This window comes from Paenibacillus planticolens (assembly GCF_013141725.1).
In the GTDB taxonomy this organism is placed as follows: Bacteria; Bacillota; Bacilli; order Paenibacillales; family NBRC-103111; genus Paenibacillus_E; species Paenibacillus_E planticolens.
Genome location: NZ_WHNZ01000074.1, coordinates 1 through 57,671, shown reverse-complemented (window position 1 = coordinate 57,671; position 57,671 = coordinate 1). Strand labels below are relative to the sequence as shown.

Genomic DNA, 57,671 nt, shown 5'->3' with positions numbered 1-57,671 from the left:
CGAGCCCCGGGAAGATCGGCAGTCCGGCTGCGTCGGCGGAAGTCCAGTACTTGGGCCGGAGCGCGTTTGATTTCAAATCCCACTTCGCTCCGTTCGAAGCTTTCCAACCGGTTGGCGTGTAGTGTGCGTTGTACAATTCATACAGCAATTGATTGTCTTTATCGACAACAATGACATGCCGGTCGCCGTCGCTGTCAGGACCGCCCTCAATCGGCGCGTTGGCCGGTATCGGATAAGGACCCGGTTCGCTCTCGTCACCATAGTCCGTAAAGGTAACGTTCACTTTCGGCTGATCGCCGTTCACAATCGTATACGGAATCCCGATATCGGCTCCTTGCCATGTGGTGCCGAAATCAGCATGCATACTGGTGTTCAATCCAATGGAGGCCATATACTGCTTAGAATTCTTATGTACCGGATATTTGGAAATGTCCGTATTCCACGGATTATCCTTAGGAAAAACTTGCAATGCCGCTGATCCTGGCGAAGAACTCTGGCTCGGCTTATCCCCTACATAAATCGAGCTTGTCGCATCATCCCATGAGACCGGTTTCCCCAACGATTCAGACAAAAATCGCAGAGGTACGTACGTCGTATCCTTGTAAATGAAACCTTGCAAATCTTGCGGCGGCTGTTTGTTCACACCGTCGAAAAAATACTGTAATTTTCGAAAATAAACGTCTATGCCGACCGGGGTCGCCGCGTAGGTAAGCCCTGAGAAGAATAAGGCTCCACAGACGAATCCGACCGTTCCCGCTTTCCATTTACCCAACAATATCAACCTCCATTTCAGTTGTCGGCCATTTTACAGCCTATCGTTAAATAATTCGAAAGCTATCCGCCCATTCAGGCCGTTTCCACGCGAAAGAGTGTCCCATCATCCCTGTAGTAATAGGCAATTTCATCCGTTATTGTACTTAATCTGACGGATTTGTCCGTGAATTTCTCGATAATTCCGCGGTCTACTTCGCAGTAAACACCGTCAGCGTCCGTTTGCAGCACGGAAACCGTCGTTTGGGATAACGCTGCGGCAAATAGATCCGCGTCAGACTCCAACATCCTATGCATGGGCGTCGACCTCACCTTCGGCTAGGTCAGTTGCGACCGGCTGCTTACAATAAAACTAGTAATGTATGAATGGCAAAAGCAGCTTAGAACGTTATTACTAGTCCTAAGCCGCTTCTGCTTTTAGAATCTTATTTAAAGTGCCCCTTCGGCTTTTTGCCGCTCCATCGTTCGTCGACCTTCTCGCTGGCTGACTGGTATCTGGCATCTACACTTAGCCGGTAGAGATTGGTCGTATTCTCCAGCGAACAGTGCATCAAAAACATGCCGAATATCAGCACATCCCCAGCCTGAAATTCCGTTGTCGCCCACTGACCGCCAAACTTCTCTGTAATGACAAGCGGGTCATCGGTATAGTGGCCGATTCCATCGCGATCCGAGTCTTTGGAGCCATACGATTGTTTCAACGATTCGAAACGGTGGGAACCTAGGCAAATAGCCAGTCCACCCATCTCATACGATACGTCTCCCAGAGGCGACCATACGGTGTAAACGTTCTGAGTTCCTCTCCCCATATACACAATATCGTAATGAGCTCCCGTAAAATCGCCTTTGCCTACGGCGCGGAGCCATTTGTAATGATACGTAAGCGACTGCTCGGCAAGGAATTCATCGAAAAAGCCCATGATATGTTCGCCATTCAATACATTCAACAGCGCGGGCAGATCTTCATTCGTTCCTCCCATGAAAATGGTTTTGCTGCCGTCGGCCATGACGCCTTCTTCCAGCTGTGTATCCCGGTCCAGCTTGCCCATCCGTTCCATTTTTTCTAAAATGCTCGTTCGGGCCTGAAGCACTTTATCCCGGTCATGAAATCCGCGGATCAGCAAATATCCGTCTTCCTCCATCCGCTCCCGCAGCGCCTGCTTATCATGCATAATATCGTTGGAGCTTCTAAGCTCCGTCAACTGCTTGCCATCCATCTCTAATTCGCGATTTCCTACTTTCACCATCATGATTACATACACTCCTTTATGTGTGGCATCTGATTTAAGTGTAAGCGGAAAACACGCTTTCATCCATGGATTCAAGTTGCTATTACATGTATAATTGTACGTGTAGGAATCACATTTTATAGTCAATACTTCAAATTCAATGTACCACAGAACATTTTTCAAGGAGATAAGCAGCATGTCCTATATGAATATCCCGTACGGTTTAGATAGAGAACCTATTCCGCTTCCGCAATTTATTTCCATTTGGAAAGTTCAGGCAAACGACACCTACAACATCAGCAAGGGGAAAGGGTTTGATGTTCCAGGTCTGTTTATTACCTACGAAGGGAAAGGTATTCTTTCTCAAGGGGAGCAGCATCACGAATTGCACGCAGGCACCTGTTTTTTCGTCCAAGAGGCGATTCCTTCTACGTACAGATGCCAAAATAACGATTGGAAGTTTTATTTTCTTGACTTCAGCTCCTTGGATGTCATGCCCTTCCTGCAGCTGCCTGTCGGCCGTGTAATAGCAACGGGGAAAGTGGCGGATGCCATTCAATTGTGTGAACGTATGATCGATACGTTGATTGCCGAACCTTTTGGCTACGCCTATTCAGCGAATATGATCCTGCAAGAATTGCTGCTCCTTTTCGCTAAAGAGCATTCGGCAGCCCCTTCCTCCCGCCATACCGAGCTCAACAACATATTAATCTATATTCATCGAAATATGAACAAAGCCATTCGGATCGAAGAGCTCATCGCACAAAGCGGCTTGTCGCGAACAACGTTCTTCTCCCGCTTCCGCTCGATAACGGGCCAATCTCCCAGCGATTACATCTTGAATCTAAAGCTCGAATCGGCCAAAGTATCTCTGGAAACGACGAACGTTTCCCTTAAGGAAATTGCCGCCCACTTGCAATTTTATGATGAATTTCACTTTTCCAAATTGTTTAAACGGAAGTATGGTTTGTCCCCCAGCGCATTCCGCCGTCTAAAAGACTAATCACGGGATTGCATTTTGCAGATAACGGCTTCAATTACCATTTTCATCCAATCACCCTCCCCCTATAAGTGCTAGGTGAAACGCCAAAGTATTTGGTAAACGAGCGGGTAAAGGAATATAGCTCCGGATATCCGAGCGATAAAGCGATTTCCGTTACGGATAAAGCTGTCTCTCTCAGCAAGCTTGCCCCTTTTTCCAGCTTTATTTTCTGCAAATACTGCTGCGGCGACACCCCGAATTGCTTGCGGAACGAAGTGAACAGATGAGAGCGATGAACGCCGACTAAACGGGCGGCATCTTCAATTCGAATTTGTTCTGTCGCATGCAAATCCAAATAATCCTTCACATCGTCAAGCCAGCCTGCCTTTCTTGCCGGTGCTGAACGTATGGTTGCGTTCATCATTTTCCAAAACAAATCATACAGTAAACTTTGCTCACGAAAAGCATCTTTTTCCGGCCGGCTAACCGCTTCGAGTATACTCCGCAAGGCGCTTACGATTTCATTATTTACGATCTCTTTCAACCAAAACGTCTCCGTAGTGAGTCCAAGTTGCGCTGTTAGGTAAGGAAGCTGATTGCCTTCCATGGCCAGCCAGACCATTTTTAGCGGTTTCGCCTCCGAATGCTGGACCATTTCATAGGTGTAAGACCGATGGGGAAATAGGCAGAACAGATCGCCTTTCGAGAGCACAATCGTCTGATTATTTGTGGAAACCTTGACCTTCCCCTGCATGATCCAATGGAAGCTTGTCTGGTTAATGACTTTCGGGCCTGCCACATAATTGGGCTTTGCTTCATTCTGCCCCGCCCTTACAATCCAGCAGCCTCCCGCTGTTTGCACAGGCTGCGGCAGCGAAAACCAGTAATCCGCATATTCCAGCGTATATTCTTGCACGGCTCCTCACCCTTTCCCTATATCCAACATAATGACAAACTTAAAACATTATGTCATTTTGATATAACCTTATCCCGCTTATACTTAAATCAAATATCCCTATCTACATATTAGAAAGGAGAAAACACTTTGAAAAGACCTAATATCCTTTTGATCACGAGCGATCAGCAGCACTGGGACACCTTGGGTGCTTTTAATTCTGAGCTTTCCACGCCCAATCTGGATCGGTTGGTGCAGGAAGGCACAACCTTTACACGCGCATACTGCCCGAATCCGACTTGTACGCCTACCCGCGCTTCCATCATTACCGGTATGCACCCAAGTCAACATGGGGCTTGGACACTCGGCACCAAGCTGCTCGAAGACCGCCATACGGTCGGTGAAGATTTCAAGGCAGCCGCTTATCGCACCGCTTTAGTCGGCAAAGCGCATTTCCAGCCGCTGCGTGAAACCGAAACCTACACTTCGCTTGAATCTGTGCCGCTTATGCAGGACCTTGATTTCTGGAAGTCATTCGATCAAGATTTCTATGGATTCGAGCATGTGGAGCTGGCCCGCAATCATACGAACGAAGCGCTTGTTGGACAACATTACGCAATTTGGATGGAGGAAAAAGGATGCACGAACTGGAGGGATTATTTCCTTGCGCCTACAGGTACGATGGACCCTTCCAAGCTCCACCATTGGGAAATTCCGGAGGAGTACCATTACAACACTTGGATCGCCGAAAGAACGAACGCGCTGCTGCAGCAGTACAAGGAATCCGATGATAATTTCTTCTTGTGGTCCAGCTTTTTTGACCCTCACCCGGATTATCTGGTCCCGGCTCCGTGGGATACGATGTATGACCCGGATCAACTGACGATACCGACCGTCACACCTGGTGAGCATGACCGGAATCCGCCACACTTCGGATTAACCCAAGAGGCGGAGCCTGATTTTTCCCATTTGCGGGAGAGCGGATTTGGCATACATGGGTATCATTCCCACACGAAGCTGCCTGAAAGTGAGCGCAAGCAATTAGTTGCAACCTACTACGGAATGATTAGTTGTATGGATAAATATATTGGCCGGATCTTAGACCGGCTGGAAGAGCTTGGTCTCGCCGACAACACCATCGTGGTGTTTACAACCGATCATGGACACTTTTTTGGTCAGCACGGTTTGCAATATAAAGGTGGCTTTCATTACGAGGATCTCATCAAGCTTCCCTTTATCGTTCGATATCCCGGACAGGTGCCTGCGGGACAAACGTCAACGGCCATCCAGTCGCTCGTCGATTTGGCCCCCACTTTCCTCTCCATGGCAGGCATCTCTATTCCTCACCATATGACGGGGGTTGATCAAAGCCAGGTATGGACGGGGAAAGCTGGTAAGGCCCGCAATCATGCCGTCTGCGAATTCCGCCATGAGCCCACGACCATTCATCAGAAGACGTATGTCGGCGAGCGATACAAAATCACCGTATATTATAATCAAACTTACGGTGAAATCTTTGATCTGCACGAAGATCCGGGCGAAATTCGGAATCTGTGGAACGATCCTGAACACGCTGCGCTCAAATCGGAGCTGCTGTTGTGCTATATTTGGGCCGAGCTGGGCAAAGAATCGATGCCGATGCCGCGTATCTGGGGTGCATAGGGAAGTCACCTTACATTGAAAAGGCTGCCTAACCGCTTATATCAAGCGAAGGCAGCCTTTGATTTCAACAAAACTAATTGTCATGCCATAACGTTCTTAAGTTATTCATGCCGATCCGTGAACCCAATTCGCAATCTTCCATGCCTTCGAACTCCACGGTTACATAGCCGTCATAGCCCGAGTTTTTGATCAGCTTGACGATCTCTCTGATCTCGATGTCGCCATGGCCGACGATTGCGCCTCTTAAATAGTTGCCGTTCGCAGTCCGGAACCAATTGCCTTCACCCGGATCTTGATAATACGGTCTGAAATAAAAATCTTTAAAGTGGATCAAAGAAGCGTAAGGCAAGTTTTTGCGAACGCCGACAAGCGGAGCTTCGTCCACGCACATAAAATTGCCAACATCCAGTGTCGTTTTAAAATTAGGCCGGTTCACCTCAAACAGCACACGCTGCACACGGTCGCTAGCTTGAACGGAAAAACCGTGATTTTCAATCGTAGTCGTAATGCCGTATTCCGCCGCGTAGTCGGCAATCGTCTGACTGCCGCGAACGATGAGCGGTAAGCTGTTCTCAAAGTATTGGATGGTCATTTTCTCCGGAGGCAGTGTAAAAGCTGTGACATCATGGCGCATATGCCGCATGCCTAATCGATGCACAAGATCAACGTGCTGCTTGACGCGATCCATCTCCGCTTCGAACTCCGCCTCCGTCTCCTGTACAAAATTGGCGGGAATCGAGTAGTTCGACAGTTCAATGCCGATCGAAGTGGCCTTCTCCCTGAGCGCATCCGCCAGTTCCAAGTTATCCACCAGCGTATAGCCGTAAGGTACAAGCTCCAGATGCTCGCCGCCGTTATCTTTCACCCACTGAACAGCATCCAGAATGGTCATTTTTCCTGATTTCAACGCTTGCAGCAAACTGTACGAACTCAGCCCGATTTTCATCTTCATACCTCCAGATATTTATTTACTTTTATTTATATTGCTTCGGGCTAACCCCCACATACTTTTTAAATATTCTTGAAAAATAGGTCCGTTCCATATAGCCCAATTTCAGCGCTATCATTTCAATATTGTGCTGTTTTTCTTTTAACAGGCCGCAGGCAATTTTCATTTTGAACCGATGATAATAATCAACGAAATTCACCCCTGTTTCCTGCTTGAAATACCTGGAGAAATAGCTCGGATTCAAAAACAAATAATCGGCGATATCCACCATCGAAATATTTTCAGATAAATGATCGGTAATATAACGGTCGATTTGCTGCAGTTTGGGCTTTTTGTCTATACGCGTATTGATTCTGACGGCAAGGAGCTCCATTAATTTATTATTGAGCAATTCAAGGCTCTCTTTCAGTCGCTTGCATCTCAGCAGACAGCTATGAAACGCCTCTTCGCTGTTCAGCTTGGCTTCCAATTCGATGAGGCGAATTCGATTCGAGCATGCTGCAAGAAACATCCCTGGCTCCACCCGCTCCTCCCGGGCGAAGGCTTCTAACGCGAGAAGTGACCGCGTGATATTGCTTGAATGGGAATCTCTAACGGACTCCGTGATCCGATCCCATTGTTCTACCAAGGAGTGATTAGCATTCCATAACGGGGCCTCTACTGATTTTATAAGTCCAAAGTCATCGTCCTCATAGAAAGAACACTTCTGCCACTGCTTCATAGCCTTGTAATTTGCTCTTATGCCCTCCACACCTTTAAAACTAACGCCATAATGAAGGAACACTTCCATCTTCAAATACTGTCTAATCAATTCCCGCAGCGACAATAAGTAGTCCTTAAACAAGGTTGTCGTATTCACGCTAAGGTTCGGCTGATAATTGCAGATACATATCATTTGACCTTCTTGATCCGCAAATAACGTCACCTGTTGCCGTGATTCCAAGGATAATTCATTGGCGATGTTCCCCGCAGCATATAAGAGCAGATTCAAATCCTCATATTTGTACTGTTTATGAACGTAAGCCCTATGAAAAGAGCCTATCGCCATAATAAAATGCGAGTGCTCCCAGTTTATGCCTAACCGCTTGCCATAGCTGAGCATTTCCGTAGCCGAGGAAGTTTTGAGTAGCTGCTGAAAATACATCTGCTTAAGCAAATCTTTATTTTTAATCAAGTCTTGTTTGTACACAATATCCTCTACTTGATTCTTAGCCTCGTTTAACAATTGAATAGCCTTACGCAGACTCACGCCCAACTGTTCCGTTGTTAATTCATCCTTAATTAAATAATCGACAGCATCCAATTGCACAGCTTTTCTGGCATAATGAAATTCTTCATGACATGTTAAAAAGACGACCTGAAGCTCAGGCTTGAGCGCTTTCATCTGAGCGACCAGCTCCAACCCATCCATCTGCGGCATGCCAATATCCGTAATAACCAAATCCAGATGGGTGTCATGGAAAATCTGCATGGCGCTTTCCCCGGAATGCGCAGTCGCAGCCAGCCGCAGCCCTAGCGATTCCCACATAATAAGTTTTGTTAAGTATTTGATCATCGGGACATCATCATCTACCAACATGACATTCAACATGCAGATCCCCCCGCATCTATTTTTTGGGTAAAGCCGAGTACAATCGTCAATCCTCCGAGCTCGCTCTGTGCACAAGTCATCGACGAGCTGCTGCCGTATGTCATTTTGAGGCGCTGAAGCACATTCCACAATCCTACCCGTTTGTAAGATTGCCATGCTTCTGCATCCGGTGAACTTTGCAGCTCCGCATTGAGCTGATTTTGTTGCTCGACGCTCATCCCTAACCCGTTATCGGAAATATGAATTTCCACCCAATCTTCATTCTGTTCTGCCTCAATAACGATCTTAGGCCGGTCAACGGCTTTTTTGAAGCCATGCACAAAAGCATTTTCCACAACAGGTTGGAGCAGCAGCTTCGGAAACTCCAGATTAGACAGCACCGGCGGAAGCGCAACGTCCAACTGAACCTCAATATCACTGCGCATCTGCATAATGTCCACATAATGAAATAAAAGCTTGCATTCATTCCCAAGACTGGTAGGTTCATTGAACTTCATATAGGCCCTTAGCAAGCTCATCAAAGAGTTGATTTTCTGACTATGGATCATCTCGTTGTCCAGTAGTAAATTGCATTTTATCGAGTTCAGCGTATTCATCAGAAAGTGGGGACGAATTTGCGAATAGAGCGCTTGAAGCTCCAATTCGCGCTTCTGTTCTTGCTCCTGCTCGTTTTCCCAAATAAGCTGGTTGATTTGGTCCAGCATGATGTTCAGTGTTCTGCCCAACTCTGAAATTTCATCTTTTCCGCGCTCTTCAAAGCGAATCCGCCGATTGCCGTTACCGAATTGCTCAACTCCGGCTTGCAGCTTGCGAATGGGGCGGTGAAGCCGCTTTGCAACGTACATCGAAATGAAGAAGAAGATGAGAAAAAAAGGGATGATCAGCCCCATCGTAATAAAAAACGTCTTCGTAATTTCACCGGTAACTTGAGACTCCGGCGTATCGCTGATGAGCTTCCAGCCCGAATATTGAATGGGGCTTTCATTCCTGATGTTATTTCTCATTGCAGCGTTGCTTCCATAGGAGACCTCTCGATTCCCCGCAATAAACTGGCCATACGCATCGAACAGTGCCAATTTCGAAGTTCCTAGCTGAGCGAACGCTTTCATAAAATAACGGTCAGGGATTGAAATAAACAATGTACCTAAAGGCTGAGCATCGTTTGGAGATTTGATCACCCTTGCGAGCAGATAGGAGCTATTGGTTAATACCGTTGTTGAATGGGTTGGAACAGTCCCAAGCCATTGCAGGATATTGGCCTTGGACATATCCACGCGCGATTTGACCGTTTCGTATTGCTGCCTAATAATTTCGGGGTCAGACCCTTGAATCTCACTGGACTGAACGATAAATCCTGCTTGATTCGACACATACATCAAAATATCCGGATTCATCGTTTTCACATCAATCAGGCCAAAAAAGTCTTTGATTTGCAGATACGTTTCATAATCATTGAAGCTCTCTATGCGTTTCATATTCGTAAAGATGCGCAGCTGTTTTCTAACGCTTTCATCTTGAACAAAAAAGTTGGAAGCATACGTCATATCGTCAACCGTTTTGGAAATATCTTTCGCGATGACCGTGAGCACCGTTTGATTGCTGAGAAAAATTTTCTCCTTCACATTCTTATGCGCTATTGAATAATTGAGAAAAGAGGCCACGACAGTCGGCAGCAAAATAAAACAGAGAAATGAGATTTGAATGCGTCGATAAAAAGAAAATCGAAAAAGCGAGTGTATGCTCATATGTACTCCTGTCATTTTGCATTTTGTTTGGCAATTTTACCCGATTCATCCATCATCCACTTCTGCGCTTCCTCAGCCGTCGTGTTGTCGAGCATAAATTTGCTAAAGCCTTTTTCCAGCACTCCCTTCAATTGATTGCCATAAGAAACGGAGACGGCAGGATCAAAATTCGTTTTTACCCGCTTATCAAAAATCGTTTCTTGCAATGTCGTGACATCGAGAACATCCGGTGCTTTGCCAAACAATCGCTCAACAATCGCTTTCGAATCCGCTTTCTTATATCCGGACAATTCGAGCCTGGCCTCTTGCTCTGTCGTCATATAACGAATGAAATCGTAAGCTTCCTGCTTATGTTTGGAGCCCGCTGCAATAGAAACATAAGATCCGCCGATATTCGTAATGCCTAGTTCTCCATTTTTGGATGAGCGAGGCAGCGGTGCAATGACGGATCTAAATGTGTGCGGATATTTCTCCTTATTCATCACATTATCCAGCATGTATGGCGCCGTAGCCAGCATAGCTGCTTTCCCGTTCAAAAACTCCGTTATGTAGCTAAGTTTTGCCCCGACAATATCGGCTAAAGGTTTAACGGACTTATCCTCTTTCTCCATGGCACGCCGCAGATTAAAGAAATAGGCAAAAGAAGGATCATTAAAACCAGGCTTCAGATCACCCGTCAAGTAGGGGCTCTTGAGGTCCGAATACGCAATTAGGTTCGCGTACTCACCCCAAGTGTGGAAGTAAGTGCCATATCGTTTATCGATGCCTTCGCCTTTCGAAAGCTTTTTCGCGTATTCCCGGAAATCGTCCCACGTCCAATCGAAAGTTGGCAGCGAGAGATTGGCTTCCTTCAGCGCATCCTCATTAATCAGTACAAAGTAAGGGCTTGAAGTCAGCATCGTCGCATAATATTTTTCGTTCAACTTAGGATTAATGTAATAGTCCTCTTCCGGATTAACATGCCCATTGGCATAAAACTCATCAAGCGGAGCAAGGACGCCTGCCGCTGCTCTTGCCAACGTTTCATCGATATTGCCGTACTCCAGGACATCGACCTCTTCGCCGGAAGACATCAATACATCCATTTTCTTCATGCTCTCCACAGAATTGCCGGGTACTAAGGACACATTCTGTACCGTAATGTTCGGATACTTGGCATGAAAAGCATCGATCATCTTTTGCCGCGCGGTTTGATTGGATTCATTGTCCCATGTGTAAAATTTAAGGATTACTGGCTTTGCGCCTGCTGCTGCCGCAGATTCTGCAGTTCCTTTATCCGTACCTGCACTGCAAGCGCTTAAAAGTGACATAGTCAACAAAGCTCCGCTAACGAAAACTGCGCGTTTCTCTTTCATGTGACATCCCCCACTACGCTCAATGATAAATCCTTCATCCTTTGACTCCGCCAAGCGAAATGCCTTTGATTACTTGCTTTTGAAGAATGATAAAAACAATGACTAAAGGGAGAATGGCCGCAACAGAGGCCATCATCAACACCGCATAATTATCGGCAAATTCATTTTTAAAAAGCTGCAAGCCGAGCGGAATCGGATATAACCGTTCCGAAATCAGGAAGATCAGCGGATTCTGGTAATCATTCCAGACCCAAATAAACTTCATAATCGCCACCGTCGCCAAAATCGGTTTGGATAACGGCAAAATGATTTGTATATATATTTTAACATATCCGGCCCCGTCAATCTTTGCCGCTTCAAGAAATTCACGATGAATGGAGACCATAAACTGTCTAAGTAAGAATGTAAAATACGTCGTCGAGAACATCCCCATTAGCATTAATCCAGCATGTGTGTTGTACAAATGCAGCCATGTAAGCAGCAGGTAGCGTGGCACCAGGGTCGATTCGGAAGGGATAATCATCAACGAAAGTAATGTGGCAAAAGCCATATTACGGCCACGGAATTGCAATTTTGCAAACGCGTAAGCTGCCATAGATGCGAAAATCAACGTTGCCAGCGTAATCGTTAGAGCCAGCTTGAAGGAGTTATAATAAAATAAGGTGAACGGAACGCTGCCCAACCAAACTTCCCGGAAGTTGTTGATCAAATTCCATTTAACTGGAATCCACTGAATCGGAAAAACCATGACATCCTTCTCATACTTAGCGGCTGCCGAAAGCATCCAAAGCAGCGGCATAAGAAATACAAACGACAACAGTCCCATCAACAACGTCGTGGTCCACTTTGATATAGGTGATTTATTCGATAACAACCAAGCCTCTCCTTCCCGCTACTCGTAAGCGGAGTGCCTCTGCAGTTTATATGTCATCCAAGTGACGCCACCGATCACCAGGAATAATGCCCAAGAAATCGCTGAAGCGTAGCCCATCCTGAAATTTTGAAAACCTTCTTCATAGATCCGGTACACAAGCACAGTTGATGAATCGTTCGGCCCCCCGCCTGTCAGAAAAGCGATTAAATCAAACACTTTAAAAGATGACATCAGTGTCGTAATCAACAAGAAGGAGGTTGTCGGAGCAAGCAATGGCACTGTGATCCGGAACAATTGCTGCAAGAACGAGGCGCCGTCCATATTCGCAGCTTCATACAGCTCATCCGGGATCTGCGTCAATCCGGCAATAAAAATAATAATTTGATAACCAAGGGCAGCCCAAATCGCGATAATCATGACGGATGTTAAGGAAAAGTGCGTATCCGCCAGCCATTTCGGAGGATCCATAACCCCCAACCGGATCAAGAACTGATTGATCGGACCAAGGGATGGATGATACAAAGCGCTCCAAATTGCACCAAGCGCCGTTATCGAAGAAATATAAGGGATGAAAAAAGCAATCTTAAAATAACTTTGACCAAACACTCTGGCATGAATAAGAACTGACAAGATCAAAGCAAGAAAAAGACCTATAGGCACTGTAATTGCCGTATACGTTAAATTGTTCTTTAAGGCTATGTAAAACTTATCGTCCTCAACCAGCATTTTAAAATTATCCAATCCCACTAGCTTTATACTTGATAAACCCCCGACTAAATTCCATTGGCAAAAGCTTAAAAACAGGGAGAATATGACCGGAAATACGCCAAGCACCAGCATACAAAGAAATACGGGCGAAAGAAATAACCATCCCGCTAGCGCTTCTTTTCTGGACTGGTTCCAAAACATGCCGTTCACCTCTATATGGGTAGATTGTATAAATCTACTATATAGCTTTTTCAATTTCACTTATGAATCTCATATTTTACTGATTTGTGTACTATTTTTACCTTTCACTAATCAGTATGGACATTGGAACACAAAGAGGCCGCCCTCAAGGTTGATTTACCTTTGAGACAGCCTCCATGTTCAGTACCTCTTTAGAGCCATTCCCATTTTCTTAGTGCTTCCAAATCTCCTGCGCTACGGCTGCAAGGTCTTGGACATCCACAACATTGTCTCCGTTGACATCAGCAATTTTGAACAGATCCCAATCCGCATCCGCCGAAGTTTTGCCATAAGCGGCTGCCACAACACCCAGATCGCCGATGCTGAATTTGCCGTCGCCATTCGTATCGTAAGGTGATTTGTCCACAACGTCGAACGTCACGCTATACGATGCGCCGTTCAATGAAGTTTCCGCGCCTGTACCGTCAGCTATCGTCACCTGAGTTAAAGTTACGTCTGTGACGTTCGCTGGAGTCGATTTGGCGCGAAATTTAAGGCTTAACCAATTTTCGTTGGCCTGATGGTTCGCTCCTACGTTCACAGAAAGCAGATGAACTTCACCGTCATGGACCGACTTTCCGACCACCAGGAAGCCTTCCTGAAGAGAATCGGCCGAGACAAAATCCAACAGGCCGGGATCATACTTGAATGTCAGATCCTGCGCATATACATTTTGAATGACTCCGCTCAGACCATAGGCAATATCAAATACCTGACCCGGAGTTACCTTAGCGGCAGTGCTCGTTAAGAGAACCCTCTCGCCGCTAAGTTCATTAAATACGTTGAGTTCATAGATCGACCACCAGAATGTTTTTGGGCTTCCCGTTGCAACAATTTTGATATATCGCGCAGTTTGCTGAGGAAATTCCACTACAAGGGTACCTGGATTGCCATTTCCTCTCCCTACAGGATCAGACCAATGGATACCGTCCTCGGACAGCCGTATCTCGTAGCTTCCCGGGAAGTCTGTCGCATTGCCGTCCATGACCATTTTATTAAAAGCAACTTTTGCCCCCATATCCAACATAAACCATTGGCCTGGACTGATCCCTGTGCCTGATGTCCATCTTGTTTCTATATTTCCGTCAAAAGCCAAGTCTGTGGTTACCGTCGGATGTGTATCAAACGCCGTTGCTTTCCAGCCATCTCGCGATATCATGGCAGGATTGCTCTTGGCCTCTATTTCATCAGACATGACCGAAACGTTCCCGCTCGCATCCACGGCTGCAACACGGTATTTGTACTTCGCGTTATTGACAACACCCTTATCTACAAAGTATTCGTCCCTCGTTCTAGCGATTTCTTGACCATCCCGGTACACGATGTAGCCCGTAACCCCTACATTATCAACCGCGCCCGGCCAACCTACTTTGATCATACCGTTGTAGCCTGTATAGAACAGATACTCAGGTGGATTCGGGGCTTCCGTATCCACATATGGATGATTGAAAACATAGAGTTCGTTAATACACCACCAGTTGCCGGTTGCGGTGCCCGTTTGAACGATTTTGACATATCGGCTATGCTGCGCAGGGAATTTTATGGTCGTATACTCGTTTGTGCCCGTACCGGTTATCAAGGGCTCTCCCCAGTTTACACCGTCATTCGATACATACACTTTGTATCCCCGGGCAAAATCGTTTCCTTTTGTATACATCAACAGGGTGCTGAAATCCGTGGCTTTACCGAAATCAAGAGTAAACCATTGATTATCCGGACTCTGCATTTTACCTGATGACCACCTTGTATCCGGATCTCCATCGATTGCGTTAGAGAAATATTCTCTGTCCACAATATAAGAGAACCCATTAGCCTGCCAACCTGTATTTGCCAAGGGGGGTGAGAGGATCGATCCGACAACAGCTACGGTCCCTAATCCCACTGCATTGCCCGTTGAGGCTGTATTCCGATTTCCGGTTGCTGCAACCCGGATATGGTGAACACCGTCCGCTAAAGTCCCCGTGTCGTACAGCATGGAATTAGCCGAAAATTGTTTCTGGTAGAGATCCACTTCGACCGGCGGCTGATCATCCACATATACCTTTGCTGTCCCCATGCTGCTGCCTTTAGGCCCAAACAGTCTTGTATTTACGCCATCAAACCAGAAATCAAAGGAATCGGCCGCTTGGCTTGTCATTCTGCCGTTTTCTTCCGTTGTCCAGCCCGAACCGCGATACGTAATACGGGCATCATCAAAGCCGCCCATCACCACCTGCGGAGTCGTCAGAACAAACGAGTAATCTTTCGCCATGAAATTTCCGTATTCGTCTGAAAAAGCGTCTTTCGGAATCGTAACCGTATACGCCTTTCCATAATCCAACGCTGTTTCAGGCTGCAGGGAAAGCTGCGTCTTATTTAAGTTATAGCTGTAAGGAATCGTATTTTCTCCATCTGATATAGCAACACCGTTTACAGGATTGCCCGCCTTCATGACCTCTGAGTAATAGACGTTGATATTGTCCGTTACATTCGCGATCATTTTATGGTCTGAGGGCGATGTTGCATTTATTAGCGGAGCTGTAGTATCGATGAAGCCCATCCCCCCTGATAAAACAACCTTATCCAGACTTACACGCTGTTCATTGGCAACGAAACTAATTTGATTGAGACCTGTGCGCAGACTTACAACCGGAGATTGTTCAAACCTCCATTTCGACCAGCCGCCCGTCGGCGGAAGCGTATAAGTAGCTGCTTTCACCCCATTGATATATAAGTCACTAGGGGCTGGCGTCTGATTGCCATTGGCATAGTACAAAGACAGTCTGTAGCTGTTAAAGGTGGGCGCCAAGATATCCATTGTAACCGTACTCCCACTGTTCAATAAATCCACATAGCCGGTACCCGTAAAATTCGGACTTTTGGATGCAACTTGGCTCTCGGACAATTCCGTCGCCTTTTCAAGCTGGTAGACGTCGCCATCCTCCGATTCCTCAGGAGGCGGGACATCACCGTCGTCCGATGCGCTTTTCGGAGGTGCCGGAGTCGTTCGGTTAATGGTCTGCACGATCATTTTATCTATGTTTAAACCAGGAGTCGCATCGGTGGCGTTCAAACGGATTTCATTCTCGCCGGCATGTAAAGTAACATCGATACTGTCGTAGTTCCAAACATTTTCCCATCGGGTATTCTGGAAATCATAATCACCGGCTTTATTTCCATTCACCATTAATGCGGTTATTTTATTCGGTCCAAAATAGTTGGAAACCGTGCCGCCATTGTACCCGGCATTGGAATAACGGAATATAATGGAATATTCCCCCGCTTTGTCCACATTTACATGCCATGTGGCGCTGCTGTCTACCCCGCCCAGCTTGATAAAGGTCGTATCCGCGCTGTCAACCTCCTGATTCGAGGCGATTGCGGCGTTGATCAGCTCGCTTGCGCTTTCAGCCTGTATCACTTTATAGTCGGGATCCGGCAAAGTGTCCTCTGTCAATGTAAAGGTTCCTTTTTGTCTGATATCGTCCGAGGAGCTGCCAACCCATGCTTCAAAATCCCCATGCTTGGCCATGAAAGAATGCGTATTGACATCCCAGAAACTTAAGGACTTCGCATTGATATCGAAAGTAACCGTTTTCGTCTCGTTCCGAGGTACGCTTACTTTTTCAAACCCTTTCAGCTCTTTGACCGGACGATCGATCGCAGGGGCAACGTCATGAATATAGAGCTGCACAGCTTCCTTGCCGGCATAATTTCCGGTATTCGTTACGTCAACGCTTACCTGAATCGTGTCATTCCTGCCCATGGTATTCGAGATGAAACGCAGGTTGCTGTAGGTAAAATCGGTGTAGGACAAGCCGTGCCCAAAAGCAAATTCAGGCTCAATATTTTTCTTGTCGTTCCATTTGTATCCGACGTATACGCCTTCCTTGTACCATACATCGTCCCATTTCAGATCCCTTTGATCCGTACCATCGTGACCCGGAATGTAACCGGCGGTGTCTTTATAACGCTTGGGCCACGTGTTGGTCAGCTTGCCGGAAGGATTTACGTCGCCGAACAAAATATCGGCTATCGCGGCGCCGCCTTCCATGCCAGGGTAAAAAGATTGCAGCACGGCAGGAACCTTATCCACCCAGTCCCTAACCTCGAAGATCGAACCGCTGAGTACAACGATCGTTTTGCCCGGTTTTTTCTCCGCTACCGCTTGAATGAGCTGCAATTGATCCGCCGGAAAATCAAGGTTGCCTCTGTCGCCGTCTTCAGAGTCCGCAACGTTCGCATCCGTTATCGGCGTACTGTTCAATCCGGCAAATATTATGGCATAGTCGGATTGTTCAGCCGCAGCAACTGCATCCGCAATCGTTTTGTTCATATTGGCATCATTGTAAGCCGGGATTTTCAGTTTATTTCTTCCGCCCAGTTTCTTTTCCAATCCGGCTAGATTGGTAATCTGATAAGGTGGATTGGTCGCTCCGCTTCCTCCCAGACCGGGTCTGTAGAAATTATAATCCACATATTTGCCCAGAAGCGCGACCGATTGAACCCCGTTTCGATCCAGCGGCAGCACATGGCTGTCATTCTTGAGCAGAACGATACCTTCATCCGCGACCTGACGCGCAACCGCCTGATTGGCCGGCGTGTTGGATTCTCCCTTTTTCCTATCGGCTGCTTTGTAACCTGTCGCATCCACTTTATCCGTACTGATCATGGACTTCGTTAAATAGGCCGTACGAATAAACCGCTGTGCGGCTTCATCCACATATTTAGCATCCAACTGACCGGATCTCACGTAGTTTTCCAATTGTTTGAACGGACTTCCCCCGCTGTAAGGCATCGCCAGATCCAAGCCTGCTTTGGCAGCGATCACACCGGTCCTCGTATTGATCCAATCCGTCATAACAATGCCTCTAAGTCCGAAATCGTACTTCATCAGATTTGTCAGAATATAACGGTTATCGCTTGTGAATATCCCATTCATTCTGTTCGCCGCTGTCATTGCGGCCCACACGCCACCGTCCTCAACCGCAGACTGAAAGGCAGGAAGATAGAGTTCATGCATGGCTCTCTCACTCAAATTGGATGTCATAAAGTTTCTGTTTTTTTCCTGGTTGTTGGCCATCAAATGTTTGACGGTTGCCATCACCCCTTGACTCTGTACCCCTCTAATATAAGGCGTTGTTACATTCGCCGACATAAAAGGATCTTCACTGTAGTATTCAAAGGTCCTGCCGTTGGCCAGGTCACGATTGATATTGGTTCCAGGGCCCAAGAAATACTGCACATCTTTGTCGAGCGCTTCTTTACCGATAACTTCGCCAACTTTTTGTGTCAGGTCTCTGTTCCATGTTGAGGCAATAATCTGTCCGGAACCAAATGAGGTATGATTTCCGGCGGCATTGACACCCATAGGTCCATCAGACATATTCATGTATGACAAGCCCTTGCTTGGCAGTGACTTAGCTTGATTCCCAAACGTAGTGGACTGGCCTTCTTCTCCTACGACTCCGCCGAGAGCAAGTCGTGACCTGTCCCTTAACGTGAATTGCGCTAAGGACTGATTCACCCTGTCTTCCAAGCTAAGTTCAGACGTGTTTTTTTCCTCCGCATATGCGTATACAGATGTAACAGAGCTGAGGATCGTTATCATACCAAGCAACGTAACTCCCATTTTTTGCAGCATTGATTTTACACTCCTTTCAAAATGCGGCTATACGCGTACAAAAAACGGCCGCAAGTTCATTCTGACTTGCGGCCGCTCTTTTACTTTTGGGTTCAGCTAAAAATTATCCGAGAATCAATCTCGCCAATGCCGCCAAATCTAGGATGTCGATAACGCCATCGTTATTAATATCCGCTTTTTTATACAGATTCCAATTCGGATCGGCGGATGTTTTGCCATAGTAAGCAGCTACGACAGCTAAATCTCCAATACTGATTCTGTCATCCCCGTTCATATCTCCCGGCATCGCAAGATTGACAGAATTCTTAAACGCTTGCAGCGCACTGGTTAATTCTGTTGTCGCTTGTTCCAATTGCTGCTGGGTAACGGAACCATCATTCACGACGGATTGAGCCTTGTCGATCGCCGCTTGCAGAGCAGCTTTAGCCCCAACCGGATATTGGCCTGCATGCGTACCTTCAACAGCAGCATCGTGCTGAGCTTGAGCGTCTGCAATAAGAGCAATAAGTGCCTCTTTATTGAGAGGAGCTGCGATTTGCACGCTATATACCGTACCGGCAATATTCTTTTCCACGCCTTTTCCATCAGCGAAAACAACGTCTGACAGCGTTAATGTGGCCGGCACAGATGAGGATGATTTTGCTCTCATGTGAAGCGCCAGCAAATCACCGATGGCCTTGCGATCTCCTCCGACAATTGCAGCTAGGATTCTGACTTTGCCTGGATTTTTTGTTACATCCGATATGGCAACGATTTTCAAATCATCCAGCAAAGAATCTGCTGATACGAATTCCATTTGCTCCGGGTCATACGTAAAGGTTAAATCTTGTGCATATACGCTCTCAGTCACACCAGACACTCGGTAGGTGATATCAAACGCCTGACCCGCAGTAACGCTCGAAGGACCGGCTAACACGGTTTGTTCTTGAACATTGTAAATTTCTGCTTCTGCCAGTTGGAACCTATAGTAGATATCGTCATGCGGCATTGCTCCAAATTGTGTGACGACTACTCTCACATATCTGGCCTGTTCCGTATCAAAACTGTATCTCTGCGCTCCATCTTCCAAATTCGACTGCCCTCTGACTTGTTTCACGGTCTTGTATTCCCCGTTATCCAATTTCACTTGGATATCAAAATCAACCGGGAAGGAGGCAATTTTCCCATCCGTCGTCTTCGAATCCGTCCTCGGGTACAAAACGAGATTGTTGAAGGATTGCACGCTGCCCAAATCAATCTCAACCCAGATTGGATTTTTCGTTGCATCCGGTGAGGTGAACCCATTGCTGGAATATTTCAGATCCAAATTTCCGTCTGTCAAATTGGATATATTCCATGTCGGAGCGGCTGTATACGTATTATTACTGCTTGCTTTTTTACCTAAAGCCAAGTTAGCGCCGTTGGATACGAATATGGAAAGGGAAGATGAAAGCGTGACACCTTCGTAAGTGACTTCTGCAGTTATTTTGACATTACCGAATCCAACTGTTTTCAATTTACCTGCTGCATCTATAGTCGCCACATTTACATCACTACTTTTAAAGACGGTCTGAGCTTTAGCCAGATCTATGGCGACGCCATTCTCTTTTTTCGCGGTTACGTTCACTTGAGCCGTCTCGCCCACGATCATTTTCGTGTGATCGCTGCTTAAGCTGACAGAACTCAACGGACTTTCTGTAATCGTCAAAGTGGAAGTGAACGCATAGGTTCCGGATCCAACCTCATACACGGCTTTCCCGCCGTCCATCTTCACAAAACGGATACCTTCCGCTTCGCTAATGCTTTTCCCGCCTTCTTTAACCGTACCTTGATCATCCGTCGGTACATAGACCGTCGCTGTCGTATTCGTCGGAATCGTCACATTCAATTTGAAACTGTTTCCGTCGATATTCCAACCGCTGGCAATGGTACCGTAGATCGAGTCATATTCCGCTTTCGCATATTGGAATTCCCCGCCCACTGTCGGCTGAATGATCGTATGCTTGAATCCAGGTTGATCGGGATCAGCTTCAATTCCCGCCGCATAACGGAACATCCACTCACCTACGGAACCTAACGAATAGTGATTAAACGAATTCATTCCAATATCGCCGAAGCCGCCTTCTTTGGTATAGGAATTCCAGCGTTCCCAGATGGTCGTCGCACCGTTTTTAATGCTGTAGCCCCACGAAGGATACGTATCGTTCGTCAGCAAATGATACGCAACTTCGGAGTAGCCGGCCTTGGTGAGCACAGGAAGCAGGTAGCCTACACCTAAAAACCCTGTTGATAAATGCCAATCCCTACCTTTAATTTTGTCTACGAGATATTTAGCGGCCATCGGCTGTTTGTCCTCAGGAAGCAAATTCATTTGAAGCGCCAGCACATAGCTCGTTTGCGTATCGCCTTTAATGCGTCCGTCTTTAGCGACAAACTTTTGATTGAACGCTGCCTTAATATCGTTAAACAGAGCTTCATATTTTTGCGCATCCGCATCCTTGTTAACAGCCTTCGCCATTTTGGACAAAAGCAATGTACTATAAGCAAAATATGCCGTATTTACTACATCTGTAGGCGTATTATCATCCACGTTCAGCCAATCGCCGTAACCGCCTTCCGGCCGAATTAAACCGCTGCTGTTTTTCTTCAAATAATCAATCCATTTGACCATGGCGGGGTAGTTATCTTCAATGACGCGCTTATCGTTATACATTAAATATACTGTCCATGGAACAATAACCCCGGCATCCCCCCAAGCGTTGCTCCCTCTTCCAACGATCGAAACATAAGGTGCGACATCCGGGAATGCGCCGTCTGAACCTTGTCCGGACACCATGTCTCCCATGTATTTCTCAAAGAAAGTCATGGTGTTCATGTTGTAGCTTGCCGTCCTGGCAAAAATTTGCGCATCTCCAGACCACCCCATTCGCTCATCGCGCTGCGGACAATCTGTAGGAACGCTTAAAAAGTTTCCTTTTTGCCCCCAAACAATATTGCTGTAAAGCTGATTCACCATACTGTTCGATGTTTCAAATGATGCCGACGGCTCCGTATCCGAATGGACGACCACTCCCGTGATACTATCCAATGTCGGAACGCCCGGATATCCAGTGACTTCCACATACCGGAAACCATGGAACGTAAAATGAGGTTCATAAACCTCGTTGCCATCACCTTTAAGCGTATATTCATCCGTCTGCTTCGCTGTCCGCAAATTGGCTGTGTAAAGTGTGCCGTCATCGTTTAACATTTCACCGAAACGCATCTTCACTTTGGAGCCCGAAGGTCCGTTTACTTGCAGCCTGGCCCAACCAACCATATTTTGTCCTAAATCAAAGATATAGGCTCCGGGTGTCGGTTGAGTTATGGCTTTAGGTTTTAATTCCTGAGTCGCATGAACAGTCGGACCGATTTGCGCGATCAGTTTGCCTTTAAAATCATTCGCAGCTGCCGCCGCGATCCATTCTGTATCATTGTAACCAGGTTTATCCCATGATTGCATCTCATTCCGGGCATCATAAGCTTCTCCCATCAATAAATCCGATGTGAGGATCGGTCCTGCTGTCGAAATCTTCCAAGAGGAATCCGAAACGATCTGGTCTTTCGTCCCATCCTGATACTCGACATTCATTTGCAGCAGCAGTTCCGGCTTCTCGCCATAAACATGATCGCCAGCCATCGCCACATGCCCGGAATACCAACCATCTCCAAGCAAAGCTCCCAGCGCATTGCTGCCATTTTCGAGCATCCCGGTGACATCATAGGTTTGATATTGAACGAATTGATTGTAATCCGTCCAACCTGGGGATAAATGATCTACCCCGACACGCTTTCCGTTCATGCTTAGCTCGTATAAGCCTAAGGCAGTCGCGTACACAGTCGCTTTCTTCACAGGCTTGGTGATTTCGAATGCTTTACGAAGTTGAGGCACATGATTGACATTCTTCTTAAAAACAACATCATTTGACAAGTCCCCAAGCACTAATTGACCGTTTTCTATGTTCCCAGCGTCAAACACGTTCTTGGCCGGATCGGAAAAATCATCCGAAAACAGAATGTTTCCATCCGTATCTTTAATCATAATATTATCAAAGCTTGCGCGTTCGCTCGTTCTTGAATCCTTGTGCTCCCTAAAACCAATTTTGCCGAATGAAAAATGATTGTCAGTTAACGTATCAACAAGCTGCCCATTGAGATAGGTCGAAATTTGACTGCCGTTCACATTAATTGTCAAGTGATGCTGCGTGTTGAGTTCCTTGCCTTTAGGGATGATAGTAGAAATGTCGACTTCCTTCAGCACTTGACCGCCGGGATTAAAAATGTGCGGCCTGAATGTCATGTATGACTTTTCTTTCGTATTGATTTGCCACATGTAGAAATGCGAGGAATCCTGTCCGCCAAAAATAAATCCGGCAGCGTCCTGTAAGATCGTAAAATCGAGATCGATCGTATACTTGGATATGTTCGGCATTTGCTCTTTCGGGAGTGTAATCCATTTGGCCTGCCAATCTGTCCCCTTCAGTAAACCCATTTCCCACCAAGCTTGCACGCTCCAATCGGACACCTGGTCGTTCTTATCCCATACCCGTACTTTCCAGTAATAACGACTGCTGGATTGCAACGCTTGACCGGCATACTCCACGTTAGCGGATTGATCGGATACCACCTTTCCGCTATCCCACATATCTCCTTGATCCTGTGAGAGCAGCTCCGGAGTTGAAGCCACCAGCACTTGATAGGCGGTCTGCTTCTGCGACCGTGCGTCAGATCCCATTTGCCAACTCAGTCGTGGTTTTAACGTATCCAGACCCAGTGGATTGACAGCTTGCTCGGTTTTTAAATTCTTAACCCGGAACGTGCTGTCCGCAACATTAGCAGCGCTTGCAGCGTTAGGAGCATCGCTCTCATTGGCGAAAGTCGTCGCCGGCATTAACAAGGTAGGCAGTAAAGTTACGACTAGCAAAGATGATAGCGCTCTCTTTTTAACGTTTTTTTGCCTTTTAAGCTGGTTTGCCATGATTATTTTTACCTCCGTCATTCAATTTTCTTCCTTTCGAATGCCTCTTCGACATCTTGTATTTATTATAAAGTAATGGTTTTCCCACTGAATAGGCATCCAATCTTTGGAATGGGTGTATATTCTTTATCTCTTGATCCTAGGTGAATCTATGGAAAAAGGAGATAGGGGATAAGTACATAGATCTTCGTACCCTTCCCTATTAAACTCTCAATTTGAATCCCATAATCAGATCCATACATGAAGCGGATACGACTATGCACATTGATTAATCCAATGCCTCCATTCGAATGTGCTTGCGACGTATCCGCAAGTCTTTCTCGAAGTATCTGCAACGACTCCTCAGGAATGCCGGCACCATTGTCTGAAATGATCATTTGTACGCCTAAATCGACACCTGTAATCTCAATGCGTATGTCCGTAGGCGCGTTGCTTTTCTCAACAACATGCCGGATCGAATTTTCGACAAGAGGCTGCAGCGTAAATTTAGGTGCATAATACAGTTCCATTCCGGGGCTAACGTCAATATCGTATGAACATCTGCTTCCATACCGCAATTGCTGGATATAGAGATAATCGGATACATGCTTAATCTCATCTCCAATCTGTACGATATCCCCTCTCTTTGCAGCAAACCGGAGCATTCTGCTTAAAGCGGAAATCATGCTTGTCGCCTTTTCCTGATCCTCTCCTTCAATAACCATTTGGATAGATTCCAGCGTATTGTAGAGAAAGTGCGGGGAGATTTGATTTTGTAAGGCTGCTAATTCCGCTTCCCTTTGGCGGATTTCTACCTGATACACCTTTTGAACCAGCTCTTGAATGCGCTGAACCATATGATTAAAGCTGTATCCGAGCTCCCCGATTTCATCTTTTTGATGGATCGGGAAAGAAACATCGAAATTCCCCTTCTCTACTTTCCGCATGAGCCGCTGCAGCGTTCGAATGGGACTTGTCACCGTTTGGGAGACAAAGGCGGAAACGATCACGACGACGATCAAACAAATGGAAAAAACGGCTATCGTCACATTGCGGATCCAGATGGTTTCTTTGGTTAATTCCTTTATGGGATTAATCGTGACCAAGGTCCAATCCGTATAATTGGAATGATTAGCGCTGACGAGCATTCGCGTATGATTGACTTCCCTCACAACCGTACCGTTCTCTAGGGGCAAAGCGGAGGACTCCCATGTGCTTTTTCCAATTAAATTTTTATCGTTATGATAGACGATTTGGCCCAACTTGTTTGTAATAAACAGCATGCCGTTGGTTGAAAACGGAATCTGATCGCATATTTTGGAAATCTCGCTTAGATTGACAATGAGCAGCACCGTACAAAGCGGATTCATGTTATCCGCATCGTAAATTTGTTTATAAATCGAAATGTAGTTCGGATTATCTTGAAAAACCAGCTTTTGCTGACCCGGAGGTAGAAACCATGGCTTGCCTTGAAGATCCATTTCTTGTTGAAATGGATTTTTTTCTTGTAAAAAAGCACTCCCCACATAACTAAGTCGCGAGCTTGAAAATACGCGTTTGCCCGATTGCACGAAAACAGCGATGACATCTTGATGCCTGCCGTTGACGATGTTGTTTGCCAGATACGATTGCACAAAAAAAGCATCTTGTTCGCTGGATGAAGTGGAGCCCGACTGTTTCTTCCGTAATATAGCCATGACTTCATTCGATCTGGCGATAACGTCAGGCGCTGCGTACAGCTCCGACATATACTTATCCATATTGAAATTGGACTGCGTTAAAAGCGCAGGCACATATCCGCCTACATTTTTTTCGATCGACTCGACATACTGTTGATAAGAAAAATACCCCAAGAACAAAAGAGGGAAGGATACGAGAGTCAGATAGGTGATAAATAATTTCGTGCGAAATTTTATCGTCATCTTCTTCATCCAACCTTCCACCTGCTTCCGAGTGAGACTTTGATAAGGGAACTTTTAAGCGCCTTTGCTAACGGATGGCTTAATCCATTTACCCATGGATGCGAACTTACGAAAACCCATTGCATGCTGAATTAATAAAACGAGGATCAGAATGCTGCCTTGAATCACATCTTTAATAAATGGAGCCACATTCATAAGATTCAAGCCGTTGGATAGAATCGCAAAAATGCAGCATCCCAGAATCGTTCCGATCATTTTCCCTTTGCCTCCGGAAAGTACGGTCCCGCCAAGCACAACGGCGGATATGCTCTGCATCAAATATATAGATCCCATATCGGCTCGTGCCGTGGCAACCCGGGATGTCATAATAATCGCTACGATTCCAGCCAGTACGGCCGCTATCACATAGACCCCTATTAACACTTTGGTTACCGGGATACCGGAGAATTTAGCCGACTTCTCGCTGCTCCCAATCGCATAAACGGATCGTCCCCAGGGTGTGTATGCCATGATGAACCCCATTATGAGAATTAATACAATCAAAATGATGGACTGTACAGGAATTCCAACCACCGTTCCTTGTCCCCATATATAAAAAGATTCCGAAAATCCGGAAAATGCCTTGCCTTTACTCAAAACGAGCGCAATACCGTTGAAGAACGTCATCGTGGCTAGCGTAACCAGGATCGGCGAGATTTTTAATTTTGCTACAAAAAATCCGTTAAATAATCCGCAGCATACCGCTGCCACGAGTACAAGCGGAATAACGACGATAACCGGCAGGCCTTTATTGAGAAAATAACCGGTAACTACAGCGAGAAGTCCGACTAGACTCCCTAATGACAGATCAATCCCTGCCGTTAGAATAATCAGTGTCATCCCTAATGACAATATCCCCAATTCGGCCAGCTGCACCGTCACCGACAATAAATTGTCCACGGTCAGAAACACATCGCTTTGCAAACCCATATAGACAAGAAGAGCAAGCAGCAGGAAGAAAAGCAGCATTTCATTCGTAAACCAGTTCATTTGCTTCATGCCCTGGCCCTCCTCATCGATTTCATTTTGCGGTTAAGCACATCTACCGAAATGGCCAACAATATGACCAGGCCTACAACAACATTCTGCCAATACGTTTCAACATGAGCCAATACCAGCGCGTTATTGATCAATCCAAGGAACAGTACGCCTAGTACAGTTCCAAGCACCGAGCCGCTTCCTCCCATAATGTTAACGCCCCCAACGACTACCGCTGCGATGATGCTTAACTCAAATCCAACTGCCGCATTAGGCTGAACACTGCCTTGTATGGCCCCATAAACGACAGAGGCAACTCCACAGACAAGCCCCATATACATATACACAAAAATTTGCAATCTTTTGACGCGAATACCGATCCGAACGGCGGATTCCTCATTTCCGCCAAAGGCATAAACTTGCCTGCCGATTCTCGTGTATCGCAACAGCAATCCGCTGATGAAGGCAATTCCTAAGAAAATAAGAAAAGACAGCGGCAATCCCAAAACCTTCTGCGCATTGATATTGCTGTACCATGCCGGGAAGCCGACAATCCATTCTCCATTCGTAACTTGCAGAATAGATCCGCGGAAGATCCCCATCGTTCCTAACGTGACGATGATTGCGGGGATTTTCCCGTAAACAATAAATAAGGAATTCAGCAAGCCCAGAGCGAGCCCGCAAGCTGCACCAAGTAGAAATGCAACATACACGTTAGCTCCCGTCGAGATGACATATTTGGCTACAATGACAGATGACACGGCTAAGATGGCGGCGACGGAAACGTCGATCCCTCCTGTTAGAATGACGATCGTCATCCCTACGGCCATAATGCCGAGAACGGAATTCGTGATCAGGATATTCGTGATATTACTGGAGGTCAAAAAATTCGGCGTGATCATCGTCATAATGAGTGTGACTAGAATCAGCAGTAGTGCAACTCCGAATTCTCTACTCGTAAGCAATCGCTTCATCCTGCTGTCACCTCATCTTTAGCCCCTTGTTCTCCTCTGCTGATTCCCGGCACGGCAAGCTTCATGACGGCAGCTTGCGTAGCTTGGTTAGCGTCCAACTCGCCGGCAAGCCTCCCTTCGCACATGACCAGAATCCGATCGCTCATAGAGAGAATCTCGGGCAATTCCGAGGAAATCAGAATCACCCCCATACCATTTTGCACCATTTCATTGACTGCTTTATATATTTCAGCTTTCGCTCCGATATCAACGCCATTGGTGGGCTCATCCAGAATAAGAACCGACGGATTGGTCGCAATCCATTTGGCAAGGACGACTTTTTGTTGGTTCCCTCCGCTTAGCTTAGCGACTTGAATGTGTGGGAAGGGGGGCCGAATCGATAATTTTTGAATATAGTTTTCCGTAATAGAACGCTCCTCTTTGGGCTGCAGCAGCCATCTAAAGCGGGCAATCCTTCGCATTATACTAAGCGTCGTGTTGTGCGCCATGGACAATTTCATCGCTAAACCTTGAATTTGTCTGCTTTCCGGCACTAAAGCCAATCCCGACTGGATGCATGCGCTCACCGACTTCAGATCAATGCGCGTGCCTTTCATGGATACCGTTCCTTGATCCGGGGGATTCAAACCGAATATCGATTCGGCCAATTCGCTTCTTCCCGCACCCACTAAGCCTGTAATGCCGACAACTTCCCCAGCCTTTACCGTAAAGCTAATATTCTCGAATTGCCCCGCTTTGCTCAAATGATTAACATGCAGCAAATCTTCTCCGATGTGAACGGGCATTTTGGCATATAAATTCGTTAATTTGCGGCCGACCATGAATTCCACAAGAGCCTCCTGCGTGAACTCACTCAGCGAGCCTGATGTGATATATTGTCCGTCCCTTAGCACCGTAGCCGTGTCACAGAGTCTATAGATTTCATCGAATTTATGACCGATAAATAAGATCGCAATGCCATCACGCTTTAATTCCATCGCTGCCTGAAATAAATAGCCGACTTCCATTCGAGACAGAGAGGAGGTCGGTTCATCCATAATCAACAGCTTGCAATCGCTGACCAAGGCCCGCGCTATCGCAATCAACTGCTGTTTGCCTACGGATAATTCCGACAGCTTGGCATTCAGATCAAGTTTTATGCCTAAGCGGTCCAAAGCGGTTTGTGCCGTTGCATGCATTTTCTTCCAAGAGATAATGGATGTGCTCCCATCGTCGCTTTCGCCTAAAGCGATGTTTTCCGCAACGGTTAAATTAGGAAACAAGCTCAGATCTTGATAGATCACAGTGATACCTAACTTTCTAGCTTGCGTTGGACTTTGGATGGCGATTTCCTTGCCTTCAATTCTAATTTTGCCGTGATCCGGTTGAATGACCCCTGCCAGCACTTTAATCAACGTGGATTTTCCCGCTCCGTTCTCTCCGACGATTGCGTGAACTTCCCCTTTTCTGACTTGCAACGATACGCGATCTAATGCTTTCACCCCAGGATATTGTTTGGTGATCGCATCCAACTCCAACCATAATGAGTTTGTCACACTAGGCACCCCTTTCTATCAAAATAATGGCAGAATCCCTAACCTCTAACGATTAGGGATTCCTTGTCTAATACGTTAACTTAGAAGTCGTATTGGTCCACGTTATCTTTGGTGAAATCGGTCGGTTGTCCCATGATGAGAACTTTCCCCTGTACCGACACTTTGCCTACATTTGGAATGTCTTGTCCGTCTGTCAACGTTTTCCCATCCAGCATATCCTTGGCTGCAGCGACGGTTAAGTAACCAAGTTTTTTCGGACTCCACAGTGTAGCCATTTGAGCGGAATTATCCTTCAAATATGGTTTCATCAAGTTCGGCGTAGACAAGCCAACGACTTTAATTTGACCGTTCTTGTTCGCCTTTTTCACAGCCTCGGCAGCGCCCGGAACGGCAGCCGAGCTGTTCCCGATGATTCCTTTCAGATTCGGATACGCAGAGATCAGATTTTGCGCTTGTGTCAGCGCTTTTTGTTGGTCGTCATCGCACGGTACGACGGAGGCCAGCTTCATTTTCGGATACTTTTCAGCCGCTTGTTTTTTCATATAATCCATCCAAGTATTCAAGTTGCCGGCTGTCAGTGACCCCGTAATGATGGCAAACTCGCCTTCTTCTCCCATTTGCTGCGCAAGCGTATCCATAATATGTCTGCCTAACGCTTCATCGCTGGTTTGACTGACGAACAGATCCCGCGAATCTTCTTGCGCATCCGCATCCCAAGTTAATACTTTAATGCCTGCCGCTTGCGCTTTCTTGAGCACCGGAGCAATCGCCGTAGGATCGTTGGCCGAAACTGCGATGGCATCCACCTTTTTCGTAATCAAGTCTTGGATAAAAGTCGACTGTTGGGCGGCATCCGCTTGCGTTGGGCCTGTGTAAATCACTTTGATTCCCAGATCCTTCCCGGCTTGTTCAGCTCCTGCTTGTGCGGAGTTAAAGTAAGGAATGCCTACAAGCTTAGGGACTACAGCAACCGTGAACTCCTTTTTGGCTGTCGTGGTCGCAGCAGGTTTGTTGTCAGCGGAAGGGGAATTGGTCGTCGTTACGGGAGAGCTCCCTCCGCTGGAACATCCAGCAATGATTGTCATAGCAAGAAAACTACACAGAACCGTACCGAGCATTTTTTTGGATTGCAACATTTTTCGTTTCCTCCCTTTAGTGTCTAGCACATCTTATTTACAACTTAATCTTAATAGAGGCGGAGGCGCTTATATAGATATCCTTTTTTTAGATTACGGTTACATTCTTTGGCTCTTCAATAAAAATGACCCGCCTCATGACACTTGTGCAAGGACGGGTCGATCGTTATTTCAGTTGGTTTTCCCTGTAATCGGTTGGTGTGCTTCCAAAGTGCTCTTTAAATAGCTTGGTAAAATATTTCGGATTTTGATAGCCGACTTTATTGGCGATCTCATTTAATTTTAATACTCTGTCCTTCAACAGCTCCCGCGCTTTTTCCATCCGTATGCGAGTTACATAATTCAAGAAGTTTTCTCCGGTTTGGATCTTAAATAAATTGCTGAAATAAGAGGGGTTCAAATAGATTTCACCCGCGACAACGCTTAGCGTTAACTCATCAGCCAAGTGCTGCTCGATGTAGGCTTTCGCCTTTTCAACAGGTTCTCTTTCGCTTAGAAAACGTAAACTTTTTAACTTCCCGGCGATGAGCAGCAGAAAATGCAGCAATTCTTCCTTTAGCTCCAACACATCGGAAGATACCTGCATTTTCCTCCAAGTATTCTCGATATAACTCGTCGACATGAGTTTCCCCGTATCGCGATCCTCCAGCCGTATTTCATCAATTAAAATCGTAGCCCGCAGCATCAAGGAAAGCACAATGGCAGGCAAATCTCCTGAAAATAAAGCATTTTTCTTCCAAACAGCAAATAAATCGTCTACGATAGTTCGGATAACGGCTTCATCAAATAGGCGCACCACGCTAAAAAGCTTGCTTTCAAGCTCCGACAGGCGCAAAGCTGTACTTTTGGATTCCTGCAAATGTACGGAACTATCATTGGGTTGCTTTTCAAGCCAATGACATTTGCCGCCGCCTTCAAACAGTCTGCGCTGCAGCGACGCTCTGGCTTCTGCTGCAGCCTGTCCAATGGTCGATATATCCTCCAGTACATTGCTCACACCTAAACTCACAGAAACAGGGATATATTGCCTAAAAGCCTCTTGAAGCTTCGCCGTAAGCTCTTCGCAGATTAGATTTATTTCCGAAGAGGAGGTTTCATCGGTATCCATGTCACTCTCCTGCTCGTCCTGTTTAATAGTGTTGACCAGGATCCACCCCCAACCGTCTAAACCGTTCCAAGAGTGCAGAGCGATAGCGGACGCTGCGCTTCCTTCAAATTCACCGCATATATCTCGAATAATTCCATTCCTGGCATATTCAAATAATTCATAATCCCTTATCGAATACGAATCTATTCTTTGGACGCGGTCAATTGAGGTCGCAATAAGTCGATAGCGGCATAAAGGATTAAGAATTCCTTGCCATTCCTGTCTGTGAGGAGGTCTGCTTGCATATAGGACAGAATTCAAAAAGTTTCCGAGCTGAGAATCAACCAACTTCTGGGACTTGTCGTCAAGATCTTGCTGTAAAAACTGCTTTCTTCGGTAGGTAGTTACCAGCTCCATCATATTATGCAATTGCTCACGAAACTGTTTTCGGTCAATCGGCTTTAAAATGTAATCGCTTGCACCAAGTTTTAAAGCGCTTCGGGCATATTCAAATTCCTCATACCCGCTAATCACCATACTGAACACATGCGGACGAATGCGCTTAACCTCAGTCAAAAGCTCCAATCCGTCCATTTCGGGCATTCGTATATCGGTGATAATGAAATCAATCTCCGTTATTTCCAAGGAAATTAATGCTTCCTTGGCCGAGGAGCAGGTGCCTATGACCTGAAAAGACATCCCAGCCTGTTCGACCAGCCTCGCAATGCCGTTGCGAATTAATTCTTCATCATCCACAATTAACACACGTATAGGAACCACTTTAAACATCCTTCCTGTTTATTTGGATGGTTTTGTTATATACGGAATGCGTACTGTGATTATTGTCCCTTCCCTTTCCATGCTTGCAACAGTCACGCCATAATCGACCCCATACAACAGTTGTATCCGGCTATGTACATTTAATAATCCGATACCATGCTTTTGATCGGGGAGCTGTTCACCTTGGAGTATGACTTGGAGCCTGCTCAGTGTATCACACGGTATTCCTTGCCCGTTATCTTGAACCGAAAATTGAATACTTTCAGAATACTTCGTGATTGTGATTTTAATCTGAGTTGGCGAATTCGTTTTCTCGACAACATGGCGAATCGCATTTTCAACAAGGGGCTGTAAAATGAATTTGGGAGCAAAGAATGGATGAATGCCCGGGTCCATCTCAATCTCATACTGACATCGTTGGCCGTATCGCATTTTTTGAATATAAAGATAATCGGTAATATGCTTGACCTCATCGCCAATGTTTACAACATCGCCTCTTCTTGCTGCGAATCTCAGCATATGGCATAAGGCGGAAATCATATTGGAAGCCCTTACACTATCGTCTAACTCAATGACCATTTGGATTGACTCCAACGTATTATATAAAAAGTGAGGACTGATCTGGCTTTGCAAGGCAGCCAACTCGGCTTCCTTTTGTCTGATTTCTACTTGATAGACCCTTTGTACAAGCTCCTGAATCCGTTCTACCATGTGATTAAAACTATTTCCCAATTCACCGATTTCATCCGTTTGATGAACAGGAAACGAAACACGGAAGTTACCCTTCTCGACTTCCCGCATCAGCAGCTGCAGCGAGCGAATCGGACTGGTCACCGTTTGGGAGAAAAAGAAAGATATGAGAACGGATACAATTAAACATATCGAGAAGATCGCTATCGTAAAATTACGAATCCCTATTGTTTCCCTCGTCAGTTCCTTTACAGGATTAATTGTTGCCAGCGTCCAGTTGGTATAATCAGATACGTCGGCGCTAACCATCACTCTCTCCCTATTGATTTTCAATTCGGAAGTGCCTTTAGAAAGCGATATTTCAGGCGTACCTATTTTGCCGATGAACTGGCTGTCGTTATTATATACCGTCTGTCCTACTTCATTATTAAGCAGAACCATCCCATTGTTTGCAAGCGGAATCCGATTGCATATTTTGGATATTTCATCCAAACTGACGATGAGCAGCACCGTGCAAAGTGGATTCATATTTTCCGCATCATACAATTGCTTGTATATGGAAATAAACGGTTGATTATTCTCGAACACGAGCTTCAGTCTTTCCGGAGGAACAAACAACAGCTTGCCTTGTAAATCCATTTCTTGCTGAAACGGATTTTTTTCTTGTAGAAACGCGCTTCCTTGAAAGTTCAATCGAGAGCTTGAAAACACCCGGTTCTTCGACTGAATAAACACAGCAATGACATCTTGGTGCCCGCCATTCACAATGTTATTGGCCAAATACGATTGAACTGTAAACGCTTCCTGTTCCATGACGGAAATTTTGTCCTGATCCTTTTTCCGGAGGATCGCCATAACTTCGCCCGATCTTGTGACGACATCCGGAATGGATACGAGTTCTGACAAATACTTATCGATATTTGCGTTTGCCTGGTTTAAAATCGCAGGTACGTATTCACCAACATTTTTTTCAATCGATTTCTCATATTGGCGATACGACAAATAACCTAGTACAAACAGGGGCAAAGAAACTAATAGCAGGTACGTGATAAATAGCTTTGTCCTAAACCTGACCTGCAGTCTTCTCATTGTCGCACTCCTTGTCCAAATATAGAATCTGTCCTCAGAATATGCAGTGAATCTATCTATTCGTCAGAAGGAACAATTTTCCTGCGTTTCCAAAGGATCAAAACCCGAAACGGGATAAAGTTGTTGTCATGATTCCGTGACAACAACCTTATCCCGTTAATCGTGTTTACTCAAACATTTTAGCCGCCACAAAAGCAAGGTCCTTAATGTCAATCACGTTGTCGCCATTCACGTCCGCCTTCTTCGCCTGTTCCCAATCCGGGCTGGTTGAATCTTTGCCGTAATAAGCTGCCACGATGGCCAAATCGCCGATCGTCACTTTCATATCGTTGTTCAGGTCGCCGGGAATGCCGGGAATCGGAGCTATGATGGCGATGCTAAAGCTTGAAGCAGCAGCTTGCGCTTCTTCGCCTTGCGCATCTCCAAGAACCGCCTTCGACACGGTGATGGTTCCCGTCGTGTTTTGTTCCAAAGCCTTCGCTTTGAACGTCAGCTCCACAACTTGCGCATTGCCGCTAACCGCATGGGCGATGCCTTGACTGACAAGGATCAATCTTAACTTACCCGAAGACTGCTTAACCGTCTCCATAATGGAGACTCCATCGATCAGCGACTTGGCAGAAACGAAATCCATCGTATTGGCGTCATATTCAATGGAGATATCTTGTGCCAATGCCGCTTGTGTCACGTTTTTCAAACCGAAAGCAACGTTGAACGGCTCTCCGGCCGCTACCGTACTGCCTCCTGTAAGCTCTGTCGAAAGCACCGCCTGCGAAGCCGCGATGTTGACCGTTACCGTAGCTGTATTCGATTGCGTTATACCGTCGCTTACGCGGAACGTGAACGTATCTGTACCGGTCTCTCCCGACGCAGGCGTATACGTAAATGCTCCTGTTGCAGCATTCGTTACAACTGCCGTTCCTTTCATACCATTGGCTGCGATGGAATACGTTAGGTCATCCTCATCCGCATCGCTAGCGCTGAGCGTACCCGAGACCGGCGTATTCTCTGTAGTCGATACCTGCGTATCTGCCGCTAGCGGGGCATGGTTTTCAGGACTGCTTAAAGTGATCTCAAGAACAGGTCGGTAAGCGGTAGTTACATGCTCCCTGGATGCGTAAGAAATGTCGCCTTTCGAGCCTTGATTCGACGTAGAGGCAATCAACAGCGACATTTTCTTATCGGCCGCAATCGCTCCATTCACTTGATTCGTCACATCAAACTTGATGGGACTATAAGTTGTTGTAGCCGCCCAAGTCGCAAAAGGCGCACCTCCCGCAGGCTTATTGTTCCAGTTGACCGCTGTCTCGCCCCAGCTGTTATCGCTCACTAGCTGAGCCTGATTCGTTGTGCCTGCCATACTAACGCCAACAGGAACGAGCGTAACTTTGGCACTCTCGATGGTTCCTGGAATCGAAGCAAGATTGAATCTTAAGTACGATTGTCGGGCATATCCTGCAGCATCCTGCTTGGTCACCAAACTATCTGCGGTTCCATAGTTCGTTCCGGCATATGTGCCGTCTCGGACATAAGCATCTGCTTCAGGCAACAGCGTAACGATTGGAACCGGTGCGGCGGACAACTCGTTCGAAGTACCGCTTCCTCCGGCCGCATTGTAGGCTGTTACGGCAAAATAATATGTTTTCCCGGTTTTCAGACCCGTGACCGCAAATTGATTCGTGAAGCTCACATCTCTAACCTCGACCGTTTGGGTGTACACTCCGGGAGACGTGCCGTACTTTACTCGGTATCCGGCTGCTCCTTGTACTCCGCTCCAAGTCAACATGACTTGCGACGCTCCGCCTTCTGCTCTTGCCAATACAGGCGTGTCGGGCTTAGAAGCCGCCACCAAATTGAACTTGGCTTCAAACGTGCTGCCGAATGCTCCGCTTGTATTCACCGCCATCTTGATGGTCGGACTGAACTGGGTCACCGTAATCCCGGGATCAAGGGAAACAACGCCGGTTGCGCTGCGGTTAATTTCAAGCTGAATTGTTCCCGTGTTCGCTTTCGTCGGATCGGAAATGCCGATATGGAGCTGCCCGTTCGTTTCAAGCGTTGTGACCGACGCTTTTTGGCTGCTTGTGAGGAGAGGTTCATTGTTCGCGTACACGGTTTTGGTCACATCATTCCAGAAGTTAGCTCCTACTGCATGCAGGGTGGTATCCATGACCGCATGCGCATCCCCTGAATTCTCGAGAATTTGAATATCCGGGTTTGCCGCATAGTTCGCTGTTGCAGCCGCGTCTTTGCCTGGCAGCACGACATAGGCATAAGAAGCATTCACAGGCGACTTGCCATGATTGAACGCCAGGCTCAAGAATGGATTCGTCACTTGATCCGTGCTTCCTCCCGTATTTACCTGCTTCCATGTGCCTGTTCTGGATTCCCGCAGGCCGGTTATGGTTGCAGTGCCAGGGAAATAGTAGCCGATATTGGAACCCGAAACATTCCCGGCCAAAGATGCCCAATGCACATTGTTCATTTGTTCCGACCATCCGGCCCCGATTGGCTTCGTCACGCCGTCTACAGTCAACGGGTTGTCGCCATTTTCATTCAGCTTACGGTTCTCAACAATGGTTTCAACCGTGCGTACGGCATCTGTGCTCGCAATTCCGGAACCGAGGGCGACGATTTGATCTCCGAGCATGAACCACGATTTTTTACCTTGCAAAGGACTTCCCGTATTTTGGGACAGCGAAAACTGCATCCCTGCAGAACCGTAAATTTGATCGACGGCAGAGCCTCCCACCCACGTGTTCGGGTTTGAATAGTTTTTCCAGTCCACCGGTGTTCCGCTGCCGGAACCGTCCGTTGTCGTACCCGGAAGACGGTACATATTGACCGTAGCCCAGTAATTGCCGCTATACTGCTTCAAGTCGTTGTTGTACAGTGTCGTCATGCCGACCCCCGTGTACCAACCCTTAATATTTTCACCATTGCCATATTCAAAGGCGGAAACACGTGGCGAAAACATGCTGATTCCAAGCCCGAAATTTTCACGAAGCTGGGAAATGCGGTCCATGCCCGGAAATTGGTATTGACCTACCAGCTTGCCTTGAGGAGCGATCGAAGGGTCACTCATCAGCCTTTTGCCGAGGATCATTTCGAACATGCCCGCTCCTGTGTAATAGTTCGCGAACGTTGTATCGGTTGAAATCCATTCCTTGACCATCCGCTTGATCTTTGTCGCTTGTTCGGGCGGTGCTCCTTCTGCCAGACGAAGCATGCTGAGGATGATGGATCGTCCCGTCGTATGATCATTCCCGCTTTGCCGCGATATTCCCCGTCCTTTCAAGTTGTCCATGCTTGCACCCATATAAATAAGCGGTTTGTAAGATTCCTCTACCCATCGGTATACATTGGCCACATTCGGGTCCGTAATCCTCCATGAAGATCCGCTCAATAAATAAAGCAGATCCGCCATTCTTCCGAGCAGCACATCTCCGTACCCGCCTGTATAGGCAACATAAGTATGCTGAATAAAAGAGCCGTCCTCGTAAAAGCCATCTCCGCTTTTCACATATAGAAAAGCGGGGCTCATTGAATCCCTGCCCAGTGTAATTTTGGTGCTCGATTTGCCGATCACGCCGCGTAGAGCGACAACATAGGCTTTATCAAGCAAATTCGCGCCTGTTTCCACCACCGAACTCACCGTTCGAATGCCGGGGTTAGGCACAAATCGGTCAATAGTCCGCATGTAATTATCAATCTGCGTCTGCGTCAAATCATCATACATGAGCACCAGCGTGCTGTTGACGAGCTGAGGGGTTCCGATTTCCCAGTCCCACCAATTGTCATATTCGCTTTTGGATTCTTTGTACCGGTTGGCATACGCCCAGTCCAAACCGCTGATAATATCGTTTTTGAGGCTTGCATTATGATAGAAAGGGGAGCCAATCGTCGCATAAGCAATGGCCATTTGATTCAATCGGGTATAATGCGAAGAAACCTCGGCGGATTTCGTCGTACTTTGCAAATCTGCCCATAAAAAAGTTCGGTTCGCCGCTTTGTTCATCGTATCCCAGTACCCGGTCAGATTGGTATTGCTCACCAAATCGCTCTTAAATGCGATGTTCGCAGAGATATCCGGATCATTCGGATCGTAGGCGTCTCCGCCTGTAAAATAAGTGAACATTTTACCGCGAAGCACATCGTATTCGTCTACAGGATTGGAAGCCCCTAATGCAATTGCGGGAGACTGGGGCAATACAGAGATCATGACGAGCAGAGTCAGCACTAGGTGAATCGTTAATCTTTTTGCAAATGGATGCTTGGATGTACCCTTCTTTTGTCTCATTAGTACCTCCTTAAGGTTGATTCTGACTTATAAAAAAGGGGGAGCAGCCTGCACTCCCCCTCCTTATCATTACTCAATAATTTTAGCCGCTACAAAAGCAAGGTCGTAAATGTCAATCACATTGTCGCCATTCACATCCGCTTTCTTCGCCTGCTCCCAATCCGGGCTGGTTGAATCTTTGCCGTAGTAGGATGCCACGATAGCCAAATCGCCGATCGTCACTTTCATATCGTTGTTAACGTCGCCGGGAATACCAGGAATCGGAGCTATGATCGCTATACCGAAGCTTGATGGAGCCGCTTCTGTTTCCCCGCCTTGCGCATCCCCAAGAACCGCCTTCGATACGGTGATGGTTCCCGTCGTATTTTGCGTCAAAGCCTTCGCTTTAAACGTCAGCTCCACAACTTGCGCATTGCCGCTAACCGCATGTGTGATGCCTTGACTGACGATAATCAATCTTACTTTGCCTGTCGATTGCTTAATCGGCTCAAGAATGGAGACACCGTCAATAACCGATCTTGCAGAAACGAAATCCATCGTATTCGCGTCATATTCAACAGTGATATCTTGCGCCAATGCCGCTTGCGTCAAGTTCTTCAAGCTGAATGTAACCTTGAACGACTCGCCGCTCGCTACTGTGCTGCCGCCTGTAAGCTCTGTCGATAGTGCCATCGGTGAAGCCGCGATGTTGACCGTAATGACAGCTGCGTCCGAATCCGCAATTCCGTCGTTTGCCTTGAAGGTGAACGTATCCGTGCCAGTTGCGCCGGCATTCGGCGTATACGTGAACGCTCCCGTTGCTGGATCGGTAATCACTGCGGTCCCTTTCGTGCCGTTAGCAGTAATGGAATACGTCAGAGCATCCCCGTCATAACGGCTGACCGTCAAATTGCTGCTATAAACGGCGTCATGCACGGTATTTACAGTTGTACTTACGGCCGTAGGGTTCTCATACAAAGAGAGTGAAAAATCGTCAATATACGCTACCTTTCCATCGTTGCTCGCAGTCGTATTTTTCCAGGAGTAGATGTTGGCCGATGTATTCGTCGCGCCTGTTTTGAATATGACTTTCCCCTCAGAGTAGTTCAATGTGCCTATCGATTTGGAAATTTGCGTACCGCCGTAATTTTTGACGCCGATGCTTTGGGTATTTCCGGCATCCATCACTTTGATCCAGCCTCTGGCTACATAGTAAGTGTTCGGTGTCAAACCGTTCACCACTTGCTCAGCGCCTGAATTGTTGCTAACAAATTTCACGGCATTGCTGCCGGAATGAACATGGGCCGGATCGCTGATGATGGCAGCGCCAGTCCCGTAGAACGATGACCAGCCAGGAGGAGGCGTCGTTGTTCCTGCTTCGAATCCGCCGTTTTGCATCAGGTTGGATAGAGCAATCGCGATGGTTACGGTGCCGATATTAGAATCCAACAAGCCATCCGACGCTTTGAACGTAAAGCTATCGTTCCCTGTCACACCCGGATTAGGCGTGTAGACGAACTCACCCGTACTGCTGTCTACAAGCCGAACCGTTCCCAAAACCCCGTTGCTCACGATAGAAAAATGAAGGAGATCGCCATCAGGATCGGTCGCAGACAGTCTGCCTGTTACCGGGCGGTCCGCTTTCACGCTATACTTCGCATCCGAGATTAACGGACGGTGATTGATTCCCGTTGTATCGCCTTGGAATTCGAACGCGCCAATGTCCGCGAATCCTTTATATAGCGGATTGCCTGCATAATCTTTGCCGCCGTTATTGCTTACCGATATCCCTGCATTAATCGCAGGTGAGTCCGGTTGAAGTTCGTAAGCATAAGCGCTCAGCAGCCCGATTCCCGCTCCGCCAGGATTTACAAACTTCGGATCCGCAGTCACTTTGTTGGCATCGCTAGGTTCGTTGGCCGGATGAACGCCACCCGCCTCGTAGAACACGTTGTTGCTGAATAAAGCGTTGCTCCAACTGTTGTTCAGCCAATTTGTAGGCGTCGAAGCGTTCGTATTATAGAAAATATTATTATAGAAACTGTACCCGTTCTTCACTGTGTTGCCGGAGCCCATAATTTGGTTCTTACTGCCGTCATAATAAAACACATTATTATAAATAGAACCTGTCGTCTTCTCGTCAAAAGCAAAATGGCGGAAAATAATCCCGTCGTTCTGACTGACGTTGTACCGCAATACATCGTTCTCATTCGTGCCCATGAGGAGCATAAAGCCCATCGGATTGTCATGACTGTAATTGTACTGGTAGACCGTATTGATCAGGAATTCGTCAAAATCATAGGCGCAGCCATCCTGATTATTCGCCGGCCCTCCAGTAACCTCGTTATATTGAATGAGCGTGTTCTTGGCGACTGCCAGCCAAATGCCTGCGATAGCGTTGCTGCTCGCCACCCGGGTTCCAAATTTGTTCAAATAGTTATATTCCAATACGGCCCCGTCGGTATCGCGCAAAATAATGCCGTCTCCGCCCACATCTTCCATTGTGTTGTGTCCGATATAAAAGCCTGTGTTCCAGTTGCCGTATTTAAAAGTAGCTGTTGTGGAAAAGGAATCGTCGCCTACATAGTTCGTATGTGCCGCAACGCGAATCGCGACGCGATCGACTTTGCGAATCGTATTATTTTCTATTTTTACATCATTGAATCTGGCCGCTGTAGCTTGGCTCAAAGCAGCCGTGCCTTTCACGACGCCGATAATTCCGCCGTTTTCTTTAGGGCCTGCGTTGTTGTTGCCGTCAATATCGTGGACATAACAGTTTCGAATATAAATGTGGTTATACACCCGATCGCTTTCATTGGCATCAATCGTAAAGAAGATACCCGCTCTCAGAGCAGCCGAATCGTTGTTTTCAACCATGAAATTGTCATCATTCGTTACTTCCAGATTGTTGAGTTCCCAGTATTCCTGATTTCTTAGGAAAACAGCCCCTGTATTGTAAGTCGTTGTTGAATTGTAGATCGTTTTATCAAAATTATTCCCCTGCCCGTTAATGACAGGCTTATTGCCTGTGCCGTATTGGTCGATAATGATCGGATTGCCATCGGCTCCAGAGCCTTTCGGCCATAATTGACCGTTCCATGCATCCCCTGCTTTAAGCAAAATTCTATCGCCAGGGATAAACGTCGTGCCGCTGACTTTATTCAGCGTTTTCCATGGTGTGGCTGCGCTTAACCCATCATTGGCATCATCTCCTGAAGATGAGCTGACATAGAAGGTATGGCTTCCCTGCCCCGAAATAGTGATGATTGCTTGACCGACGACACCGCTGCCGTCTTGCGCCGTTGCCTTTACAGTCACAGTACCGTTGGAAACAGCAGTCAATAAGCCGGTGCTGCTGATCGTTGCACTTCCGGTCCCATTATCTACGGTCCATGCTACGTTATTAGTTGCCGCTCCGCCTGGCTGGGCGGTCGCTCCCATTTGAAGCTGACCTGACCGGGAAGTTATCGCAGAAGCTCCGCCTGCTCCAGTCACAATCAGTGATGTCATCTTGACATCGAACGTTAACTTCAGCATATTGCTCTTTACGCCGCTTGGGTCATTGGATGTCGCTTGAATTTGGATTGTACCGGCTTTAACCGGTGTAAGAACACCCGTGCTCGAAATCGCAGCGACGTCTGTCCCTTCCACAACAGCCCATGTGACGGTTGGATCTGCCGTGTCAGCCGGTATGACCGAGGCGCTAAGCGGAACAGGATCAAGCGTAGTGAATCTTGTTGCTCCCGATGGCGCTTGTATCGTTATGCCTGCTGCTTTTACGGTTTGTCCAGTGATCGTTACGATCGCGCTATTGGAAATTTCCGGCTTTGCCGTAGAAGTAGCCGTGACCTTCACTGTTCCATTTGCCTTCGCTGACAATAGTCCAGTTGCGGAAATTTCAGCAGCATTCGTCGGCGTGCCATCTGAATTTTCTACTTTCCATACGACAGTTGAAGGTGCGCCGGCAGGGTTTACAGTCGCAGTCATTTGCAGAGTTCCTGTATCCGCAGTAATGGCCGTTGCACCATCTTGACCGGATACCGTTAATCCTTGCAAATCTGCCGTCGTAACAGGGATCGATAATGGAGTTGAGAGACTCGTTCCAAGCTGTGTGGTTTTAATATCGTCATAATAAGTTGCCGTATTATTAGGCGCCCAATTTCCTAACAAAGCTACATATTGGTATTTGGTTTCTTTCGTTGTCGTTCCAACCAGCATCCCGTCAATATACATTTTGGCATCCGTACCCGAAGTGAGGTCCCATTTAAACTCATGCCAAGCTGGCGCTGTTCCTCTAGTTACCGATGCTGCTGAAAAGGCAGAAGTCATAATTCTCGATACGAAATTAGTACTCGATCCCGTTGCGCCATCCCAATGTTCCCCAAGGATTAATCCATTGGATACATCGACAGCCCCAACAGGAGAACTTGTGGTTACTTTCGTCCCTACCCAAATATTATTTCGAGATTGGCCGGTTGGAGACCCGTTATAGAACCACGCCGTTACCGTGCCATTTAACGCTGCTCCCATATCTATTCTTTCGGTATTATTGGCTGTACCAGCGCGATTAGCGCTGTATGAACCGCTATGTGCAGGAACACCAGCCCCGCTGCTTGCAATTACAGACGTATTTGTCGTGTTTGCCGCAGGATCATAACTAAAACTGCCTAAGTTCCCATTTTCAAAGCCTTCAAAATATTTCACATCCAGATACTTAACGTCCGCCTTAACATCGACAGGAACATTGCCCGCAGAGCCATCGTAGGTCAAGATGCCTGTTGCATCGTTGATCGTGACGCCTTGAACACTGGATGAATAATGCACGCTGTTCAACTGGGGATCCGTCGAGTTGGAGGCCGTCGTTTTCTTTAACTCGATATTCGATCCGTCGCTCATACGTGCCATGACTTTCAACTGTACTTGCTCGCCCAACACCGCGATCTGCGATTTGTCAGCGACCACATAGGTACTGACTACCGTGGGAATGGCCGACGGTGATGGGAAGACTGCCGCATAGGCGGTTGGGCTGCTTCCGGCTGGAAAATGAATCACATTCATAGCCAAAAGCGAAACAACACCGAAGGACACAGTGCGTTTAAACGTTTTAATAAATGGCATCGTTCACGGCTCCTTTGTATCTTATGAGAAGCAATTGTCATCTCATATGATACAATACGTATTGTCCAAATCATGTGCATAATCTTTACTTTTTCGTTTAAATTCTTTACATACATGTTGAGCGAAAAGGAGACCGGAGAAACTATCTTCTCCGATCTCCGCACTTCCGTTTATTCTAAAATTTTCGCCGCAATCGCTGCAAGATCGATAATGTCAATGATGCCATCACCGTTAATATCCGCTGCCTTCACTTCCTGCCAATCTGCGCTGGAGGTTGTTTTGCCATAATGGGCAGCTGCAAAAGCAAGGTCACCAATACTTACTTTACCGTCATGGTTAATATCGCCCGGGATGCCTACGGTAATATTTACCCCTACAGACGACACGGTTGCTGACGTTTCCACGCCCGCCCCATCAGCAAGAATGGCGCTTGCCACAGCAATCGCTGCGGATGCCGATTGCGAAACCGACTTCGCTCTAAAAGTTACTTCAAGCAGCTGCGCATCGCCCGAAACCGCATTTCCAGCGCCCTCGCTGGCTAGAATGAAACGCAATTGGCCTGCCGTCTTCTTCGTATCGATAAGGCTTACTTTCTCTTTAACCGACTTGACCGATACGAAGTCCAACAGACTCGCATCGTAGTTCATGATAAGATCCTGCGCATACACTTGGCTCGTAACGCTGCTAAGCCCCAAGCGCACAACAAATTCATTGCCTGTGTAGACTGAAGATGAGCTGCTGAGCGTTGTCTTCGCACTTGAAGGCACCCCTGCTTCCACTGTCACTTGACTTGTCGCCTTAAAGCCGCCGTCGACACTTGTGGCCGTAATCGTGACCGTCCCTGTCTTCAATCCGGTGACAATTCCTTTGCCCCCGGCATTCTCCACGCTCGCTACCGTAGGATCGCTGCTGCTCCAAGTCACGTTCTTGTTGCTCGCATTCGCAGGCTGTACAGCAGCTGTCAACGCTATTGTTTCTCCTTGCTTGACGGTTGCAGAAGACTTGTCGACCTGCACGCCAGTTGCCGGAATCTGCACTTCCGTATCCTCTCGCACCGCACTTTTCAAATTCGGCAGCGCTTCTGCGCCCTGAGCATTGGCGACTACCGCTGTTTCCAACGCTGCAGAGGCATTCTCGTTCAGCGGTGTCACTTGAAGCTTCAGCAAAGCTGCATCCGGCGTAATGCCATTCTCTGCGCTCAGCACGATTCTCGTGCGCCCGTTCGCCGACTCGCTTCGGAGCACCTTCACGCCCTCTTGAACAGGCTCTACCGCTGTCACATTCAAACCGTCCGTCGCTACCACGACATCCATCGCTTTCGCTGCCGATGACAAGCTGCTAACCGCCAACTCATAATGCTTGAGCTGCTGCGTGGTTGGAGCGACTACTTTGGTCAACTGCAGATTCGGCGAATCCGCTTTGTTCTGATCCTTCTGCGCTACGAACATGCCGTTAATCCCTTGAGAATCGCCGATTGTTCCGTTAATGCCCAGCGCCTTTAATACGGTGGCTGCCAAATCTTTGGTCGTGCCGCCCTGCAGAATTTTCTCCTTGCCCGTATCCGTGGCAACCGTTCTGCCGTTAGCCGCAAAGAAAATCGTAGTCGCCAGCGGGGAATCTTGACCGTGCGAAGTAGCGCTTCCCAGCGTCGTATTCGCATTTTCCGTACCTCCGCCGTGATCCGGCAGCATCAGGATGAGCGTATCATCCAGCAGGTTTTTATCGCGCAGCGAGTTCACGATTGTGCCCACATTCAGATCCGTTTTCGTCAACTGCTCGTAATACTGCTTTGTATAGAAGCCGTAAGAGTGACCCGCATGATCCATATCATCGAATTGGATGAACATCAAAGACGTATCCAGCGCTTTTCCGCTTGCCACATATTGGGCGAAAGCAGCAGCGTCCACTTCGTCGCCTCCCGAACCGACCTCTACACCGACTGACGGTTCAATATGACCGTCCACAATATTTTTCCATGTCGCAAAAGCCGCAAGCTTCTTGTTCGGAAGTGCTTCTCTCACCTTTTTAAAGACGGAAGGATAGGGGGACGTTTCCGAATAATAAAACATGCCGCTATCGTCATTATTGATCTGATGCTTGCTGAAGTCTACGCCGTTCAGCATGGCTCCCCAGTTTGGCGATGAGCTTGACGGCAGTGTCGTTTTAGCTGTATAACTTGCCGCCCCTTTCTCAATCAAGCTCCGCAGGTTAGGCGCAATTTGCCGGGAGCCGACTTGCTCCTTAGGCGAACTTGGCGTCTCCCAATACGGCGCATTTGGCATCACGGACACGCCGCCGCCGTCCATGCCGATGACGACAACCCTCTTGTAAGGAACATACTGCGCATTTGCAGCAATCTGTTTCTGCAGATCTTCCGAATTGCCCTGCGCGAGTGCAAGATCCCCTACCGTAACCACGCCGTCCTTGTTCAAGTCTTCTGTCGCTTTCGGATGGATTTGAACCGTTTCAGGCTGCGATATAAACGTTTCATTTACCATTTTCGTCGTACCGGTATAAAATTCAGCCTTGTTCACTTGAATTTGGCCTTGTCCGGAAGCTGCTTTCGTTCTGAAAAACACTTCGGAAATTCTTGATTTACTGTATTCCAGCGGATTTGTTTGGCTGTAAACGATGCCTCCCGGAAGGGTTAACTTCACAATGCCTGGCGTGGACGTATCCGCAGATACCGCTTTCGTCGCACTTACAAATTCGAACAAGCTGCTGTCATAGGCGAGTTCTATAACGGATTTATCCACCGCCGTGCTCATCGTCGGCGTGCGAAGATCTAAGTTGACTCGGAAGGTGCCCCCCTGTACCGCATGTTCAGCGCCAATTAAATTCAAGGAACCGTTGAAATTATTATTCACCTGCACCGGAGGCGCACTGTTAAACATATCCCCGGCTTCCTGCGCCGTAACGACACGTTTGATGATCTGGAGCTCATCCACTTGCATGTCAAACGTATTCACAGCATACGCTCCCGTACCGTCGTTGCCGATCATCGTAGATAGCCCGGCATCAATCGTTCCCGTCCTGCCGGCAATATTCATACTATTCGTGATGTTTTGATACAAGGTGCCGTTCTTCACTGAAACCGCCACGGGGACGCCGTCTTTATAGAAATCTGCCCGTCCGGTTGTTCGATCGTGAGATACTACGATGTGATGCCATTTTCCATCAGCAACGTTCGGAATTTCGGCATCCGCCCTTGATCCGCCTTGCGTGTTGTAATTCCATTTCAAACTGTTATTCGGCTGTAAAGCTAATACATAGCCCACATTGGCGCCGTTCGCCCAGTTTTTGTTCGAAATAACCGGCGGATCGCTCGCTACGCCTGGCGACTTTACCCAAAATGCCAATGTAAAGCTCGTGCCCGTGCCGAACTGAAGATTGGCTGGCTTGCCCAAATTCAAATATTGCCTGTTCGCACTCGTCGAAGTAAGATTGAGCGCCTTCCCGACTCTTCCCGGCACATAGGTCGGATTCCCTGCTGGCGTAACACTTGTATCGTTTGCGGAGCTGTCGACAGCATTGTCCTCAAACTTCAATTGGAGCGCTAAATCCGAAGCAGCAACTTCGGCATAGGCGGTTTGCGCCATAAACGGCAGCGCTGCAGGCAAACCTGTAGTTGCTAATAGTGCGGCTGTGAGCGTAGAAATGAAAACCTGCTTAAACGTGACTTTCATTTGGACATCCTCCCGAATTAAAATAATGGTTGAGCTGATTACAGACACGCTTTACAAAACAAAAACAATACAAAAACACATAATAACAACCCGTTACACTGTGATCTTATTCGAGAGTTCGATAATTGACAAGACATTCGACAAAGGTTCCTACAATGCGAATTTATTCGGCTTTTTATTTTCACAATGGTGGTACTAGGGACTCATTTTTTATATTTTTTTTGTAAAAAAAGATCAATAAAAAGACAGACACGAACTTAACAAAACGCATGTAAGTTCGTGTCCATCCCAATCCTGCTTTACTCGATAATTTTCCTCGCAATTGCAGCCAAATCGAAGATGTCGATAACATTGTCCCCGTTGACATCGGCTTTCTTCGCTTGTTCCCAGTTCGGACTGCTTGATGTTAGGCCGTAGAAAGATGCCGCGATCGCAAGATCCCCGATGCTCACTTTGCCATCGTTGTTGATGTCACCCATGTCTCGCGTAATAATCGAGGCTTTGAATGTATCCAACGCACCATGCAAGGTAGCGACTGCGGTGCTCACTTGTTCTTGCGTAGCGTTCGCATCATTAGCCACAATCTTAGCCACATCGATTGCCGTTTGAAGCAATTGTTTCGCTCCAACCGGATACTGGCCAATTTGCGTGCCTTCCAAGGCAGCATCGTGTGCTGTTTGCGCAACATGAATAAGATCGGTCAAATCCGACTTATCGATAGAAGGAAGCGTGATCTGAATGCCCATCGCCGATGAGGCCAGTTTCGTTTCCGCTCCCTGGTCATCGCCCAACGTGATGTCGGATACCGTGACCAGCCCTTCAACCGCTTGCGGCACGTGTTTGGCTTTGAAAATCAATTTCAGCAGCTGCGCGCTGCCCGTAACGCCATGTGCAGCACCTTCGCTTGCCGTAATCAGGCGAAGTTTGCCAGCTGTGTTTTTCACAGTTGCAAGCAACTGTATGCCATCCTGAACAGGGGCCGCTGAGACGAACTCCATCGCGTTCGGATCGTACTCCATGGAGATGTCCTGCGCATACACGCTATGCCGCACATTGTCCAGCCCGAGGTTAAGCATGAACTCCTCCCCTGCTTGAACCGTATCGTTCCCCTCTAATACAACCGCAGGGTCCTTCGGTATCGCCTCGGATGTTACTTTAAATTCTCTGACAATGACCCAGAAATTTTGCGTGTCGGTTACCCTTATACGAACGAATCTTGCCTTCTGGTTATCAACCGGAACGTTGATCTCGGATTGCTCTTCCAAAGTCGCGAGCTTTGTCCACGTCGATCCGTCCACCGAATATTCCAGAATGCCGTGATGAATATAATCGGACAGACTGCCGGATTTCCCCATGAATACTTGCACGTTCGTCACTTTGCGTACTTCATTTAAATCCACACCGAGCACGTCGCCTACAGCCGGATTGCTGTTGCTCCAGAAATAAGTATTAAGATTGCCGTCAAGCATCTTGTCTGGCGTATTCGTTTGGTACGTCCCCATCGTTGTAATCGGAAAAGGAGTTGCGGGAACAACGCCCAGCCAATTGTCATTTTCCCGGATAGCGCGGGCGAAGAAGTCTTCAAATACTTGATTCGCCTTGACCTGCTTAATGGCGCTGATCTGCGTTTTGAGAGTATTCAGTGCCGTTCTGTGCGCTGCCGCCTGCTGCTTATTATTGCGCTTCTGGGAAAGCAGCATTTGAGCAGCTTCTACGCCCGCTTTTCCATACAATTCGTCCTTATTCAAATAATAGGCCGTCTCTGCGATAAAGTTGGCGTGCCCGAGCGTGCTGCGCAAAATCGCCGGTGTTTGCTGCAGCTTCGTGAATTCGGAGATTAATTGGTTCACAGTTTCCGTTATCGTGCCACTGCCGGTAAACGCAGTCCACAGGTTATCGATCAGCGGACTCAAAGTTAGCGATTCCTTCGCATTCAAAGGAGACGAATAGTGATTCTCTGCAAAAGTTTTTAACGCCTCTGCCGCCGGCCCGCCCAATCTCTTAATGCTTAGGAGCCAAGAGCTGTCAGGATCATAGGCCTGAGGGTTCCACAGGTAATCCGCAATGGAGAAGAGCGCAATTTTGGAAGCTTCCGCTTCATTCATCGGATTCGCCGTAAGGCCGATAATGCCATGGTCGGCTAATCCGGCATCGCGGTTATACAGCGGACCTAAGTAAATCTTATCTCTTGCGTAATCATTAACCGGGTAGTTATCCCAGATCAGCAGATCGTGTTTATAAATGCTTTTGGCTTTATCGGCATCGGATACAGAGATACCTGCAGGGACGACGGCCGCCCCCGTCCATTGCACAATGATACTCGGATCGACAAGCGCAGAAAAACGGTTGATATACGTCGTTGTCGTAATATTGGCATAATCCGTCGGAACCGTAATCAAACGGTGAGCGCCCGGATGGGTGTCGATGAATTCCGTTTTGAACCGGTTGAGCAGAAAAGCTTGCGCAGCCGCCGGCGGGCTGGCGTCGCTGTTAAACTTCGTTTTATCGGCACTGCAGCTCAGCGTTTTGTTAATATCGTCCAGGAACAGCGCAAACGAACGCACACCTTTATCCCACATCACTTGCGCCTTTGCCGTCAACGCTTGGAAATCCGTATTGTCCGAAAAACATACGGTATTCCCCGGAGAAATGGCGAATACGAACTCCACATGCTCCTGCTTGGCTTTGTCGATTAATTCGGCAATTTGGGCCACTTTATCAGCCGGATAAGGATCGCGCCACTTATCTCGGTGATACGGATCATCCTTCGGCGCATAGATGAACATGTTCATCTTCTGCTCCCCGTAAAACGCCAGCTGGCTGAGACGGTCTTCATGCGACCACGGATCGCCGTAGAAGCCTTCAATAGATCCGCGCCAATTCATTTTCGGCCAATCTCTGACCGTAAGTCCCGGGATCGAATAGCTGGACTCTTTAGCAGTAATGATTTGACGAAGCGTTTGGGCGGCATAGAAAGTGCCCGTCTGATTTTTACCCGCAAGAACGATGTTCTTGTGCCCTGACGAGTCGATGCCTGAAGCGAGCACATAGCCGTCCTCTTTTAAATCTTCCGGACCGGTCACACCCAAATCTTGCAGGACAGCGCCTGAAGCCGTATTCTCTGAGGGTCCGCCAACCCATACGTTTACCGGAGCATCAGGAACGGCAGAGCTATCATTTGCGCGCTTAATGCTCTGAACGCCTGCATTCCGCAAAATGCCCTCCACCGCTTGAACGGCTGCCGAATCCGTGCCGCTGCCTGTTACGAGGCCTACTTCCGCAGGAATGATGAAACCTTGCCCCTTTACTGAAACGGATTGCGGGATGGGTGAAATAACAGGAAAGCTGGAAGCGGGCTCAGTCTCTGCCGCTTGCGAAACCGGAACGCTAAACAAAGGAATGGCAATGGTGACAGCCAGGAACAACGTCGTTGTTTTTCTCCATATGCCATCTTGGAATAAAGATTTTTTAACATTCATCATACATGCCACCTTTTCAATGAAATTTACCGTGCAATGGTTCGAGCTTAGAGAATAGCTCTCTAAGCTCAAGCCATGCAGCAAACTATTGCATAATTAGATTCGCGATAGCCGCAAGATCGAGAATGTCAATCACGTTATCATGGTTGATATCGGCGATTTTGACTAGATCCCAGTCTGGACTTAGCGAGTTCTTGCCATAGTTCGCCGCTGCAAAGCCCAGATCGCCGATACTCACTCGGCTATCCCCGTTGACATCCCCTGGAATTCCCCGAATGACCATAGCCTTAAACGTATCGAGCGCGCTTTGCAATACGACCGCAGCGGAAGTCACTTCCGTTTGCGTTGCATCCCCATTGCCCGCAAGCAATTTCGCAGCATCGATTGCCGACTGAAGCGCTTGTTTCGAACCTGCCGGATATTGACCGGATAGCGTTCCTTCGACAGCAGCATCATGAGCCGCTTGCGACACTTGGATCAATTGGTTCAGCGCCGCTTTATCCACAACCCCACGAACAGTTACCCCGTGCTCGGCTCCAACTGCCGTAACTTCTTGACCTGTTGCATCCGCAAGGATGACGCTGGATACGGTCAATCTACTTTCGGCTGACGGCGCACCCGGTTTCGCTTTCCAGTTCAATTGCACAAGATCGCCATCTTGCTTAACCGCATGATCGCCTCCAAGACTTGCCAGAATGATACGCACTTTGCCCGGCGATGGGCTGCTCGTTTGCACGACTTCCACTTCGTTTGGCTTCAGAGAAACGGCTGAAACGAATTCAAACGCGTTTGCGTCATAATCAACTGTGATATCCTGCGCATATACGCCTTGCGCCATGTTCCCCGTCACGCCGTTTAAACCGTAATTCAGAACAAACGGCTTACCTTGTTCCACGGAATCGTCACCATTTAGATCGGCAAAAGGTTGGGTGGCCGGTACGGTGCGGTAAAGTCCGAACTCTGCCAGATGTACGGGACCTCGCGATCCGAGAATCCGCACGCGAAACTCCTGTCCGGTGACTGGCTTTGCCATATTGAAAATCTGTTTATACCCGATGACCGAGGCCGTCACAATGGGACTCCAAGTGCCATCGGAGCTGCGGACATCCACTGTGTAGGACTCTACTTGCTGTCCGTATCTAATGTCCTCCTGCAGCACAACCTTATCGATAGCAGTTGCCTGACCTAGAGAAAAAGTCAAGCTGCTTGGCTGTTTGGAGGCCGACGACCAGGAAGTGTCGTAAGATCCGTCGATAGCTTGCTTAGGATCAGAATCGGGAGCGCCATTGTCAGCTTTCACGTCAGCACCCGCTGCGAGATTCATGGAGAACTCGCGTTTTAATTGCTTTTGCCAGTCCGCCAATCGGATCACATCTTCATCGGGCAGCTTCCCGTTCTTATCGGGCGGGATGTTCAGCAAGAGTACAGAGTTACGTCCGACGTTATTGATATACAGATCCCTCAGTTGACTGACCGATTTCGGATGTTGGTCGGCATGGTAGAACCAACCCGACCGGATGCTTACATCCGATTCTGCCGGGAACCAGGTTAAATACGCCATCCCGTTGGCGGCCCCGGAAGCAAGCGCCGCACGGCTGCCGAGATCCGGCGATGAATAGCGTGGACTGTAGGTCAAGCTGCCATTCGGTTCTGTTCTGGCTGCGAGAACGCTCCACTCGTTCGTACGGGCAGAACCCGATTCATTGCCTACCCAGCGGACGTCCGTTCCCGACACCGCTGTTACGGCATGCGGCGCAAGCGAACGAATTAGCGAGTAATAGCTGTCCCAATCATAATTTTCTACTTTCCCAGCCGGAATGCGGCCTTGGGAACCGTCAAACCATACCTCGTCTATGGCCCCATACTCCGTTAACACCTCGTAAAGTTGGTTTAAAAATACCGCCCCGTAGTCTGTTGCTTGCAAACGGAAGCTAGGAAGATTGCTCTTCCCTGTACGATCGTCTCCAGGGAGTAACGTCGGAATAGTCCGCTCGCTGCGAGCACTGCCATTGGCATAAATGCCTTTGGCATAGGCATTCTCGTCGGCAGGCGATAAGTATACGCCGGCTTTAATGCCGTATTTGTGCATCGATGTCACGAAATCACGCAGCACATCCCCTTTCCCACCACGCCATGTGCTGCTGGCTACGTCATGATCGGTATACCGCGACGGGTAAAGCAGGAAGCCGTCATGATGCTTGACGGTAAGGATCGCCATTTTGAAGCCCCCGGCTTTCAGCGAACGCGCCCATTGATCTGTATCCAGTCCTGTCGGCTGGAAAATGTTCGGATTCTCGTCGCCGGTTCCCCACTCCTGACCTGTGAATGTGTTCACCCCAAAATGAAGGAAGGCTGTCTGCTCATACCGCTGCCAATCCACCTGCCGCTGATCCGGTCGAACAAGCGATGCTTTTTCAGCGAGAACGGCAGCGCACTCGTTGGCTTTAATTGGAATGCGTATGCCTGGTTGCAAGCCTTCCGGCAGTGTGCAAGGACCGCCAAGCAGCCCCATCAAGTCGGCCTTGAAAGCCCCCTCGACTGTGGCCGCAGCCACACCGTAGATTTCGCCAGTCATGCTCGTCCCTGATGCGGCTCCAGCATCTCCGGCAAAAATGACGCTCATGCGGTCTGCGTTAGGCTTAGCCGTCAAAACAATGGTTTGGCCAAGCTGCTGCTGGCCAGACCAAACGCTGATGGCGGCAGTTCCATCACTTCGATCGTCGTAGTATAGGCCAAGATGCATATATTCGCCGATAAATTTACCGGACATATCGATAGTTGCCATGGACTGGCCATTCACTACTACTTCAAGGGACTCCCCGGCTGTCGAACGCTTCAAAGTTACGGCTCCCGCCACATCCATGATGACCGAGCCCGGCCGAATCGCGGACGGAGCAGCGAGAATCTCCGTCACCAGATCCGCTGTGAGAATACCGCCGCTTACCGGCGAGACCGCCGGAGTGAACTGGATGCGGGATCCGGCACCGCTCATGCTTAGCCGGCCAAGTCCTGTTATTTGAGCACCGTTTGCTTCGAGCTGCCCTTGAAGGAGCTCATCCTGCGCAGGTGTATACGTTGTATTCGACAAGGTGCCGAGCCCTTGCAGAGATAAGCTTCTCTTCACGCTGGATAAGCTCATTAGCTTCAGCAGCGACGGGTCGAAGCTTCCCGAGTAGCCGGTAATTACCGCTCGAGAAATCGATCCTTTAAAGCCCCGAGTGAGCGCTGACGGGTGAACATCGTTGCCTAAGCCGACTTCCGCTTTGGGACTGCCAGACCGAATTGCGCGTCCGATTGTCGAAGTTTTCGCAGGAAGTTCTTTTCCATCAAGAAATGCACGCAATGTTGCACCTGATGCGTTCGGCTCATAAGCGAGCGCAATCACATGGTCCTTATCGGCCTCAGGCGCCGCAACCGTCCCTTTAAAATCGGTATAAGTGCTGTTATTAAGCACCGTGAAACCATATTCAATCGTCGTTGCGGATTGATATCGCGCCCACATGTTGCCGCCGATCCCGATAATCGTGCCAAGAGCGCTCTGCGAAACCGCCGCCTTCGGCTTGAACTTCGCTTCAACGATCACACTCTTGTCTTCGGTTGTCGAACCGAAAGCTGCTGTCGGATTGAAGTCGATCCCATCGGAGCCTCCATTTAGTACCGCTCCCTGCCCGGCAATGATCTGCTCGGTACCCGAACGCCGGAGAATCGAGCCGTCTATCATCTCTCCGGTAGAAGCCGTGTAACCCGTTCCCGTTGTAAAAGACCCGCCAAAACCTACATCGAGCAGCGCTTGACCCACGGTCGCCGAAGCCGCTTGCACCGCCCCTTCGGGAAAGGCAATTGCAGGTATCATCGACACGAATACGGTACAAGATAAAATTAAACTTGCAAACTTCTTACTCCCGTTTCTCAATGGATATCCTCCTTCTTTGATATGATTCGATACATTTTGTATCTAAAATAACAAAACCGAATACTTTGCCTGGACACTCCCCCCGTACTTCTTGGTAATTTAATTGTATATGGTCTTCGTTTAGATAATAATTGATTTTTTTACGTTAAAAGTTAATTATTCTAATATCTTTTAAAAATAGTTACTTTTATTCTAATATCTTATTGGCAATCGCCGCCATATCGCTGATGTCGATGATTCCGTCTTTGTTGATATCCGCCGCTTTCACCTGCTGCCAGTTCGGACTAGCCGCTGTTTCACCATAATGAGCTGCTGCTAACCCTAAATCGCCAATGCTCACTCTGCCATCTCCGTTCACATCTCCCGGAATGCCGGCAGGTACAGGCGTAACTTGAACCGTAATGGAAGATCCGTCCACTTCCCATTCAACTCCTTTGTCATCCGCCAGCGTAGCTCCCGCGACTGTGATCAGCCCAACCGCCGCTTCCTGCACATTCTTCGCCTTAAAGACGATCTCGGCAAATTCAGCCGTACCCGTTACGGCATTGCCAGCCCCTTGACTTGCCAGGATAACTCGGAGCGTGCCTGCTTGATCCTTGGACTGAATGACGCTAATACCGTCTTTCGATGACTTCGCCGAGACAAATTCCATGACATTGGCATCATAGTTTAACTTAATATCCTGTGCATAGACGCTTTGCGTCACGTTCTGCAGTCCGAAACGGACCGTGAACTCACTGCCTGCGGCAACGGAGCTTGCACCGCTGAGCGTGGTTTCGGGAGATACCGGACCAACAATTTGATCTGCAGGGACGATTTCCGCACGGTCAATGGTAAGGAACGTACCTGTCGACTGGATGTTTTTCGTTCCCGTTACCCTAACCTTTATTGTATGGGGACCTGAACTCAGCACCTGCGAAACGAATACATTGGCTCCGCTTTGACTAGCTGAAGCGTACATATCAATCATTCGCTCGGCGCCGCCGTCAATGGAAATCGCAGCAATACCTTGATTAGCCCCTTTCGTTCCGATCAAAATAATTTGCTTTCCAGTAAATTTCAGCTGAAACTCATCATTTGTCGTTCCGCTAATGCTTTCATTGGCAATCGTCCATGCACCTGTATAGTTAAATTGATTGCTGCCCGAACCAACGGCATTATTTTCGACTACGGTCCTGTTCATCACTTCGGCGCGTTCGAGAGAAAGAGAAAATCCGGCTGAAGCACTGTTTTTCCTGCCGGCAACTCTGACTTTGATGGTGTGCTCACCAAGCGGCAAAACCGGTGAGGTATACCAAGCAACCGTATTTTGCCGGGCAGCCGCATAGAGGTCCGCATCGACTTCACTGCCGCCATCCAAGGATACAGCCGCAATGCCATGAGCAGGATCTTTCGCGCCAATTAATTTCACTTGTGTACCGACAAATTTGATTTCAAAATAGGTATCGGTCAAACTGGTGTAACTATCCGATCCAACGATCCACCCGTCGCTTCCATTGCTTTTCGTGCCTAATTTTGAATAATAAATCTGATTGACATCTGTGCCCTTTACATCATTTTTAATCGAAGTCATTCCCTGTGGATCCGTTGGGGCCGGGTTGCTGACCGACGGCTCATCTCCAATCAGACTAACCCTGTTAAAGAAATCGGCAACCTTGGCGGAACGAGGGCCACCCCACATTCTTTCGGAGAGCACTTGGCGCGGTTTTCTGGAGGCATCTTCAAAATTGGATTCCGGAATGACGTATTCCCCTTCTCCAACCTCTACGCCTTTAAACGAGCTGCCGCTTTCATATCCAATCCTGCCATCCGGTGTCTTTACTTGATCCCAGTAGTCTGACCAGATGGAAAGAAAGTAACCCATTATATTCTCATGAACAGCAGGGTTCCAAGTCTCATACATGGATGTTGTGTTTGGCAAAAGAGAGCGTCCTGCAGTTACATAAAGTACGTTCCCAGGAGAGGCATAAACTTTATAACCCTCTTTGGCGAAATCAATCGCTTGCTTCGAGGAGCTGCCTTCGTCGCTCCAAACGGTAATAACGTTACCCCTATTCAAACCGATGCTGGGATGATAGTCTTCAAACCCGTTCCAATTCATCGGTGTTTTCCCGAGCTCTTTCACATGCAGGCTCATTTCATTAATAAATTCGATAAAGCTGTCCCCGATTTTCGGCAAGCCGTTATTCGTTTTGTAAGTAACAAGCTCGGGACAAGCATTCATTTTCGCCTCGGTTTGAATTTCATCGGAACCGATATGGAAGTACGGTCCTTTAAACAACGGAACAAACTCATCGAGCAGCGATTTGATCCATGCGCGTGTTTCGCTTTTCGTATAATCGACCGTAAACTGAGGAATGCTCCAGCCCGTCGTATCTTTATCCATGGAGGAGCAGCTGAATTTCATCGCCGGGTTGAATTTGTTAAGGATTGCCGCATGACCGGGCATTTCTAATTCCGGTATGATCAGAACGTGATACCGATCAGCGATTTCAGTCAACCTTTGGATATCAGCTCTGCTGTACGATTTAGGCGAAGCCAGGCCCGGATACGTTTCACTTTGCAAACGGAATCCGTTCCATTCGCTAAAATGAATTTGAAATGTATTCATCTTGTTCCACGCCAGCCGTTTGATCGTATCCTCCAGATAGGTCATCGAATAATATCTGCGGCCGACATCAAGCATAATGCCGCGCTGTGCGTACTGCGGATAGTCCCGGGCTACGCCTTGAGGCATATAGGATCGCGAAGCGTCCTGCTGCAGGATTTGCAGTACCGTCCGAGTTCCGTAAAATACGCCGCCGGACGTATGCGCTTTAATAGAAACGAAAGCTCCCGCTTCCAGCACATATCCTTCATTTCCGATCCCCGCGTCGTCCGTTTTCAGCGATAAGAATAAATCGCCTGCCTTAGCGGTATTATCATTTACAATGGCAACTGCCTTCCCTGTAACTAATGTCAAATCTTCTTTAAAAGCCGCCGCTGTATCCGCTAGTTCTGCACTGGATAAGGAATCTACGACGATTCGTGATGTATTTTTGAGTTGAAAAGCACCGGTTCCTCCCGTCCACTCCCGTAAGCTTGGCACCACATTGGGAGCCGCGTTCGCTGCGTAAGTGACAGAAGGCAACTGGAATAGAGAAAATAACAGAGAGACAACCACTAGAGCTAAAACTGTTTTTCGTTTCATAAAAGAATAACTCAAACGAATTCCCCCGTTTCACCGTTCTCCATATTGGAAAAACAAGGAGGATGCCATCTTGCATCCTCCCCTATTTACTTTCATTGAATGATTTTGCTGGCGATAGCCGCAAGGTCGAGAATGTCAATCACGTTATCATGGTTGATATCGGCGATTTTAACTAGA

The 57,671-nt window shown here is 47.7% G+C and carries 27 protein-coding genes (1 of these 27 running past the window's edge); 2 read left to right on the top strand and 25 right to left on the bottom strand.

Annotated elements, in window-relative coordinates; translation table 11 throughout:
• The 3 genes from GC097_RS33960 to GC097_RS29105 all read right to left on the bottom strand — a co-directional run.
• Positions 1 to 772: the 5' portion of a stalk domain-containing protein gene (locus GC097_RS33960; RefSeq protein ID WP_216625933.1), read on the bottom strand. 365 nt of this gene lie to the left of the window's left edge; 772 of the gene's 1,137 nt are visible here — the first part of the coding sequence; its start codon is at positions 770 to 772; the stop codon falls past the left edge of the window.
• Positions 773 to 846: 74 nt separating this feature from the next.
• Complete coding sequence (locus GC097_RS29110) at positions 847 to 1,068, bottom strand: hypothetical protein (RefSeq protein WP_171686778.1); 222 nt, start codon at positions 1,066 to 1,068, stop codon at positions 847 to 849.
• Positions 1,069 to 1,196: 128 nt separating this feature from the next.
• The gene (locus tag GC097_RS29105; RefSeq protein WP_171686777.1) at positions 1,197 to 2,021 is read right to left on the bottom strand and encodes a phytanoyl-CoA dioxygenase family protein; all 825 of its coding nucleotides are present in this window, start codon (positions 2,019 to 2,021) and stop codon (positions 1,197 to 1,199) included.
• A 175-nt stretch (positions 2,022 to 2,196) separates the two neighbouring features.
• On the opposite strand from GC097_RS29105, the gene GC097_RS29100 reads away from it, so the two are divergent.
• Complete coding sequence (locus tag GC097_RS29100; RefSeq protein ID WP_171686776.1) at positions 2,197 to 3,003, top strand: helix-turn-helix transcriptional regulator; 807 nt, start codon at positions 2,197 to 2,199, stop codon at positions 3,001 to 3,003.
• A 43-nt stretch (positions 3,004 to 3,046) separates the two neighbouring features.
• On the opposite strand, the gene GC097_RS29095 is transcribed toward GC097_RS29100, so the two are convergent.
• A complete protein-coding gene (locus GC097_RS29095) occupies positions 3,047 to 3,898 on the bottom strand; it encodes an AraC family transcriptional regulator (protein WP_171686775.1) in 852 nt (283 codons plus the stop codon).
• Between the two features lie 129 nt (positions 3,899 to 4,027).
• Between GC097_RS29095 and GC097_RS29090 the strand changes: the two genes are divergently transcribed.
• Positions 4,028 to 5,539, top strand: a complete 1,512-nt coding sequence (locus GC097_RS29090; protein ID WP_171686774.1) for a sulfatase family protein — start codon at positions 4,028 to 4,030, stop codon at positions 5,537 to 5,539.
• Between the two features lie 73 nt (positions 5,540 to 5,612).
• Here the strand turns inward: GC097_RS29090 and GC097_RS29085 are convergent, their stop codons facing one another.
• The 21 genes from GC097_RS29085 to GC097_RS28985 all read right to left on the bottom strand — a co-directional run bounded on the left by GC097_RS29085 (position 5,613) and on the right by GC097_RS28985 (position 57,494).
• Positions 5,613 to 6,485, bottom strand: a complete 873-nt coding sequence (locus GC097_RS29085; protein WP_171686773.1) for a sugar phosphate isomerase/epimerase family protein — start codon at positions 6,483 to 6,485, stop codon at positions 5,613 to 5,615.
• A 28-nt stretch (positions 6,486 to 6,513) separates the two neighbouring features.
• Positions 6,514 to 8,079 (bottom strand): response regulator transcription factor, encoded by a 1,566-nt coding sequence (locus GC097_RS29080; protein ID WP_171686772.1) that lies wholly within the window; start codon positions 8,077 to 8,079, stop codon positions 6,514 to 6,516.
• The gene (locus tag GC097_RS29075) at positions 8,073 to 9,824 is read right to left on the bottom strand and encodes a sensor histidine kinase (protein ID WP_171686771.1); all 1,752 of its coding nucleotides are present in this window, start codon (positions 9,822 to 9,824) and stop codon (positions 8,073 to 8,075) included. Before GC097_RS29075 ends, GC097_RS29080 begins: the two co-directional genes overlap by 7 nt.
• Positions 9,825 to 9,835: 11 nt before the next feature.
• On the bottom strand, positions 9,836 to 11,179 hold the full coding sequence (locus tag GC097_RS29070) for an ABC transporter substrate-binding protein (RefSeq protein WP_171686770.1): 1,344 nt from the start codon (positions 11,177 to 11,179) through the stop codon (positions 9,836 to 9,838).
• 34 nt (positions 11,180 to 11,213) lie between these two features.
• Positions 11,214 to 12,053 (bottom strand): carbohydrate ABC transporter permease, encoded by an 840-nt coding sequence (locus tag GC097_RS29065; protein ID WP_171686769.1) that lies wholly within the window; start codon positions 12,051 to 12,053, stop codon positions 11,214 to 11,216.
• An 18-nt stretch (positions 12,054 to 12,071) separates the two neighbouring features.
• A complete protein-coding gene (locus GC097_RS29060) occupies positions 12,072 to 12,962 on the bottom strand; it encodes a carbohydrate ABC transporter permease (protein WP_171686768.1) in 891 nt (296 codons plus the stop codon).
• A gap of 211 nt (positions 12,963 to 13,173) precedes the next feature.
• Entirely contained in the window at positions 13,174 to 18,624 is a 5,451-nt protein-coding gene (locus GC097_RS29055; protein ID WP_171686767.1) for a glycoside hydrolase family 3 C-terminal domain-containing protein, read from the bottom strand.
• A gap of 103 nt (positions 18,625 to 18,727) precedes the next feature.
• A complete protein-coding gene (locus GC097_RS29050; RefSeq protein WP_171686766.1) occupies positions 18,728 to 23,620 on the bottom strand; it encodes a family 78 glycoside hydrolase catalytic domain in 4,893 nt (1,630 codons plus the stop codon).
• Positions 23,621 to 23,769: 149 nt separating this feature from the next.
• Positions 23,770 to 25,530, bottom strand: coding sequence for a sensor histidine kinase (locus GC097_RS29045; RefSeq protein ID WP_171686765.1), 1,761 nt, complete (start codon positions 25,528 to 25,530; stop codon positions 23,770 to 23,772).
• Positions 25,531 to 25,575: 45 nt separating this feature from the next.
• Positions 25,576 to 26,559, bottom strand: a complete 984-nt coding sequence (locus GC097_RS29040; protein WP_171686764.1) for an ABC transporter permease — start codon at positions 26,557 to 26,559, stop codon at positions 25,576 to 25,578.
• Positions 26,556 to 27,512 (bottom strand): ABC transporter permease, encoded by a 957-nt coding sequence (locus GC097_RS29035; protein WP_171686763.1) that lies wholly within the window; start codon positions 27,510 to 27,512, stop codon positions 26,556 to 26,558. Before GC097_RS29035 ends, GC097_RS29040 begins: the two co-directional genes overlap by 4 nt.
• On the bottom strand, positions 27,509 to 29,047 hold the full coding sequence (locus GC097_RS29030) for a sugar ABC transporter ATP-binding protein (RefSeq protein ID WP_312875745.1): 1,539 nt from the start codon (positions 29,045 to 29,047) through the stop codon (positions 27,509 to 27,511). Before GC097_RS29030 ends, GC097_RS29035 begins: the two co-directional genes overlap by 4 nt.
• Positions 29,048 to 29,127: 80 nt before the next feature.
• On the bottom strand, positions 29,128 to 30,183 hold the full coding sequence (locus tag GC097_RS29025; RefSeq protein WP_171686762.1) for an autoinducer 2 ABC transporter substrate-binding protein: 1,056 nt from the start codon (positions 30,181 to 30,183) through the stop codon (positions 29,128 to 29,130).
• A 166-nt stretch (positions 30,184 to 30,349) separates the two neighbouring features.
• Positions 30,350 to 32,050: a response regulator transcription factor gene (locus GC097_RS29020; RefSeq protein ID WP_171686761.1), complete on the bottom strand. Its 1,701-nt coding sequence runs from the start codon at positions 32,048 to 32,050 to the stop codon at positions 30,350 to 30,352.
• 18 nt (positions 32,051 to 32,068) lie between these two features.
• Positions 32,069 to 33,829 carry a sensor histidine kinase gene (locus GC097_RS29015; RefSeq protein ID WP_171686760.1) on the bottom strand — a complete coding sequence of 587 codons (1,761 nt, stop codon included), beginning with the start codon at positions 33,827 to 33,829 and terminating at the stop codon, positions 32,069 to 32,071.
• Positions 33,830 to 33,995: 166 nt separating this feature from the next.
• On the bottom strand, positions 33,996 to 38,129 hold the full coding sequence (locus tag GC097_RS29010) for a polysaccharide lyase family 8 super-sandwich domain-containing protein (protein ID WP_171686759.1): 4,134 nt from the start codon (positions 38,127 to 38,129) through the stop codon (positions 33,996 to 33,998).
• Between the two features lie 69 nt (positions 38,130 to 38,198).
• Complete coding sequence (locus GC097_RS29005; RefSeq protein WP_171686758.1) at positions 38,199 to 43,226, bottom strand: Ig-like domain-containing protein; 5,028 nt, start codon at positions 43,224 to 43,226, stop codon at positions 38,199 to 38,201.
• A gap of 170 nt (positions 43,227 to 43,396) precedes the next feature.
• A complete protein-coding gene (locus GC097_RS29000) occupies positions 43,397 to 46,912 on the bottom strand; it encodes an Ig-like domain-containing protein (protein WP_171686757.1) in 3,516 nt (1,171 codons plus the stop codon).
• Positions 46,913 to 47,211: 299 nt separating this feature from the next.
• On the bottom strand, positions 47,212 to 50,391 hold the full coding sequence (locus GC097_RS28995) for a beta-N-acetylglucosaminidase domain-containing protein (protein WP_171686756.1): 3,180 nt from the start codon (positions 50,389 to 50,391) through the stop codon (positions 47,212 to 47,214).
• A gap of 85 nt (positions 50,392 to 50,476) precedes the next feature.
• Complete coding sequence (locus tag GC097_RS28990) at positions 50,477 to 54,304, bottom strand: alpha-L-fucosidase (RefSeq protein WP_171686755.1); 3,828 nt, start codon at positions 54,302 to 54,304, stop codon at positions 50,477 to 50,479.
• A 187-nt stretch (positions 54,305 to 54,491) separates the two neighbouring features.
• Entirely contained in the window at positions 54,492 to 57,494 is a 3,003-nt protein-coding gene (locus GC097_RS28985; protein ID WP_171686754.1) for a family 20 glycosylhydrolase, read from the bottom strand.
• Positions 57,495 to 57,671 lie beyond the last annotated feature (177 nt).

Bases quoted from the DNA above. Each gene is read 5' to 3' on its own strand.
- GC097_RS29085 (WP_171686773.1), bottom strand. From the start codon at position 6,485: ATGAAAATCGGGCTGAGTTCGTACAGTTTGCTGCAAGCGTTGAAATCA.
- GC097_RS29005 (WP_171686758.1), bottom strand. From the start codon at position 43,226: ATGCCATTTATTAAAACGTTTAAACGCACTGTGTCCTTCGGTGTTGTT.
- GC097_RS29035 (WP_171686763.1), bottom strand. From the start codon at position 27,512: ATGAAGCGATTGCTTACGAGTAGAGAATTCGGAGTTGCACTACTGCTG.
- GC097_RS29010 (WP_171686759.1), bottom strand. From the start codon at position 38,129: ATGAGACAAAAGAAGGGTACATCCAAGCATCCATTTGCAAAAAGATTA.
- GC097_RS29100 (WP_171686776.1), top strand. From the start codon at position 2,197: ATGTCCTATATGAATATCCCGTACGGTTTAGATAGAGAACCTATTCCG.
- GC097_RS29060 (WP_171686768.1), bottom strand. From the start codon at position 12,962: ATGTTTTGGAACCAGTCCAGAAAAGAAGCGCTAGCGGGATGGTTATTT.
- GC097_RS29055 (WP_171686767.1), bottom strand. From the start codon at position 18,624: ATGCTGCAAAAAATGGGAGTTACGTTGCTTGGTATGATAACGATCCTC.
- GC097_RS29045 (WP_171686765.1), bottom strand. From the start codon at position 25,530: ATGAAGAAGATGACGATAAAATTTCGCACGAAATTATTTATCACCTAT.
- GC097_RS29070 (WP_171686770.1), bottom strand. From the start codon at position 11,179: ATGAAAGAGAAACGCGCAGTTTTCGTTAGCGGAGCTTTGTTGACTATG.
- GC097_RS29015 (WP_171686760.1), bottom strand. From the start codon at position 33,829: ATGAGAAGACTGCAGGTCAGGTTTAGGACAAAGCTATTTATCACGTAC.
- GC097_RS29025 (WP_171686762.1), bottom strand. From the start codon at position 30,183: ATGTTGCAATCCAAAAAAATGCTCGGTACGGTTCTGTGTAGTTTTCTT.
- GC097_RS28985 (WP_171686754.1), bottom strand. From the start codon at position 57,494: ATGAAACGAAAAACAGTTTTAGCTCTAGTGGTTGTCTCTCTGTTATTT.
- GC097_RS29110 (WP_171686778.1), bottom strand. From the start codon at position 1,068: ATGCATAGGATGTTGGAGTCTGACGCGGATCTATTTGCCGCAGCGTTA.
- GC097_RS28995 (WP_171686756.1), bottom strand. From the start codon at position 50,391: ATGAATGTTAAAAAATCTTTATTCCAAGATGGCATATGGAGAAAAACA.
- GC097_RS29080 (WP_171686772.1), bottom strand. From the start codon at position 8,079: ATGTTGAATGTCATGTTGGTAGATGATGATGTCCCGATGATCAAATAC.
- GC097_RS29000 (WP_171686757.1), bottom strand. From the start codon at position 46,912: ATGAAAGTCACGTTTAAGCAGGTTTTCATTTCTACGCTCACAGCCGCA.
- GC097_RS29040 (WP_171686764.1), bottom strand. From the start codon at position 26,559: ATGAAGCAAATGAACTGGTTTACGAATGAAATGCTGCTTTTCTTCCTG.
- GC097_RS29105 (WP_171686777.1), bottom strand. From the start codon at position 2,021: ATGATGGTGAAAGTAGGAAATCGCGAATTAGAGATGGATGGCAAGCAG.
- GC097_RS29075 (WP_171686771.1), bottom strand. From the start codon at position 9,824: ATGAGCATACACTCGCTTTTTCGATTTTCTTTTTATCGACGCATTCAA.
- GC097_RS29050 (WP_171686766.1), bottom strand. From the start codon at position 23,620: ATGGCAAACCAGCTTAAAAGGCAAAAAAACGTTAAAAAGAGAGCGCTA.